We start from the raw sequence: 57,671 nt of genomic DNA, 5'->3' as shown, positions 1-57,671 counted from the left end.
GGATCTTGTTGCCAAGAAAGGGAAAGCAGGCGGTGGATATTGTACATTTATTGAGAACTATAAGGCACCGTTTATCTTTTCTAATTTCAATGGAACTTCAGGAGATATTGATGTGTTGACCCATGAAGCAGGGCATGCTTTCCAGGTTTATTCCAGCCGTCAGTTTGAAATTCCGGAATATTACTGGCCTACCTATGAGGCCTGCGAAATTCATTCGATGAGTATGGAATTCTTTACTTGGCCATGGATGGATTTGTTTTTTAAGGAAGATACTGATAAGTATAAATTTTCACACTTAAGTGCTGCCTTATTATTCCTCCCATATGGAGTTTCTGTTGATGAATTTCAGCACTGGGTATATGAAAATCCAACAGCATCTTCGGTAGAACGCAAGCTTCAATGGCGTGAAATTGAGAAAAAATATTTGCCGCATAAAGATTATGATGGCATTGAGTATTTAGAAAACGGTGGCTTCTGGCAGCGCCAGGGACACATTTATAATTCACCATTTTACTATATTGATTATACACTAGCACAAATTTGTGCCTTCCAATTCTGGAAGCGGTCAAGAGAGAATCAAGAAGAAGCTTGGGTAGATTATGTCAAGTTATGTAAGCTTGGCGGCAGCATGTCATTTACCAGACTTGTCACGGCAGCAAACTTAATTTCACCATTTGAGGATGGTTGTGTCGAATCAGTTGTTGGAGAAATTGAGAATTGGCTAAATTCTGTAGACGATAAAAAACTATGATAAATAAAAAGCGAAGCCATGACAAAATGGCTTCGCTTTACTTTATTCAACGGCAACTACGCTAGAAACAACCTTTATTTTGTCATCTTCTATGATAACTGATAATTGTTTTACATCTGGTTGATCTAAAACAATATCGGCAATCATATCTTCGAGCTGTTCTTGGATCACTCTGCGAAGCGGGCGTGCCCCGAAGGCAGGGTGGTAACCAAGCTCAGCTAATTTTTCTTTTGTTTCGGTTGTCATCGTTATTTCAATATGTTTCTCTCCTAAGGTTTCTTTTAAATCGGCCACCATTAAATCAACAATGTATAAGATATGTTCCTTATCGAGTGAATTAAATTCAATGATACTATCAAAACGATTTAAGAATTCTGGTTTAAAGAAGCTACCAAGCGAATCGAGAATACTAGCTTCTTCTACTGCTTCACTTGCCCCAAAACCAACGTGAACCGTTTTGTGACTAATACCGGCATTACTTGTCATGATGATGACGGTATCTTTAAAACTTACCATTCTTCCTCCGCTGTCTGTGAGACGACCGTCTTCAAGAATTTGTAGGAACATATGCTGAACGTCTGGATGTGCCTTTTCAATCTCATCTAATAAAATTATACTATAAGAATTTCGACGTACCTTTTCCGTCAGCTGTCCTGCCTCATCATGACCGATATACCCAGGAGGTGAACCAATTAATTTAGAGATGCTGTGTTTTTCCATGTATTCACTCATATCCAGGCGAATCATAGACTCCTTCGTACCAAATAATTCTTCAGCCAGTGTTTTGGCCAGCTCCGTTTTTCCGACACCTGTCGGACCGACAAATAAGAATGAGCCAATTGGACGATTCTTTGCTTTTAAGCCTGCCCGGCTACGGCGAATAGCTTTTGCTACTTTTTGTACCGCTTTTTCCTGACCGATGACCTTTTTATTTAAGTTTACTTGTAAATTTTTCATTCTAAGCTGTTCGTTTTGCTGAAGTTTTCCGACTGGAATGCCTGTTTTTTGTTCTATAATTTTTTCAATATGTGAAACAGTGATAATTGGTCTTTCTGAGTTAGGACCCTTTTTTAGGGACTCTTCAAGTTTTGTTTCTTCATCACGAAGCTTCGCAGCCTTTTCATAATGTTCATTTTTTAATGCTTCTTCCTTGGCAGCGGCAATTTCCTTTAGCCGCACTTCAATTTGTTCATTACTTTCATTATCAGTAGTGAGATTCAATTTTGAACCAGCTTCATCAAGTAAGTCAATCGCCTTATCCGGTAAAAAGCGGTCTTGAATATAGCGCTGTGATAAGTTCACACAAGCATGGATTGCTTCATCTGCATAATTGACTTCATGGTAATCCTCGTATTTCTTCTGAAGGCCCTTTAAGATTTGAATCGCAGCTTCTGAACTTGGTTCTTGAACATGAACAGGCTGGAAGCGACGCTCTAATGCTGAATCCTTTTCAATTTGCCGGTATTCCTTTAAGGTTGTGGCACCAATTACCTGCAATTCACCACGGGCAAGGACGGGCTTAAGGATATTGCCGGCATCCATAGAGCCTTCAGCAGAGCCCGCTCCAACAAGCAGATGAATTTCATCAATGAAAAGGATAATGTCGCTACGCTTTTGTAATTCCATAATTAATTGCTTCATTCGTTCCTCAAATTGACCGCGAATTCCGGTATTAGCGACCAGAGAAGCAACATCCAACAAATAAACTTCTTTATTTCTCAGCTTGACTGGGACATCTCCTTCAGCTATTTTTTGTGCCAGACCCTCAGCAATGGCCGTTTTCCCGACACCTGGTTCACCGATTAAAACGGGATTATTTTTGTTTCGTCTATTAAGGATTTCAATGACTCGTTTTACTTCATCATCACGTCCAATTACTGGGTCAATCAAACCTGCTTTAGCTAAATGGGTTAAGTTCTGACCGAATTGATCAATAAAGCCGCCATGTGCCGGTTTCCTTTCATTTTGTGAGGCAAATTGACTATTCGTGCTTTGACCCTCTGAAAAGCTTTTATTCATAAAGAGATCTTCAAAAGGGAAGCCTTGGAACGGATGCATGTTCATTCCGAAGCCCGCACCTAATGCCTGCTTTTCTTTTGCATAACATTCAAGGCAGAGTTTCACATCATTTCGTTGCCCGTTAACGTTCATTGTTAATTGCACAGTTGCTTGATTTTGCTTGCATTGTTGACAAAGCATAAATAAATAACCTCCTTGTTATCTCGTTTTTTTCATTTGACTTTGACTATATTTGACCTTGTAAGTTAGTATACTCTGACCTTTTTTGACTTTCAAGGAATTTGTTTATAGCAATAGTTGGTAGTCAAGGAAAAAAGCTCGTCTTTGTTTGTCCCTTGGTTCATATATTGATGTTAAGGGGGAGATGATGTGAAGAAGAATTGGAATCAAGCCTTTCAAATTGCGGCAGTTTATGTAGGGACTGTTGTAGGAGCAGGATTCGCCACAGGAAAAGAAATCGTTGAATTTTTTTCGCGATTTGGTTTCTTCGGCTTTATAAGTATATTAATGAGTGGATATCTTTTTGTCATGATTGGCTCAAAGATGATGAGAATGGCGGCACAAATCGAAGCAAAATCCTATCAAGAATTTAACGAGTACCTGTTTGGAAAATGGGCAGGCAGTGTCATAAATATATTTATGCTAATTATGCTTCTTGGGGTTAGTGCAGTGATGCTGGCAGGGGCAGGAGCGGTTTTTGAGGAACAACTGGGGCTTCCAAAAAATCTTGGCGTTTTTTTAACGATATTTCTATCCTATCTTGTTATGCTAGTAGGAACTAAAGGTCTGTTTGCCGTTAATGCGTTTATTGTTCCATTAATGATTACTTTTAGCTTGATTTTAATGTTTTTATCACTGCAAATGCCGCACTTTTTAGAGCATTTTTTGTTTATTCCCCATGCGGCTGATGGCTGGAAGAGTGTGATTGCCCCTTTTTCGTATGCAGCCTTAAATCTAGGCCTAGCCCAGGCGGTATTAGTACCCGTTGCAACAGAGGTTAGGGATGACTGGACTATTAAATGGGGGGGAATTCTTGGTGGACTTGCATTAACCCTAATATTAATCGGTAGTCATTTTACCTTGATTATGTTGCCAAACCTTGAATTATATGATATTCCAATGGCGATTATTATGAAAAACCTAGCTCCGTTTTTTTATTGGATTTTTGTTCTCGTTATTTATGGAGAAATTTTCACTTCTGTAATTGGAAATGTCTTTGGACTTGATAGACAATTGCAGCAATACATGCCGGTTCCGACAATGTTATCAGTTACTGCTATTTTTGTTGTGTCCTACCTCATTAGTTTAGTGAATTATAGTACCTTGCTCTCCTACCTTTATCCCTTATTCGGGTATATTTGTATGACCTTTTTTATATTATTATGGATGAAACCATTTACTCCTAATGAGAAATAATCGAAAAAGCAGCTGATCACTTCAGCTGCTTTCGTTAGGTAAATGGCAGTATGATAAAAATCATAATATCAAAAATAATATGGGAAACAATCACAAGTGGCATACTTTTTTTCCAATAATAAAGTAAACCCCAGACAATACCTGAAATAAAAGCAGCTAAAACTAATAAGAAAGAGCTTGAATAAATATTGACCGAAGCATATAGTAGCGCGGCTATCACAATGCTCTCTAACGGTCTAAAGTATTTCAATAAACTTTTTTGAATAAATCCCCGCCAGAAAAGTTCCTCTCCAGGAGCAGCAACCAGGACCAATGCAATGTATTGCCAAAATAGTGAAGGCGCATACCAACGGTACAGTTTTTTAATACTGGTTTCAAATGGAAGATGAAGGATTCCGAGAACGTGAATCCCAATCCAAAAAATAAAATATAACAAGAATCCACTTATAGCACCAAGGAAGATATATTGGAAAAAGGATAGCTCATCTTCTACATCACCTTGGAACGTAGCAAAAGCTATTAACACGAGGACTGAGCCAGTATAGATATACCAAAAAATAGCTTTATCATTGAAGGAAAAAAATATGAGTGCATGTGCCATAATCAAGCCGGTTAAAAAGCGGAGGTTTAGGATGTTTTTTTTCATCAAGTAATGCCCCTTTAGCAATCAATAAAATATACTTTACCAAAAAAGATGTGGAAAAGGAAATGATTACATTAAACATTTTAACCAATTCTTATGATAAGAACATAAAAAGAAGAAAAAAATAAATGGGAAGGGAGTGAAAATAATGAGTAAAGCAAGGAGTCAAGAAGAAAGGGAATGGACTGTTAGGAAGCAGGACCAAAATCCTCATGGTAAAGTAAAATCTTTAAAGCAGTTATCTAAAGAAACAGGACAAGATAAATAATTTTATTTCACAAAAAGAAAAGGCAGCCAAGGACTGCCTTTTCTACCATGTTTAGCTCCAGCGCCCATTTGCTAGTGTACTAGCCCTTGAACGGACGCTTCCCCTTTTTCTAGTATTCTTTCACATTAATAAGCGCTTTCTTTTACAACCTTATAGTTTTTATGGTTGACAACTGTACGCTGATCTAATTCTAAATCACGGTAATTATCCATATATGTTAGGTCGACTATTACAGAATTTTCATTTACCTTTTCTACAATCCCTTGCAAGCCGCCACGGAATTCGATGAGATTACCTACTTCTGCTTTTTTCAATTAGTCTCTCTCCTTTACCTTAAAAACTATAAAATCCATTTAAATAACAGTTTGCACTACTTTTCCAATTTCGTAAAGGATTTAATTTGACAATTTGGTTAATTCTTACTGGATTATTTATTATCTGTTTAAGATTTCGACAAAAGAATGGGAAATATTTCTAAATGTTTCATATAAGAAAGAAATTTGACTTAAAAAAAGGAAAGCACTATAAAATAGAAAGAGGTAAAGGTGGTGCAACTAACAAATGAGGGAAGAAATAATAACGGAAATTTTGGATCGACTGATGACCGGGGAACTTTCAGAGTATTATGTCAAGAATGAAGAATTTATGGAATTTCGCCAAGTTCTTGTAAAGAGAAAGGACTTTAAGCATTTCCGCGGAATTGGCCAGCGTGGTGGAGATCTATTGTTTCAATATCTTAAAGAACCAAGAAGTTAATACTAGCCGTTCTAATAGGAGAATCCGGACGTACTGGGTTCTCTTTTGTTTGGATTTAGCTATTTTAGTTGTATGAAAAAAATGAAGTGAATTTCTAGCATTTGTCCTGAATAGAAGTGCAGCAACAAACAAGCTAAATAGGTTATATATTATTGGTATTAGATGGGAAAAGTAACAGAAAATAGAAGGAAGTTACCTATATCTATCTTCTTGTAGTGATTTAGTTGACTAAAAGAGGTAAATTGTATAAATTTAATGGGCAAGTATCAAATAAACATATTACATATATAAAAGGAGTTTGGATAGCATGGCAGAGAAACAATTTAAAGTAATCGCAGAAACAGGAATTCACGCGAGACCGGCAACTTTATTGGTTCAAACAGCAAGCAAATTCGATTCAGAAATAAACTTAGAGTTTAAAGGAAAAAAAGTAAATTTAAAATCAATCATGGGTGTTATGTCCCTAGGCATTGGCCAGGGAGCAGATATTAAGATTACAGCAGAAGGCAGCGATGCTGATCATGCCTTAAACAGCCTTGAAGAAACATTGAAAAAAGAAGGATTGGCTGAATAATGACTTTTTTATCTGGAATAGCCGCGTCAAATGGTATTGCAATTGCTAAGGCATACCGTCTAGTTGAGCCGGATTTATCTTTTGAACAGAAAACAATAGATGATGCTGCTGCTGAGGTTGAACGTTTTCGTCAAGCTATGAACAAATCCAAAGCTGAACTAGAAGTCATTCGTGACCGTGCTAAGGTGGACCTTGGCGAGGACAAAGCAGCAATTTTTGAAGCACATCTCCTTGTACTCAGTGATCCAGAATTAAACACACCGATTGAAGATAAAATTACATCTGAAAATGTGAATGCAGAATCTGCCCTTAAAGAAACTGCTGACATGTTTGTGATGATGTTTGAGCAAATGGATAATGAATACATGAAAGAACGGGCAGCTGATATCCGTGATGTAACAAAACGAGTTCTTTCCCATTTGTTGGGAGTTCAAATAGTAAATCCGAGTATGATTGCTGAAGAAGTGATTATTGTGGCGGAAGATTTAACACCTTCAGATACAGCTCAATTAAATCGGCAATTTGTTAAAGGATTCACGACAAACATCGGAGGTCGGACATCACATTCAGCGATTATGGCGCGTTCTTTGGAGATTCCTGCTGTTGTTGGTACCAAGACAGCTACTGAAGCCATTAATAATGGAGATTTCGTTATTGTCGATGGGTTAAAGGGCGAAGTCCATATTAATCCAACACCTGAACTTGTTGAACAATATCGAAAAATTCATGATGAATATGAAGTGCAAAAAGCGGAATGGGCGAAACTTGTCAATGAACCAACAGTTTCTGCTGACGGCCAGCATGTTGAATTGGTTGCCAATATCGGTACTCCTAATGATTTAAAAGGGGTTATCGCTAATGGTGGGGAAGGCGTCGGATTGTATAGAACCGAATTTCTTTACATGGGCCGAGATCAGCTTCCTACCGAAGAAGAACAGTTTGTAGCCTATAAAGCAGTTCTAGAAGGAATGACTGGCAAGCCAGTTGTTGTTCGTACACTGGATATTGGCGGTGATAAAGAACTGCCATACCTAGAATTACCAAAGGAAATGAATCCATTCTTAGGTTTCAGAGCGATTCGTTTATGTTTAGAAGAACAAGGGATATTCCGTACCCAACTTCGTGCCTTATTACGGGCAAGCATCTATGGAAATTTAAAGATCATGTTCCCGATGATAGCAACTTTGGATGAGTTCCGCGCGGCAAAGGCCATTCTTGAGGAAGAAAAGCAAAAGCTTCTTGCTGAGGGTCAAAAAGTGGCAGAGAAGATTGAACTCGGAATTATGGTAGAAATTCCATCTACTGCCATTCTTGCTGACCAATTTGCAAAAGAAGTGGACTTCTTCAGTATCGGAACGAATGATTTAATTCAATATACAATGGCAGCAGACCGGATGAACCAACGTGTATCCTATCTTTATCAGCCATATAGCCCATCAATTTTACGTTTAGTAAAAATGGTTATTGATGCATCACATGTAGAAGGAAAATGGACAGGTATGTGCGGAGAAATGGCTGGAGATGAAACCGCGATTCCGATTCTTCTTGGACTTGGCTTGGACGAGTTTTCAATGAGCGCAACATCGATTCTAAAGGCGCGCTCCCTAATTCGGAACTTGAAAAAGTCTGATATGGAGAAACTAGCAATCGAGGTACTCAATATGCAAACAACTGCTCAAGTCATTGAAGCAGTAAATTTAGCAACAAAGCTATAAGATACTTTTCTACAAAAAGGAGTGACTCATAAAGTAGTCGCTCCTTTTTTCGTGAAGGGATGAAAATTATTTTAAGTTCAAATATCGAATTTAAAATACTGGAAACAATAAAAGCTATTTAGATAAAAAACAATTTCCTAGATTAACCTTTCTTTTACGTTTACTACCAAGGTATTTTGGCTAAGGTAAAAATATAAGGGAGTGTTATAAATGCGAAGAAATAGGAAAATCGTGATGTTGTTGGTCTTAGGGGCTTATTGTTTATCCATTTTAACTGGTTGTGGACTAGTGTTTTCAAATGAATTAATTGTCAATCGCTATGCCGATGCCCTACTCACGAAAAATAATGAGCTTCAATTTCGCTTTCGAATTAATAATGAACTACTAGAGGGGCATCAGTTATACAAAGTAAAAGTTAGCATCCACGACGACAGGTTAGCTGCCGCAATCGGAAAACGTGAAATAATCTATGGAGAAGACCAAGTACTGAACGGTGAATATTTAGAGGTGAAAGGAAAAAGTGAAAAATATATTTTTATGGATCCGATCCCTTTGAAAAAAGATTTACACATTGATCTACTTAAAAAAATGATTGAGCAGGAGCAGGGTGTCTCTATAGAAGTGTATAATAACGAGGAAGTATTTGGACGTGCTTTTTTAACGAACTTTTCTTCTGAATTATAATTCATGTTTAACATTGCTTGTTTTGGGCAACATTTATATGTGCATAAATTTGGAGATGGAGCACTTAAGACCAGAACGACTGAGACGTTCTGGTTTTTTTTATTGTATAGGAAATTATAAAACAATATAGTGATGATAACTTGAAATAGTTATCTGAATCCAGCTCCAGCGCCCAACGGCTAGTGGACTTCGCTCTTTTCCCTACGATAAGTCAACATCGAATCGCTATGCTCTCCGTGTTTCCTTTATCTCAGTCAAAGCGCTCCACAAGGAACACTTCGGCAGCATAAGCATCGCACGAAGAAAAAGCGTTAGCTTTTTCGAGGAGTCCATACGCCGCTAAACGGGCGCTTGCGCCTTTTGTTCTTCCCTATTAATAAATGATAGTGCTAAAATAAAAGGAAATTAAAGTGAGGGGAAGGATTATATTGTTAACTATAGAAAATACGGTAATTGGATTTATTGGAATAGGTGTGATGGGGAAAAGCATGGCAGGGCACCTATTGAATGCTGGCTATCCCTTAGTAGTTTATTCTAGAACAAAAGAAAAGGTCGAACACTTGTTCGAAATGGGGGCTATCTGGGCTGAAACCCCAAGAATAGTGGCAGAAAAGGCTTCAGTTATTTTTACTATGGTGGGGTACCCAACGGATGTTGAGGAAGTTTATTTTGGAGAACATGGTTTGATTCATTATGGAAAACCAGGAAGTTATTTGATTGATATGACAACTTCTGCCCCGTCTCTTGCTGTAAAGATATACGAAGAGGCAAATAAGCGAGGGATTCAAGCAATTGATGCTCCGGTATCTGGCGGGGACGTGGGGGCAAAAGAAGCGAAACTATCAATTATGGTTGGTGGAGAGGAGGCTGCTTTTGCTGCAACTCGTCCAATCCTCGAGTATCTAGGAACAAATATTGTCTACCAAGGAAAACCGGGGGCAGGACAACATACAAAAATGTGTAATCAAATTGCCATTGCTTCAAATATGATTGGTGTCTGTGAAGCGGTTGTTTATGCCGAAAAAGCGGGACTTAATCCTGAAAATGTTTTAAAAAGTATTACAGCAGGAGCTGCCGGCAGCTGGTCATTAAGTAATCTAGCCCCAAGAATGTTGAATGGGAATTTTGAACCTGGCTTTTACATAAAGCATTTTATTAAGGATATGAAAATTGCTTTGGATGAGGCTGAGCAAATGGAAATGAAGGTACCAGGACTGGCTTTAGCGAAATCTCTCTATGATCAATTAGTTGAACAAGGCGAAGAAAATAGCGGAACGCAGGCTTTATATAAATATTGGCTGGGCTAAGAGGAAATGAATAAATTCCTCCCGTCTTCAAGAAACTATGATAGAAATCTTGAAAATAGGAGGAATTGTTAATGGCAAAACGAACAAAAAAGAATGATCCGCAACAAAAAAATAAAAAGGGTTTTGATTCTGCTGTATTAAATGAAGAATTTGCCCATGAAATGGGTTCTGCAGCCGCAAATCAAATTCATAAAGAAAAGGCTAAAAAGGAAAAGGCTCCAAAGAATAATGGAAAATATAAAGGACAATAAAGAAATAACCCTCACTTTATACTCAGTGAGGGTTATTTTTTACCATCTTTTTAGATAGTGTTCAATTCGATTAAGGCCGAGCTCTAATGTTTCCATGGAACAAGCAAAGGATAAACGAAAATAGCCTTCCCCGTAATTGGAAAATGAACTACCAGGAACAACTGCCACCTTTGTTTCCTGAACAAGCCTAAGTGCAAAGTCAAAGCTATTCAAAGGAATGCAGTCGGGAATTTTGACAAAGAAATAAAAAGCCCCATCAGGTTTAACGATATCAAGCCCCATTGAGATTAACCGATTAAAAACATATTCTCTTCTCACCATATATTCTTTTTTCATGACCAGTGCATTATCAAACCCTGCGGTTAGGGCTTCATAGGCCGCTTTTTGGGCAATGGAATTGGCACAAGAAACATTATATTGGTGGACCTTTAAAATGTGCTGGGCAATGTTTTCTGGAGCAAATAAAAAGCCAATTCGCCAGCCTGTCATCGAGTGGGATTTGGATACTCCGTTAATCACAATCGTCTTTTCCTTTATAAAACCAGCGATTGATGTATGTGGCTGGTCATAGGTGAGCTCACTGTATATTTCGTCAGCTAGGATGAAAATATCCCTTCCTCTTAAAAACTCAGCTATTTCTTTCAGTTCTTCTTCCGTGAGGCTTACTCCAGTCGGATTCGATGGGTAAGGAAGCACGATACAGCGGGTTTTGTCGGTAATAAATGGTTTGATCATATTCAAAGTAAAGCGAAAGTGATTTTCGCGAGTATCAACATGCACTGGAACGGCACCCATCATTCGAATAATCGGTTCATATCCAGGATAAATCGGTCCGGGTAGTATTACTTCTGTTCCCTCTGTTAATATCGTACGAAAGGCAATATCAATCGCTTCGCTTGCTCCTGTTGTAACGATTACCTCTGATTCAGGATTATAACGCAAGCCATATTTTTTTTCGTAAAAATCGCAAGCCGATTTCCTTAGTTCAATCGTCCCAGCGTTGTGTGTATAGGAGGTAAAGTTATTATTAATTGCAGCAATACCCGCTTTTTTCACATGCTCAGGAGTTGGGAAATCTGGCTGTCCTATTGTAAAGGAAATCAAGTCATCCATATGGGCTACCATATTAAAAAATTTCCTAATTCCCGAAATTTCAATATTTTTCACCTGTGGATTAATCAAATGCTCCAATCTAGTCCATCCTTCCATTTAAGGATTCATTTTCTGTAGAGAATATATTGATTATAGACTTTTGGAGCTAAAGATTCTACTATTTAAGGGGAGCGTTTATGTTGGAATTAAAAAACGATCTAAAGAATCTTTAGACCGTTTTTTTGGGGGAGGGGGTATATATCAAATTAAAGAGTATTATTAATAACCATAATCCCAGTCAACCTCATCCTCATGCCAGAAGACAGGTGACACAAGACCGAATTCTACCATTTTTTCATCGAGCTTGCATCTACAATTTGCGTTTCCACATTGATCCTTAAGCTCAACGTAAATGGAATGATCCACATTTTCAATAAATGTAATATCTTGCTCTTGGAATAGAATCGCAGTTCCTTTCATGCTAAAGCACCTCTTTTAAAAGTTTATCCAAACTGTAAATTATCTACTCTATGCGTGTATTGTAAATCGGATTTTAATGACAGTCTATCCATTTGTGATGTTGTTCACAAAATTATCAAGAATATGTTGCAAAATTAAGGCAAACTACATAACCGAGGAGTACCGATTTGGAAGCAGAAAAAAAGCCAGGTATATCCTGGCTTTTTGCAGTGCTGTTAGAAGTATCTTTCACCTAACTTTTTGAAAATTGGTTTTTGGTAGGTTCGCTGATTTTTTTGCTTATTGGTAGGAGGCTGGTCATCTTCAGCAAGACCGGTGTAGGATTGTAATAATGCTTTTGCTGTATTAAGAGAGAGCGCTGCCTTTGGGTTTCGTACAAGTCCATCTAATTTGCCCAGATGGGGGAGGTCATGAAAATCAGTTTTTGTCGGCGGTATATGAAAAGTATATCTTCCACATTCAACGAGGACATCTGACTGCTGCTGGCTATTTCGTGGATTCTCAGAAAAATGGAGACCTACCTTTTTAGCTTTACCTTCTAGGATCAACTTTTTTAAGGATTCTTGTTTTAATTTGTACAGAAATTTGGGATTAGTTGCTGTTTTTGCATGGCGATTCACGATAAAGACTGCTTGAGCGAGGTTTTCACTGGTTAGCTTTGATTGGTTTAGGGGATATTTCTGATCGGGATTCAAAATATGGTCTCCTTTCTATCTTTTAAACAACCTCATTATAACCTTTTTAAGGGCAAAGAGGAATATTACTACAGCGATAATCTCTTAAAAAAGCGAAGTGAATTTTTATTTAATGTAATCAAAAATGGATTTCGTATACAAAAATTTGTCAAGTACAATAACAAATTGAAAAAAACTTTATTAAAATAATCAATATTTTCGATAAATTACTTTCTTTCAGTTAATTTAATTGTAAAATAGAAATACTAGAATGTAAAAACATTATTGTGAAAAAAGGGAATTTTTTCGTTTGAAGGATGATTAAATGGATAATTTAAATAGATTATTAACTAAAGAATTAGAATTAGGGAAAACCAATAGTATGATTCAGAAAATCATTTTTGATATTATTTTTCAACATGTTCAAGATATGGTTTTTGTTATGAAAGTGGAAAAGGGACCTAGATTTCGCTATTTGTTTGTCAATGAATCAGGAATGCAGAAAGCAAATCTTTCGATTGATGTGCTCGGAAAAACCATGCAAGAAGTTCTTCCGGTCGATTTTGCCAACACCCTACAGCAGAAATACGAGAAAGTATTAAAAACAAAAGATATTGTTTTGTTTGATGATCAATTCTATTTTGATGGACAAAAGGAAATATATGGGGAAACGATTTTAACCCCGGTGTACAACAATAAAAAAGTAATTAGTTATGTGGTAGCTGTAACGAGAGATGTAACTGAATGGTCGCTAGAGAAAAATAAAATCATAGAAAGCGAACAAAGATATCGCTCGATTGTTGAAAATAATTTAGATGCAATTTTTACGATTAGCCCAGAAGGAAAAATTCTTGAAGCAAATCCTGCTGCTTCTTTGTTGACAGGATATGCTGAAAAACAAATGACCAATCGATTTATTTATGACTTGGTCAATGATCATGATTTAGAAAAGTTTAAAACACTATTAGAAAAAACTTGTTTAGGATATGCTATGGAATCACTAGATTGCAAAATTATCCATAGGAAAGGCCAACTGCTAAATGTCCAAATAAAAACCGTTCCCATCGTGGTCCATAGTGATATTAACGGGCTTTATGTCATTTTTAAGGATTTATCGGATCAGGCTAAAAATATGGAAATAATAAAATTTATGTCATTTCATGATCAACTAACAGGACTTCTGAATAGAAGTGCTCTACTTGAGCATTTAAATGAATATATCTTTTCGCCTCTCCGAAAAACGGAAGAATTTGCATTAATTACAATTGACTTGGACCGGTTTAAATATTTAAATGATACCCTTGGACATCTGGCGGGTGATCAAATATTAAAAAAGGTGGCTGAACGATTACTACGATTTCAAAATGATCATTGCTATGTATATCGTGTTGGCGGAGATGAGTTCAATATTTTACTTTTAAATATCGGGAGACAAGAGGCCGGTGCCTTTGTCCGAAAGGTATTTACTGCATTCGCACGATCCTTTTATTTGAATTCCCAAGAGTACTTTATTTCCCCGAGTATCGGCATTAGTATGTATCCTAATGATGGCAAGGATGCTGAAATGCTGATAAAAAATGCCGATGAAGCCCTATTTCGGGTAAAGGAACGAGGGAAGGCGCATTATCAATTTTATCGTACAGATATGAATTCTGTTTTTACGAACATCGTTACTTTAGAGACTCATTTACGGAAGGCAATTGATAAAGCTGAACTTAGCCTATTCTATCAGCCTCAAGTTGACATTGCAACTGGAGAAGTGAGTAGTTTCGAAGCTCTCCTTCGCTGGAATGATAGGGAGTTCGGCAGGATTTCCCCAAGTGTGTTCATTCCATTGGCTGAGGATACTGGGCTTATTATTTCAATTGGGCATTGGGTTATCGAAAATGCCTGTAAGCAAATAAAATGCTGGAATGATAAGGGATATAGAGATATTCATGTGGCTATTAACATCTCCCAAAAGCAATTCCAGCACCCTAACCTTGTTCAATTTATTCAATCCATGATTGAAAAATATAATATAAAGGCATCTTCTCTAGGAATAGAAATTACCGAAGGAGCAATGCATGATACAAAAGAAACCATTCCCATTTTAAAGAAAATGAAAGAACTGGGAATTTCCATCTCTGTTGACGATTTTGGGACAGGGTATTCATCATTAAATTACATAAAACAATTTCCCATAAATATATTAAAAATTGATCAGTCCTTTATTAGGGATATTCTGATTGACGAGAAGGATGCAGCGATAACATCCACGATCATTCACTTAGGAAAAAGCTTAGGTCTAGAAGTGGTTGCTGAAGGTGTCGAGTGTATTGAACAAGTTGAGTTTCTTTCAAATGCCAAGTGTCATAAAATTCAGGGCTTTTATTATTCTAAACCGCTCCCCGCTGATGAAATTGAGCAGAAATTTTTACTAGAAAAATGTCTGAAGGAATCATAGTAATCGAAAGAAAAAATCCTTATCTACAAGTGATAAGGATTTTTTTTAGTTAGAATTCAAGGTAAAGATTGTCAATTCTGGTGTTGACATAAAGCGGAATGGAAGCCGGGTTGTTCCTATTCCTCTGTTAACATAAAGAGTTAACTGGTGGTCATCGCCAATCGAATAAAGCCCTTCTGGATAAATTTTTGCAAATGGCGGTTTAATAAGTGCTCCGATAAATGGTATTTTTACCTGTCCGCCATGGCTATGCCCGCTGATTTGCCACTGAATTGGATACATCGCAGCATCATCTGCAAGGTCAGGGGCATGTGATAGTAAAATTTTAAATTGATTATCAGGCACATTTTTTAGCGCTAAGGGCAAATCCGGGTTCCCTAACATCGCATCATCGATTCCAAGCAGATAGATGCTGCTGCCGTCCTTTAGTTTTATTGATGTGGATTCATTCAGAAGCACGGTGAAATTCGTGCTTTCCATAATATTACGGTAAATATCAGAACCGTAGCCCCCATGGTCATGGTTACCAAAAATGCAGAATTTCCCGAGCGGGGCATGTAATTTTTCTAACATTGGTAAGAGTTGATGGATTTCCCTAAATTTATTGGGCTCATCCATTAAATCACCGGTAAATAATATAATATCTGGCTGAAGGTTATTAATCTTATTCACTAATTTTTTGAATTGATCAAGATTGTATTGAAATCCAAGGTGGGTATCACTAAATTGAATTATATTTATGCCATTAAAGCTTTTCGGGATTAATGGGTGTTTAATATGCTGCCGCTTGATATCAAGTAATGAGGGCTCAATTCGATTAGCATAAAGGTAGCCCCCCGAACTCAACCCGAGAACGGTTAGAAATGAACCAAATGTACGTTTCAGTAATGTTCTCCTCGTCAGTTTCTTTTTCATTTTTTCTACCAACCTATTTTTTATTTACCATTCTATAAAATAGAAGAGTTCATTTGTATTGTCTTTAAAAACAGCTATTTTTGCAAGAGAAAAAGATTACTTGTATGATATTATTCAAAAAAACAAAAAAAATTCTAAAAAGCAGCCAGGGGCTGCTTTTTAAATTCACTTATAACTAACAGCACGGCTTTGCAATGCCTTCCAGGAAGAGATGAACTGTTCTTTTCCTACTCTAACTTGCTTCTTTCCGGATAATGGATCATTTAAATAGACATAACTGGCATCATATCCTACCAAGACGACGGCATGTAAATCAAGTGGGGTTTTAATATGTTGCCTTCCGTGATACCATGATTCCCACCTATCAGGGAGGCGGTAATCCCCCGTGGTCCAGACAACAACAGGGTACCCTGCAGAAACATGAGCTAATACCCGTTCAAAAGGCAGGTTTGTTAAATTAATGGCCCGGCCAGGGAGCTTTTGATTAATTAAGGCAATCATTGGTTTTTCAAAAACAGCATACCCGGCCCTTTTTCCGGTCATATCGCCGACAAAGCCGTCAGCAGGGTTTCCCCATCGTAATATATTCCCGTTTGGCGATTTGATTAGCGGGTCTGGATCCTTTTGGATGGCGTTGTATAAATCCATTTTAGTTGTTTTCACACCGGCGTATTGCAGGACCATTGCCAGGCTTGTCACTTCGCACCCAAACTTTAGCTCAGGATTTTGAGTGATTAAGACCACATTAAGCATTGCTGACTCTTTTTTGGGGGTGGTATTAACAAAATCGCTTTTTTTACCTGTATTTTTTACCTTCATTACTTGATCCTTAAGATCAGTGATTTTATATGGTGAACCTGTTATATTAACTGAAGACGAGCTTTTTATCGGCTCTTTCTCAGTAATTGGTGAAACCTGTTGTTCATTTACAGATTTTACTCTCACTTCTGAATCATCATTATAGTTGCTGCATCCAAACAGTGGAAGGATTGAGGTAATTAAGCAAAGTTTTTTCAAGATTTATCCTCCTTTGTGTAGTGCTTATGGATAGGATGTGATTGTTTCTCAGCAGCTATAATGGTATCCTTTTGGAAAAGAACGAGAAGGATCGGTTAAGCGTATCATAAATTGAGAATAAATTATTGGAGGTACGTGGATGGATGCATTGGAAATCCTATCGGATCTTGAAAATTGTTTCCCGTATTTTCAACCGATTATTAGTGCCGATGAACAAAGAGTAATTGCCTATGAGGTTTTGGGAAGATATCAATCAGAGGGCAATATCATAAGTTTAGGCCCCTTTTTTCAAGATGATCAAATTCCGGATGAATATAAATTTGAAGTGGATTTGCTGATCGTTAGAAAAGCTCTTGAAAAAGCACTGGAGCTTGAAGAGGATGTAAGTATTTTCATAAATCGAAATGCCGAGCTATTAATGTATGGGCACGGGGAACCATTTTTACAAGAGCTTTTAACATTTGAAAAAAGAGGATTACGTTTACAGCGAATCGTTTTAGAAATTTCTGAACGAAAATATCAAGGGGATTTAAATCAATTTGATCACCTTTTGCAGTATTACCGGACGTATGGGATTAAAATTGCTATTGCAAGTATTGATAGCGAAAGTCCTAATTTTGAACGGATTGGTCAGCTTGACCCGAATATTTTAAAAATTAACCTCCAAGCATTGAAATCTTCAGCCACAGGAATGAATTTTAATGATGTTTTGTTCTCTTTGTCACTTTTGGCTAGGAAAATTGGTGCCACGCTATTGTTTGAAAATATAGAAATGAGTTATCAGTTGCAGTTTGCGTGGAAAAACGGCGGCCGCTACTATCAGGGTTACTATTTACATCCACCCTCGGCTGAATTTATTCAGCGTGACTTATTAAAATATCGCTTGAAAGAAAAATTCCATGATTTTATTTCGTATGAAAAGAGAAAATTGGAAGCTGTGTTTAATACGGCGGAATATTTTCAGGCAAAGGTTCAGGAAATGGTTTTCAAAAACAGAAAAGCTGGCTATGAAGAATTATTTCAAGCTTTAATAAAGGAAATGGACCAAATGGCTTTTCGGATGTATGTTTGTGATGGTGATGGGTTTCAAAAATCAGCCAATATAATTAAAAGTAAAAGTGGCTGGAGTTCACAGTCTGAATACATCGACAAAAATTGGAGTTGGCGGCCTTATTTTTTGGAAAACATCATAAAGATGCGACATGAACAAAAGGGAATACTATCTGATTTGTATTGTGATATTGAAACGGGAGAAACGATCCGAACTTTTTCATTTCCAATGAATGGGAACGATTATTTATTTATCGATCTGTCTTATCAATATTTATTTGAACACGACCAATTACTTTAAGAATGCACTGTATAGATTGATTCATTGCGTGGCATTTTAATGGTAACTTTCATTAGAAGGAGTCTTGCTCATGAATCTTTTTGTCAATATCCTTGCGATTGCAATTTTCGGTACACTTGCGGTTTCACTACTATATACATTGTCAGTTGCAAGACAGCAAAAGGCGGTTGAAGGAGATATTGATACCAAAATGGCTAAACCAGTAAAAGAGAATGTTTATTTAAGAAATCCGATTTTCTTAGCCTATATAATCTTTTTTGCTTTGCTCCTTTTTATTATCCTGTTTGTAGCGATTATTTTTTAATAAATAGGTCTCAAGCCTTTTGAGGCCTATTTTTTTTGTTCATTTAAGAAAAAAAATAGCTAAATTTTCATTTTTGCTTGGACAAATGAAGAACGTTATTTTATTCTTTTAATATTGGCATACAAAAAGATTCATTTGAAAAATCCTGAAAAAAATCCATCAGGATAGAAACATGCCAAATGAGAAACATAACTGTAGGCAGTTTGTTTTGTGTTTGAAAGGAGGAAAAGCTTATGTCACAGCTTCAAGGTATCTTAACAAGATTAAAAAACCTTCAAGAACAATCTAATAGTGGTGAACCGGCGCAGCGCTATTTCGAGGTAAATGGAGAAAGAAAGTGTCAAGTAACATTTCATCCAAAAACAGAAACATTTGAATTAGAAATATATAATGAGAAAGAAAAGCCAAAACGATATCAATTTGATAATATTGATATGATTACCATCGAAATATTTGATTTAATTCAATAAGGGACCTTTAGAGGTTCCTTTCTTTTTCTCTTTTAGGAGGTTCAAAAATATACCACAGACCACCGAAAACTATGATAGAATAAGTTTGTATTAAGTGAAACTTCCATTATTGGGGGTTTTCCTTTATCCCCCAATGATAGTTAGTTGAACCAATCGGACTTTTACGGGCAGTTGATCCTCCGCTTATCCTTATTTGGTTCAGTCAAGGTCTTGTGGTGGGGGGTTACTACCCGTTAAGGCGGGACAAAACAAACATTGAGGAGTTTTCGGCAATGATCAGTCTTTCCAGTGGGGAATTTTTAGAGCTAACAATTAAAGAATTTATGATACCATCCGAACGGGTTGCACATGTACAAATCGGAAACAATCTCGAGCATGCCCTATTGGTGTTAACAAAAAGTGGTTATACAGCAATTCCTGTTTTGGATCCGCATTATAAACTACACGGATTAATCAGTGCACCCATTATTATGGATTCGATTCTTGGTCTTGAACGAATTGAATTTGAACAACTTGAAAATAAACGAGTTGAAGAGGTTATGAGAAAGTCAATACCTCGAGTTAAAATTTCTGCTTCGATTTTCATCTGTCTTGATTTACTAGTAAACCATCCGTTTTTGTGTGTAGAAACAGAGGATGGATTTTTTGAAGGAATTTTGCCAAGAAGCACGGTCTTAAACCAATTAAATAAAATCGTAAAAAGGTTTAAAAAATAATAAAATAATGTTCAGGCTCCAAAAAAAGAATGAAAGCTCTGTGTAACCGCACAGAGCTTTTATTAATAAATGAATGAAACTTTTTTTAATGCGCTTTATAATAAAAAGAAAAATAATAAAGAGGTATTGCCTTGTCCTCATTATCTGAATTTCAATTATTATCCGTTTTAGCACAGGAAATGAATATGCGCAAAGCATCGGAACGGCTGTTTGTTTCGCAGCCAGCCCTTTCACAGCGCTTACAGACAATCGAAAAAGACTGGGGTACAAAGCTATTTATCCGCTCACAAAAAGGACTGTCCCTTACCCCGGCAGGAGAGCATGTGATTGATTTTGTAAACGAAGTACTTAAAAAACAGGAAAAGGTTCGTGAAACCATACATTCCTTGCAATCTGGGGTGTCAGGCACCTTGAAAATTGCGGTAGCTTCTATTGTGGGGCAAAATTGGCTTCCACAAGTTTTAAAGAAGTTTATTGATAAATATCCCCAGGCAAAAATTTCTCTTGTGACGGGATGGAGCAGCGAAATTCTTAAATGTTTATACGATGACCAAGTCCATATAGGGATTATTCGTGGAACGCCAGATTGGAAAGGTGTAAAGGTACATCTTTTTAACGATCCGCTTTATTTGGTAGACCGAGAGATTACTACTCCTGACCAAGTAATTAATACTGATCGTCCCTTTATTCAATTTAAAAGTGATTCGAATTATTACCAGGAGATTCAGGATTGGTGGATGCGCAACTTTAAAACATCACCGAAAAGAACCGTTGTTGTTGACCAAATTGAGACATGCAAACAAATGGCCTTTAATGGAATCGGCTACGCTATTTTGCCAGCCATTACTTTAACAAAAGCGGAAAGGGATATTTTCAAAATACCCCTTGTTGATGAGAACAACGAACCGTTAAAACGTGATACCTGGCTGTTGGGATATGAGTCCGCCTTCCAATTAAAGCAAGTGCAAGCGTTTGTGGAACTAATTAAGGAGCATATCGCTGAATCTTCAGAAGAGTAAGGGTGTTTTTCTTGTTTTCATTCCTTTTGTTTGTTAAAGTATTTTCTATAGTCTAGCTGGAGCGGCTAGCGCCTCGAGGTCAAATAACCACTAATATATGAATCAAAGTTCAAACTTCATATGTTAGAGAACGTTTGCTTGGCTAGAGAACGCTTCGCTTTCTCGCATTTAGGAAGACCAAAGCGCTTCCGCTTTTTTTATTACATACATTAGGGGGTTACTATATGAAAATGATGGATGCAAATGAAATTATTTCTTTTATTCAAAATAGTAAAAAATCTACACCGGTAAAGGTATATTTAAAAGGGGATTTAGCGAACATTGATTTTGGAAGTTATTCTAAAGCTTTTATTAATGGTAATACAGGCGTTGTCTTTGGTGAATGGTCTGAAATCAATACGGTATTAGAAGCGAACAAAGCGAAAATTGAAGATTTTGTGATTGAAGATGATCGCCGTAATTCTGCAATTCCTTTATTAGATATTAAACATATTAATGCACGGATCGAACCGGGAGTCATTATTCGTGATCAGGTTGAAATTGGCGATAATGCGGTTATTATGATGGGGGCCGTTATCAATATTGGCGCTGTTATTGGGGAAAAAACAATGATTGATATGGGAGTTGTCCTTGGCGGGAGAGCAACAGTAGGTAAAAACTGTCACATCGGGGCAGGAACCGTTTTAGCAGGTGTAATCGAGCCACCATCAGCAAAGCCAGTGGTCATAGAAGATGATGTTCTGATTGGTGCGAACGCTGTTGTGCTTGAGGGAGTAACGGTTGGGACTGGATCTGTGGTTGCTGCAGGAGCTGTAGTAACAAAGGATGTTCCTCCTTTTACAGTCGTTGCAGGAACTCCAGCAAAAAAAATCAAAGATATTGATGAAAAGACGAAATCAAAAACGGAAATTATGCAAGAGCTTCGTCAACTATAATGAAATTTCAGCGTGGAGCTTTCCACGCTTCTTTTATATCAGAAAAGAGGTATTTTAAATGAATCCATTGATCAAAATTCGCCGTGATCTTCATCAAATTCCAGAACTTGGATTTCAAGAGTTTAAGACGCAGGCCTATTTATTAACTTACCTAGAGTCTTTGCCGCAGGAACGAATGACCATTAAAAAATGGGAAACAGGATTATTTGTTAAGGTTCATGGTATTAATCCTCAAAAAACAATTGGCTACAGAACTGATATTGATGGCCTGCCAATTAGCGAACAAACAGAATTACCGTTTACCTCCACACATGATTTAAGAATGCATGCCTGTGGCCATGATTTCCACATGAGCATCGCTCTGGGGGTGCTGACCTATTTTGCTCGAAATCAAATCAACGACGACCTCTTATTTGTTTTTCAACCTGCTGAGGAAGGACCTGGCGGGGCTGAACCAATGTTGAAATCTGAAGAAATGCAAGAATGGAAGCCGGATATGATTCTTGCCTTACATATCGCACCTGAGTATCCAGTTGGTACCATCGCATTAAAAGAAGGTTTATTATTTGCTAATACCTCTGAATTGTTTATTGACCTTAAAGGCAAAGGAGGACATGCCGCCTATCCTCACCAGACGAATGATATGGTGGTCGCTGCCTGCACACTCGTCAATCAGCTGCAAACCATCATTTCAAGGAACGTTGACCCATTAGATAGTGCCGTAATAACAATCGGCAAAATTACTGGAGGAACAGTTCAAAATATTATTGCTGAAAAGGCAAGACTTGAAGGAACGATTCGGACATTATCTCCGGAATCTATGAAGAAGGTCAAGCATCGCATTGAATCGCTAGTAAAAGGAATTGAGACAGGGTATGAATGTGAAGCAGTAATTGACTACGGTTCTATGTATCACCAGGTTTATAATAATGAGTCGATTACAAGTGAGTTTATCGATTATATTCAAAAGGAAACAGATGTATGTGTGATAAAATGCAAGGAAGCCATGACGGGAGAGGATTTTGGATATATGCTTGAAGAGATTCCAGGTCTTATGTTTTGGCTTGGTGTCGAATCACCATTTGGTTTACACCATGCAAAACTAAATCCAAATGAAGCCGCAATTGACGTGGCTGTAAAGGTAATAGCAAGCTATATTAGTTTTAAAGGGAATCAGCTATAGAGGAGGGACAAGGCATTTTATTTTATTCTGCTGTAGAATCATGTTAAACTTAAGAAGAATAAAAGGAATATTGTTACATATCGAAAGTTTATTATCGAACGAAAAGGGCAAAACTTATTAAGGGAAAATCTTGATTATAATTAATAATAAGTATTTATTTAAATTAATTATAATTTAATATTGACTAAAAATAAGATTAGTCCTATAATGAGAAGTGTCAAAAGGATAGCGATTGAGAATTGCTATCAAAACTCATTTAATTTATTGGAGGGATTTGAAATGCCAGAACGTATGGTAGGTAAGCAAGCGCCACGCTTTGAAATGGATGCTGTAATGCCAAATAAAGAATTTAAAAAAGTAAGCCTTGAAGAAAATATGAAAAACGATAAATGGACAGTATTGTTCTTCTATCCAATGGACTTTACCTTTGTATGTCCAACTGAAATTACAGCGATGTCCGATCGTTATGAAGAGTTTGATGATCTTGATGCAGTTGTGATTGGTGCTTCAACTGACACTATTCATACTCACCTTGCATGGATCAAAACTGACCGTAAGGAAAACGGAATTGGCGATTTAAATTACCCATTAGCAGCTGATACTAACCATGTAGTTGCACGTGATTATGGTGTCTTAATTGAAGAAGAGGGTATTGCACTTCGCGGTTTATTCATCATTAGCCCAGAAGGTGAAATGATGTACTCTGTTGTTAACCACAACAACATTGGCCGTGACGTTGATGAAACTTTACGTGTGCTTCAAGCATTGCAAACTGGCGGTCTTTGCCCAGCAAACTGGAAGCCAGGACAAGCTACATTAAACGTGTAATTTAACCAAACATGATAGACCTAACCTTTCTAAGAGTTAGGTCTATTTTAAAATAGGGGGTTTAACATGAAGTTACGTGAACCAATGCCTGAGCTAACCGGTGCCACGGAATGGCTGAACGGTGAAGTTACCAGAGATGATTTAATCGGAGAAAAACCAACCTTGATTCATTTTTGGTCGATTAGCTGTCATTTATGTAAAGAAGCCATGCCCCAGGTCAATCAATTCCGTGATGATTTCAAGGAAAAATTAAATGTCGTTGCCGTTCATATGCCGCGATCTGAAAATGACTTGAATTTGGAAGAAATTAAGCAAGTGGCCGCTGAACATGGAATAACTCAACCGATTTTTGTCGATAGTGATCATAAATTAACAGAAGTCTTTGAAAATCAATATGTTCCAGCGTACTATGTTTTTGACCGCGAGGGCAAGCTCCGTCATTTTCAAGCAGGCGGAAGCGGTATGAAGATGCTTGAGAAACGTGTCAATCGGGTTTTGGATGAAATAGAAAAGACACAATAAGAAGATTAGTCTGAAGCTGTTCGTTGTTCTCAACGGACAGCTTTTTTGGTTGATTGGAAAACTCCTCTAATAGGATTTGTGCAACTCCGCAAATGGCTTCACTCTTTGGAAGTTTTATTTGTAAATAATGGAGATAATTTAGAAAAATAATTGTTTTCCTGTAACCTTGCCTCCAGTTAATCGTCGGTAATAGTAAAGATGAATTTCAGCGCATATCATTACTAATAGAGAATAAGGGGTGTCGTAAGTTGCAAAAACTAAAGAGATGGTTTCCTATTTATCTTATTGCCTTGGTAGTTTGGTTAGCTGGTTGCAGTGCAAGTAGTGAAGATAAGAGCGCAAAGATGAATGAAGGAAGTATGGATTCAGCTAAGTCTGGCGATAAATCCTCTATTTCCGCGGATAAGAAAGAAATGGCTAATAAAACAACAGGATCTGAAAAATTGGAAGTAACGAACAAAATGGTGATTTATCAAGCTGACTTACAGTTGAGAGTTAAGAAATTTAATCAAACTGTACAAAATTTGGAAGAAAAGGCGCTAAAATTCGGTGGCTATATTGCCGAATCCAATGTGACAAAAGAGGGCAAGGAGCAGGTAAGCGGTCGAATTACTATTAGAATACCGCAAAAGCATTTTCAGGAATTTTTGCATGATGCAGAAGGGCAAGCTGCAGAGGTGCTGCAGAGGAACATCACTGGACAGGATGTAACCGAAGAATATGTTGATCTAGATTCACGGTTAAAATCAAAAAGGGTCGTAGAGGAACGGCTTCTGTCCTTTATGAAGGGGGCTGCCAAAACAGAGGATTTATTAAAAATTTCCGCAGATTTAGCCGCTGTTCAAGAGGAGATTGAGACGATTGAAGGTAAGATGAAATTTTTAGAGAATCAAACAGCACTTTCCACTGTTACCATCACTCTTTACGAAAATAAGGTTGTAGTTCCGAATATTGATAAGGATAAACTAAATACATGGGAAAAAACGAAAAAACAATTTATGAAAAGTACCAATCTGCTATTATCCGGATTATCAGGCTTAGTTGTTTTTCTGATCGGAAATCTGCCCATTTTATTGATTTTAGCAATTATTGCTATTTTGAGCTTACTTTTTTATAAAAAAAAGAAAGCTCAAAATAGACAGGATTAACTTGTGATTTCCCTCTATATATAAAATGATGCTAAAATGATATTATATTAGATAAATGATATTGCTGGAGGAGTTAGTTGTGAAAAAAAGTTTTGCTGTCATTGGACTTGGCCGCTTCGGTGGAAGTATATGTCGTACGCTCACTGATGAAGGTATGGAAGTATTAGGGATTGATGTAAATGAAGAACGTGTAAATGAATTCGCAATGATTGCTTCCCATGCGGTTGTTGGTGATACAACGGATGAGAATGTATTGAAAAGCCTTGGTATTCGAAATTTCGATCATGTAATTGTAGCAATTGGTGATGATATTCAATCAAGTATCTTAACCACTCTTATTTTAAAGGAATTAGGGGTGGGGTGTATTACCGCAAAGGCCCAAAATGATTATCATGAAAAAGTGTTGCGGAAAATTGGTGCAGACCATGTTGTTCACCCTGAACGAGATATGGGGAAACGAATTGCAACCAACATGGCGTCGAGTAATGTAGTTGACTATCTAGAGCTTTCTGATGAACATAGTATTGTGGAAATTGTTGCAAATGGAAAACTTAGCGGACACACGATAATGGATATGGATATTCGTAAGAAATATGGTTTGAACATTGTTGCCATTAAAAGAGGAGAAGAAATCATTGTCTCCCCTCAAGCAAAAGAAACTATTTTTGTTAATGATGTATTAATAGTAATTGGAAATGATTCTGATCTTGATCGGTTTGAAAGAAAGGTCTTAGAATAATGAAAAAAAGCGGAAGAACCTTAATTAGGTCTTCCGCTTTTCTTTTTATACTTCCATAATGATAGGTAAAATCATTGGTCTACGTTTTGTTTTTTCGTAAAGGAATGGTGCTAATGTGTCAGTGATTTCATTTTTAATTTCAGACCATTGACTTGTTTTCCGCTCCATAACCTTATTTAAGTGTTTGGTGATTAGATTTTGGGCATCGTTGATTAAATCACCGGATTCCCTCATATAGACAAATCCCCGTGATATTAGGTCTGGACCGGAGGCGATTTTAAATTCTTTCATATTAATGCTGACAACTACAACAACTAAGCCTTCTTCAGAAAGGATTCTGCGGTCGCGTAGGACGATATTTCCAATATCACCAACACCACTGCCATCGATATAAACAGAACCAGAAGGGATCTTTCCAGCTACCTGAGCCATATCATCTGAGAGTGCTAATACTTCACCATTGTCCATAATAAAGCAATTTTCTTCTTCTACTCCACAATCGACTGCAAGCTTAGCGTGCATCCTTTGCATCCGGTATTCACCATGGATTGGCATAAAGAACTTAGGCTTAATTAAACGCAGCATTAGCTTTTGCTCTTCTTGTCCGCCGTGTCCGGAAGTATGGATATTGCTTAGTTTACCATGAATGACTTCTGCACCAGCTCGATACAGCATATTAATTGTTCTGTTGACACTAATCGTGTTACCTGGAATAGGTGAGGATGAAAATACCACCGTATCTCCAGGGATTATCTGAATTTGCCTGTGTGTGCCATTTGCAATTCTTGAAAGAGCTGCCATCGCTTCCCCTTGGCTTCCAGTACAAAGAATCGTGACTTTATCTGCAGGCAAGCGATTAATTTGGTTGGCTTCAATAAATGTTTCCTTTGGCGCATTAATATAACCTAATTCAAGGCCAATATTGATAGCAGCTTCCATGCTTCGACCAAAAACGGCTACTTTTCTACCATAAACAACAGCTGCCTCTACTACTTGCTGAAGTCTGTGGATATTAGAAGCAAATGTGGCAAAAATAATTCGACCATCTACCTTGCGGAAAATATCATCTATGCTTTCGCCAACACGTCGTTCGGACATGGTGAACTCTGGAATTTCGCTATTTGTACTATCTGAAAGTAAGCACAAAACACCTTCTTTTCCGATTTCAGCCATTTTGGTTAAATTGGCAGGTTCACCTACAGGAGTAAAATCAAATTTAAAATCACCTGTATGGACAATTTGCCCTGGTGGGGTTTTTACCACAATCCCGTAGGAATCAGGAATACTGTGGGTGGTTCGGAAAAAAGTAACCGATGTTTTGCGGAATTTAATTACATCGTCTTCTTTTATTTCAATTAGTTTTGCATTCCGTAATAAACCGTGTTCTTCTAGTTTATTTTTAATTAATCCTAGGGCAAGTTTGCCGCCATAGATTGGAATATTAACCTCGCGTAATAAATAAGGAATTCCGCCAATGTGATCTTCATGTCCGTGGGTCACAAATAAGCCTTTTATTTTATCCTCGTTTTTCACGAGGTAAGTGTAATCAGGAATCACATAATCAATCCCTAATAGTTCATCTTCAGGGAACTTTATCCCGGCATCGATTAAAATGATTTCATCCTGGAATTGAACTGCATACGTGTTTTTGCCGATTTCACCTAAACCGCCTAGAGCAAAAACCGCAGTTTGATCATTTTTTACAAATTTCATAAATTATCCAATCTCCAATACTTTATAGTCTTCATTTTGTTGTTCATATTCTAAATAGGCTCCTTTAACTTCTCGAACAAATTCAACATTAAACCCGCGATCAGCAATTTTCGAGCGGACATCTCTTACCGATTCTCCTTCTATAAAGAGGGTTTTAGTGTTTTCTCTAACTGGAACTTCCTTGATGCTTTCCTGATAATATACCTTAAATATCATGATAATTTCGCTCCTAACTAATTCATAACTTTTTCTATTATATAAAACATTTTCATCTTTTTCATTTATTTTCTTTAAAAGCCCTTCAATAAATAAGAAAAGTATGTAAAAAGTGCCGCTGGTTAACAATTTACAATAACGAATGAGCCCTTCGCAAGTTTGAAGGGCCCTTAAAAATATTTAGGCAATGGATTTTTTTCGTAGTAAATCTTTCCACTGTTTTAAGAGCTTCTTCCTGAGCTTCTTTAACATAGTGGATCATCTCCTTACCTCTTATTTTATACGAACCTTGTCCAATGTAAAGCTACCAATGGCAGATAATTGAAATTTTTTTATCAAAGAGAGTCTTTTTTCTATTATTATATGATGAAAATGCTGATTCTTTCATGGTTAATCATGGAATTTAGGTGACCGATAAAGAAATTGACATTTATTATAGTAAGGTTTAGTCTTTTTTAAAGAGAATGGCATTGAGCTGCATGGATTTACTGAAAGGAGCTTTATTAAGAATGAAAAAAATAGTCTTTTTTGACATAGACGGTACATTGCTTGATCATGAAAAAAGTCTTCCAGCAAGTACGAAAAAAGCAATCAAGTTATTAAAGGAAAACGGTGTCTTTGTTGCGATTGCCACCGGCAGAGCGCCGTTTATGTTTGAGAGTTTACGCGAAGAACTTGAAATTGATTCTTTCGTAAGCTTTAATGGACAATTCGTCGTTTTTGAAAATGAAGTAATATATGAAAATCCTTTGAATGAATTTGCACTAATTAAACTTTTTCAAAATGCTAAGGAAAATAATCACCCAGTTGTTTTCATGAACGAAAAAACGATGAAGGCAAGTGTAGAGCACCACTCTTTTATTGAAACCAGTTTGGGTAGTTTAAATTTTTTACATCCAGAGAAAGATGCCTCTTTTTATCTCAATCGAAAAATGTACCAGTCGCTGCTATTTTGTAAAGAAGGGGAGGAAGAGAACTATTTTACAGACTTCCCGCAATTTAATTTCATAAGATGGCATACCTATTCTGTCGATGTTTTACCAAAAGGCGGCTCGAAAGCGGAAGGTATTAAAAAAATGATTGAACGGTTAGGTTTTCAATTGAAGGATGTCTATGCCTTTGGGGATGGTTTGAATGATTTAGAAATGCTGGAAGCAGTTGGAACGGGTGTTTCCATGGGAAATGGTGTTCCTGAAGCGAAAGAGCTTGCCGATTTTATTACTAATGATGTTTCTGAGAATGGTATCTGGAACGGTCTTAAAAAATTACAGCTGATCTAAGGTCCAACTACCAATCAGTGGGGGTTTTCTTCGCCCTCTGATTGGTAGTTGCACCAATTAGGCTATTTCGGGCAGTTGAACCATAAATTACGCTTTATGTTAAAGCTAACCCATGAATTGTGGTTTATACTGCCCGTTAATGCGTGGTAAAAAGGAAGCAAAAGCTAAGAGCCGATGCTTTTCTATCTTTCAATGACAGTGGCGCCTTCAATCGGTAATAATGGATCATGTTTATCAATATGGTCATAAAACATTACTCCATTCAAATGATCGATTTCATGCTGAAAGCAAATCGCTGGTAGACCTTTTAATCGAAGTTTAACTTCTTCACCCGCTAAATTAATCCCTTTGACAGTTACCCTAGCATGTCTCGGGACAAGGCCTGGAATAGCTTCATCCACTGAGAGACAGCCTTCACCTGATTGTAAATATGCCTTTTCAACAGAATGACTAATAATTTTAGGGTTAAATAACGCATAGCTATAAAGGATTCCTTTATCGTCCGTAAGATGAACAGCAATCATCCGTTTTGAAATATTTATTTGCGGTGCAGCTAATCCGATTCCTGGACGCAGGCCATATTGTGAAGCGATTTCGTTATTCTGGCTATTAATTACGTATTCTATAAGGCTGGATAGCGTCTGTTTATCCTCTTCTGATGGCGGCATGGCGACTTCAGAAGCCACTTTTCTAAGTGTGGGATGGCCATCTCTAATGATATCCTCCATCGTTAACATGAACCTTCACTCCTGTGTTTCATATAATTATTTACAATCATTAGTCTATCAAACAATAGTTAAAATGTTAATCATTGATTGTGGTTGGAACATCCAAAATCTGCACGCTTTTGGCACAGTATATTGTCAAACAACCTAAGTACCGATATAGTAAGAAGTGGTAGTAGTTAGGAGGTTGAAAAGTGTTATATTTTGAAAAAAATCGATTTGTTATATTTTTTATTGCTATTATTTTCATTTTATCAGGGTGCGCTGCAAAAAAGACGCCTGTTGAAAAGATTTATGATGTATTAGAAAATGTTGTAAAAAAGGAAAAGACTTTTGAGGAGCAGCAGAACCCTCTTGTTACCTTAGAAAAGAAAGAAAAAGACCTATATGACCAGATTATTGGGCTTGGTATGAAAGAATATGACCAAATAGTCAAGATTTCAGATGAAGCACTCCAGGTAACTGAAAAAAGAAAAGAACATATGGAAAAAGAAACAAATAGTCTCAAGGAATCTGAGAAGGAATTTAAGAAAGTGGCGGACATAAAAGGAAAAATTACTGACACTAAAATTTCCAAATCAGCAAATGAATTATATGATATTATGATGCAAAGATATCAAGCACATGAAGTCCTGTACAAGGAATATTCAGTAGCCTTAACATATGATGAAGAATTATACCGGATGTTCAAGAATAAGAACCTTTCCCTAAATGAACTTGAAGCACAAATAAACAAACTAAATGGAACGTATAAAAAGGTTTATGCGGCAAATGAAAACTTTAATAAGCTTACAGAACAATACAACGAAAAGAAGCTGTTATTTTATAAAATGGCAGGCTTAAAATTGAATAAATAAGTATCTAACAATAGAAATCGGCTGAAAACAGCCGATTTTTTCTATATTATAACAAGTGACAAATTGGTGAAATTTTATATAACAGATATTGTTTCAAAGTGATACAGTTGAGGATTTTACATTTATTGTTTTTAGTATGATTGTATTGAAAAATTATAGTACGTAGTATTTGACGAGTGAAATTGAATGGTGTAAACTCATAAATGAGTTAAAAAGTTGTATTATTGATGTTACATAAAATAATGATACAGAATAAGATATTGGTAGAATGAAGACACTTTTTGTTTTATCTTGTCTTTTCTGTGAAAAACTATTGTTTAGAACTTTGAAGACCTAGGCGAGCACAATCCTATGTAATATCACAAGCTTTTTCAAAAAACAACGATAAAAAGAAGATGGCTAATCCCATCAAGATTTTATTCGAAAGTTTTTTGGGTAATCTAACAAGGTGAATTAATATCTTAAAATTTAGCCCTGAATCGAAAGGAAGAGGTGACCAAAATGACTTCTAAAACTAAGAACGCCAAGCTTGATGTCAATAAAGCACTCGATGTAGTAGAAGATCAATTTCAAACGCTTCAAATATTAAATGAAGATGGCGAAGTTGTAAACGAAGCAGCAATGCCGGATTTAACAGATGAGCAGCTTCAAGAATTAATGCGCCGTATGGTGTATACAAGAATTCTTGACCAACGTTCCATTTCTTTAAATCGCCAAGGAAGATTAGGTTTCTATGCTCCAACAGCTGGGCAAGAAGCATCACAGTTAGCATCTCAATTCGCACTTGAAAAAGAAGATTTTATTTTGCCAGGTTACCGTGATGTACCACAAATTGTTTGGCATGGATTGCCCTTATACCAAGCATTTTTATGGTCAAGAGGACATTTGGAAGGTGGACAGATTCCTGAAGGAGTCAATGTAGCTATTCCTCAAATCATCATTGGTGCTCAATACGTTCAAACTGCTGGTGTGGCACTTGGAATGAAAAAACGCGGAGCAAAATCAGTTGCTATCACGTACACAGGAGACGGTGGAACTTCTCAAGGGGATTTCTATGAAGGAATGAACTTTGCAGGTGCGTTTAAAGCACCAGCTATCTTTATTATTCAAAACAACCGTTTTGCTATTTCAACTCCTGTTGATAAACAATCTGCAGCGAAGACGCTTGCTCAAAAGGCAGTCGCAGCCGGAATCCCAGGTATCGTAGTTGACGGTATGGACCCATTAGCTGTTTATGCGGCAACTCGTGATGCCCGTGAGCGTGCGATTAATGGTGAAGGACCTACACTGATTGAAACCTTAACATACCGTTATGGTCCACATACAATGGCTGGAGATGATCCAACTCGTTACCGTACAGCTGACCTTGACAATGAATGGGAAAAGAAAGATCCGCTAGTTCGTTTCCGGAAATTCCTTGAAACGAAAGGTCTCTGGAGCGAGGACAAAGAAAATGAGGTAATCGAAAAAGCGAAGGAAGATATTAAAGAGGCCATTAAAAAGGCGGACGGTGCACCTAAACAAAAGGTTACCGATTTAATGTCTATTATGTTTGAAGAAATGCCTCATAACTTAAAAGAACAATATGAAATATATAAAGAAAAGGAGTCGAAGTAAGCCATGGCTCAAATGACGATGATTCAAGCAATTACTGATGCATTGCGTACGGAATTGCGTAATGACCCGAATGTATTAGTTTTCGGAGAAGATGTGGGCGTAAACGGTGGTGTATTCCGTGCGACAGAAGGTTTGCAAAACGAATTTGGCGAAGATCGTGTCTTTGACACACCACTTGCTGAATCAGGAATCGGCGGTTTAGCGGTCGGTCTTAGTTTACAAGGCTTCCGTCCAGTTCCAGAAATTCAATTCTTCGGTTTTGTATATGAAGTTATGGATTCCATTTCTGGTCAAGCAGCTCGACTTCGTTATCGTACAGGAGGCAAATTCAATGCTCCTGTAACATTTCGTTCACCATTTGGAGGTGGCGTACATACACCTGATATGCACGCGGACAGCTTAGAAGGTCTTATGGCTCAACAACCTGGTGTAAAGGTTGTTATTCCATCAACTCCATATGATGCTAAAGGGCTTCTCATTTCATCAATCCGTGACAATGATCCGGTTATTTTCCTTGAGCATATGAAGTTATACCGTTCTTTCCGTCAAGAAGTTCCTGAAGAGGAATACACCATTCCACTAGGAAAAGCGGAAGTGAAACGTGAAGGGACCGATATATCAATTGTTACTTATGGTGCAATGGTTCACGAGTCATTGAAAGCAGCAGAAGAACTTGAGAAAGAAGGGTATTCTGCTGAAGTAATTGACTTACGTACAGTAAGTCCGATTGATATTGAAACCATAATTGCCTCTGTTGAAAAAACAGGTCGTGCAATTGTTGTTCAAGAAGCGCAAAAACAAGCTGGTATTGCGGCAAACGTTGTAGCTGAAATTAACGATCGTGCAATTTTAAACTTAGAAGCACCAGTATTGCGTGTGGCAGCACCAGATACAATATTTGCTTTCCCACAAGCTGAATCTGTTTGGTTACCAAATTATAAAGATGTAATTGAAACAGCTAAAAAAGTTTTAACGTTCTAAGAGACTTGGGAAATAGTTTATACTGTTTCCCTCTTGCTCATAAATAATGGAAGAACCAGATGGAAAAAATAGGAGGATGAGTTTCAGTGTCATTTCAATTTAAAATGCCTGATATCGGTGAAGGAATTCACGAAGGCGAAATCGTTAAATGGTTTATCAAGCCTGGCGATAAAGTCCAAGAAGATGATGTACTTTGTGAAATACAAAATGATAAAGCAGTTGTTGAAATTCCTTCCCCTGTCGAAGGAACAGTTATTGAAGTTTTAATTGGAGAAGGAACCGTTGCTACAGTTGGACAGGTTCTCGTCACCTTTGATGCACCAGGATACGAAAACTTGCAATTTAAAGGTGATCATAGTGATGATGAGCCTAAACAAGAAGAAAAGGCAGTTGCACCAGCACCAGAGGCTACACCGCAGGTCACACCTGCTGCAGCTACACCATCTGTACAACCACAAACAGAAGTTGATCCAAATCACCGTATTATTGCTATGCCATCTGTCCGGAAATTTGCCCGTGATAAAGGGGTAGAAATTGGTTTAGTTGCTGGAACAGGTAAAAACGGACGTATCGTGAAAACTGATATTGAAACATTCTTAACCGGTGGAGCTCAAGCAGTAGCACCGCTGGCTCAAGCTCCAGCTCCTGAAGCTGTAAATCATGCAGAAACTAAAGCAGCACCTATCCCGCAAGGTGAATATCCTGAAACTCGTGAGAAAATGAGCGGTATTCGTAAAGCAATTGCAAAAGCAATGGTTAACTCAAAACATACAGCTCCACACGTAACACTAATGGATGAAATAGATGTAACGAAACTTGTTGCTCATCGTAAAAAATTCAAAGAAGTGGCTGCTGCTAAAGGCATTAAGCTTACTTTCTTACCATATATCGTAAAAGCATTAACAAGTGCATTACGTGAATTCCCTGCGCTTAATACGTCTCTTGATGATGCAACAAGTGAGATTATCCATAAGCACTACTATAATATTGGAATTGCTGCTGACACGGAAAAAGGCTTATTAGTTCCGGTAGTAAAAGATGCGGACCGTAAGTCTGTTTTCAGTATTTCTAATGAAATTAATGAACTTGCAGGAAAAGCTCGTGACGGAAAGCTTGCACCTAACGAAATGAAGGGTGCGTCATGTACGATCTCAAATATTGGTTCAGCAGGTGGACAATGGTTTACTCCTGTTATTAACCACCCAGAAGTAGCTATCTTGGGTGTAGGAAGAATCGCTGAAAAACCAATTGTAAGAGATGGAGAAATTGTTGCTGCACCTGTATTGGCCCTTTCCTTAAGCTTTGACCACCGCATGATTGATGGTGCAACAGCACAAAATGCATTGAATCATATTAAACGTTTATTGAACGATCCAGAACTATTGTTAATGGAGGCGTAATAAAATGGTCGTAGGAGATTTCCCGATTGAAACAGATACTATAGTAATTGGTGCAGGTCCTGGGGGTTATGTTGCCGCGATTCGGGCAGCACAGCTTGGACAAAAAGTAACGATTGTTGAAAAGGAATATGTAGGCGGTGTTTGTTTAAATGTTGGCTGTATTCCATCCAAAGCATTGATTTCAGCAGGTCACCGCTACGAAACAGCGATACATTCTGAAGCATTCGGAATTACAGCTGAAAATGTAAAAGTTGATTTTTCAAAGGTTCAACAATTTAAAGACGGAATCGTGAAAAAGTTAACTGGTGGTGTTGAAGGGTTATTAAAAGGAAATAAAGTGAACATTGTTCGTGGTGAAGCATACTTTGTGGATGCTAATACACTTCGTGTAATGGACGATAATTCTGCGCAAACCTATACCTTTAAAAATGCGATTATTGCAACTGGATCTCGTCCAATTGAGCTGCCAACATTTAAATATTCAAAACGCGTTCTTAATTCTACAGGAGCACTTAACCTAGCAGAAATTCCGAAAAAAATCGTTGTCATCGGCGGCGGTGTAATCGGAATTGAACTTGGCGGTGCATACGCAAACTTTGGTAGCCAAGTCACCATCTTAGAGGGTGCAGATGAAATCCTAGGTCTTGGAATTTTTGATAAGCAAATGGCTGCACTTGTTAAGCGCAGCATGAAGAAAAAAGGTGCGGAATTCTATACAAAAGCATTGGCTAAGGGCGTAGAAGAAACTGAAAATGGTGTAATTGTAACCTTCGAATCAAAAGGCGAAGAAATGAAACTCGAGGCTGATTATGTATTTGTAATGGTTGGACGCCGTCCTAACACTGATGAGATGGGTCTTGAACAAGTTGGTGTTAAAGTAAGTGATCGCGGGATTATTGAAATCGACAAACAATGCCGTACTAATATTAGCAATATTTACGCCATTGGTGATGTTGTTCAGGGTCCTCAATTAGCACATAAGGCATCATATGAAGCCAAAATTGCTGCTGAGGCAATTGCTGGCCACGCTTCAGTAATTGATTACTTAGGAATTCCGGCGGTTGTTTTCTCCGAACCTGAATTAGCTTCAGTCGGTTATACAGAAACGCAGGCTAAAGATGAAGGTATCGCTGTAATTGCGGCTAAATTCCCATTTGCTGCAAATGGTCGTGCCTTATCCTTGGACAGTGGTGATGGATTCTTAAAACTAATTACTCGTAAAGAAGACGGGCTGGTAATTGGAGCACAGATTGCCGGTGCAAGTGCATCAGATATGATTGCAGAATTGGGCCTTGCCATTGAAGCTGGAATGACAGCAGAAGATCTTGCCATGACCATTCATGCCCACCCAACACTTGGTGAAATTACAATGGAAGCAGCAGAAGTTGCTTTAGGAACTCCTATACATGTAATCAAATAATGTAAAAAATAAGTCCTTTTCGAAAAAATGCGAAAAGGACTTTACTTTTTTAAAGCGAATATTATCTATATTATTATGTTTTTTGAATATACTTTTGCGAGGAGGGAAAAAATATCTAACTAACAGATTTATCACATATACTTAACCACAAAGGTTTGAGTATGAAAGAATGATTAATGTATGATGAGTGGTGATGATATGAAGGCTTATCTTGTGATAATTTTACAGTTTTTCATTTGGAGTGGATATACTTTTATTGAATGGTTATCAAAGCATGATCAACTGATATATAAGGTCTTGATGTTTTTTATATTTTTTTATTTAGCTTTCATAATTGGAAACCATGTGACAAAATCAGTAAGGAAAACTCTTTTTATCACTTCATTAAGCTTGGTTATTTATACTTCGATTCATTATACATTGGCACAATTTATCCATTAAAAAAGCTCCTTTATGGAGCCGGTTTCGCCTTTACTTTCTTGGGTAGTAATACATGATTCTTTCGTTAAAAAGGTGTAGTTCTCCTTGAAGTTTTTTAGCAAGAAATTTACAAAATTCATTTGCCTTTCCTTTGTCACCAAATGTGGATTGGTCAGGTAGTGTGACCTGTATGTATGTTTGTTCGCTTTCTACGCCATCTTCACTTCTAACGGTTTCCGTATCAACACCTATTAATATAGTATTGTAGCGTTCATGGTTAGATTGTAAGTAAAACCATTTTCCTTTACCTTCCTCGGTTTCTTTCATGGCGTACGGAAAAGCATTTTCTCCGTATTGCCAATTCAATTGGGTTCCCGTTTTTACAGTAATATTTTTATAATAATGAATTAGCTCCTTAACCTCATCAATGGTTACTGTTTGTTTTGCAGATGAAGGCACAAGCTTAATAAATGAATTATCAGCCATCATCATTACCCCCCTATTGGTCCATGATATATGCTCCTCTATTCTAGCATTGAATAAAAAGTGCTGACAACACTTATAGAAATAAATTGCCAAGTTTCTTGTTATTCTGCTGAAAATGAATTATAATAATATTCTAAATATTTAAAGAAAAGGAGGAGCCAAATGGAACTTTTTGATAAGCTCTATGATGAGCACGAAAACACAAAAGTGAGGTTTATTGGATTTACCACAGAAGATACCCGTTATGACTTTGGAATTGTATATACCAATATGTTTTTTGGAAAGCCACTTGTAATCTGCATGCAAACTGGACGTTCAACCCTCCTCGATCCAAAAGATATTGAAGACATAGACTACCTTCAAACCGTATTCCGGATCCCAGATAAACAACAGGCCGCAGATTTAGCTGAGTTTTTTCGCGATACACTTCCGTCCATTCCTTTTGTCACTCAATATGAATAAAAATTACCGAAGAGGCCTGAATGGGGCCTTTTTTGATGAAATATTTTTAATTGTGACATACAAATTAGGCTTGAAATTTCAAATGTGATATATTATTATTGTATTAAGGATGTTTAAGCGCTTTCATATTATGATCATTCATTAAAGAAAAGGGGATTGAACAGATGGGTACTCTTGTATGCCAAACATGTAACTCTACTATTGATCATTTTGAAGATGAAAAAGTAACAGTGCTTTACTCAAAATGTAATTGTTGCGATGACCACCATGTTGACGAAGAAGTATAAATAAGTTAAATAATAAAAACAGGATTCCGTATATTTGGAATCCTGTCAGGCTGTCGAAAAACTTTCGATAGCCTTTTTTTATTCGCTTTCTTTAACAATTCACCGCGTTAATTTGTGAAAAAATTATTAATATATAGGCCTTACAACAGGTCTGTTGATTTGCGCTCCAGGCGCTTCGCTTTCCGCGGGCGTGCCGGGGAGCCTCCTCGTCGCTTCGCTTCTGCGGGGTCTCCCCAGCCCCGTACTCCCGCAGGAGTCTTCGCGCCTTCCACTCCAATCAACAGAGTGTTTTTCAATAAAGACCTTCAACTCAACTAATAAATAATAAAAAATATGTTGTGAAATCAATGTTTAAGCCAAAAGAGTCTAGCCAAAGTGAATATGAATTCGTGTCTATTGATGAATAAGTTCCAGACGACCACCTTCTTCGCTTGATTGACAAATATATAGATTTTACATTTCTCTAGAAAAAGTTCGTCCTTTTTATAGCGAGGATAATGGTCGCCCATCTGATCCCTTATTCTTTTTAAAATGATGTTTATAGGGTATCCTTTTGGCATTCGTTCTGAAAGACAATTAGAAAGAGAAATTAAAATGAACATTGCCTACCGCTAGAAAAAGTGTGTTGCAATTCATTAGGTTGATTTGCCTCCCTGTTGATTGGAGCGGAGGGCACTCGACTCCTGCGGGATAGAGAGGTCACTGGAGACCCCGCAGGCGCCAAAGGCGCCGAGGAGGCTACAGGACCTCCCCGCGGAAAGCGAGTGCCCGGAGCGGAAATCAACAGGCCAGATAGCAGAGACAATCAGTTAATAAAAAATCGGTAATTTAGATTCAGACAAAAAAATTGCCGAGAAAAATACCTTTTCTCGACAATCTGACAGGATTCCATATATTTGGAATCCTGTTTTTTTATCGTTTATTTTATTGCTTTATATTCTTTTATCACATGAATGGTTTTGATTTCATCGTCTTCTGGTCCTTGGACAGGTAAACCTACTTCAAGGTTTTTGCGAATATAATGAAGATTTTCTTGCGTAATGATTTCACCAGGAATAAAAATTGGAATACCAGGTGGGTAAACCATCACAAACTCAGCAATGATTCTTCCTTCGGATTCCTCAAAAGGAATAACCTCGGTTTCAGCATAAAAAGCATCTCTTGGTGTTAGAGCAAGCACAGGGATTTCCGGAAGAAGAACCTCTACTGGTTCAAAATTTTCCGGGCGATGTTTACATTCGTCTGCGAGTTCTTTTAAGGCATTAACTAAAAGGTTTGCCTCATTTTTCGTGTCACCAATCGTAATAATGCAAAGGATGTTATAGAGGTCAGATAATTCTACTTCGATGTTATGTCTTTCTCTCAGCCATTTTTCTACTTCATATCCGGTTAATCCTAACTTCTTGACGGAAATTATTAGTTTTGTCGGATCATAATCAAACGTTGCCTTGGAACCTAAAATTTCCTCACCGACACAATGGAGATCGTCAATTTCATTGATTCTTTCGCGAATGGACTGAGCTAATTGGATCGTATTGTCAATTAATTCTTTGCCTTTTGTCGCTAACTGCTTACGAGCAACATCAAGAGAAGCTAGCAATAAATACGATGTAGAAGTTGTTGTAAGCATACTTAAAATCGATTGGACGTGTTTAGCTGATACGAGCCCTTCCTTGACATTTAGGATGGAGCTTTGGGTCATGGAACCACCTAGCTTATGGACACTAGTTGCCGCCATATCGGCCCCTGCCTGCATGGCGGAAAGCGGAAGTTCATCATGGAAATGAATGTGGACCCCATGGGCTTCATCAACGAGGACGGGGACATGGTAAGAATGGGCAATTTCGACAATTTTCTTTAAATCAGCAGAAATCCCGAAGTAGGTTGGGTTAATGACTAAAATACCTTTTGCATCAGGATGCTGTTCAAGAGCCCTTTCGACTGATTCAGTCGTAATCCCATGAGAAATTCCTAATTCCTTATCAATTTCCGGATGAATGAACACAGGGATCGATCCAGAAAAGACAATCGCCGACATGACTGATTTATGGACATTTCTTGGAACAATGATTTTTTCTCCAGGTCCGCATACAGCCATTACCATCGCGATAATTGCTCCGCTTGTGCCTTGAACAGAAAAGAATGTTCGGTCGGCCCCAAAAGCCTCAGCAGCTAAATCCTGAGCTTGTTTAATAATTCCTTTTGGCTGATGAAGGTCATCAAGAGGTCCTATATTAATTAAGTCGATTGACAGGGCATTATCGCCAATAAAATGACGAAATTCCGGGTCAATTCCGACACCTTTTTTATGTCCGGGAATATGGAATTGAATCGGATTTCTTTCTGCATGCGCTAATAAGCCGCTAAATAACGGTGTTTGATTTTGTGACAAAGATAATTGCACCTCTTTATAAAAAATACTCTTATTAAGTTTTAAAATAATAAAACAAATGGAATTATAGCATTATTCCTTTGTGTTGCAAAGGGTTTTGCTTTAAAAAATCAGCATAATAATAGCTTCAAGTTAGTTTCCCATTAATAAAGGAAAATTAACCATTTTAGCCGAAATAACAATAAGCAAATAATTAGGAGGGGATTCCATTGAATTGGCAAACACGAGTGTCTGATATCTTAAACATTAAATATCCGATTATCCAAGGAGGTCTAGCTTATTTAGCCTATTCTGACTTGGCTGCAGCTGTATCAAACGCTGGGGGACTTGGTCAAATTACGGCGATGTCATTAGCTAATCCGAATCAACTTAGAGAAGAAATACGAAAAGTAAAACAACTGACGAACAATCCTTTTGGGGTTAATTTTGCCATCGGGCAGCACGGCAGGCCATTCGCTGATTTTTTACAGGTTGCAATTGCTGAAAACGTACCAGTTGTCTCGATGACAGGAGGGAATCCGGCACCAATTTTTGAACAGTTAAAGGGAACTCAGGTAAAAACACTTGTCCTTGTTGCGGCAAGAAGACAGGCTGTTAAAGCAGAAGAGTTAGGGGCTGATGCGGTTATGGTTGTGGGGCAGGAAGGGGGTGGCCATCTTGGTAGGGATGATACCGGCACCATGGTTTTAATTCCGCAGGTGGTGGATGCTGTTTCCATACCGGTAATTGCTTCAGGTGGAATCGGTGATGGCAGGGGGCTGATGGCAGCGCTTAGTTTAGGTGCTGAAGGGATTGAAATGGGAACGAGATTTATAGCCACTAAGGAATGTATTCATGCAAACGATTTTTACAAGCAGAGGTTAGTCGATGGAACAGAATCGGACACTGTTGTTATCAAGAAGACTTTAGGCACACCAGCGAGGGCAATTGCGAATAGCTGGACGGATAATATCCTTGAAATTGAGAGAAATAATGGTGGCTTTGAACAACTAAAGGATCTAATTAGCGGGTTGGCGAATAAACGCTACATATATGATGGTGTTGCAAGCGAAGGTTTTGCCTGGGCAGGACAGGTAATGGGACTTATTAAGGATGTACCAGCCGTGGCAGAACTCTTAGAAAGAATCATTAATGATGCGGAACAAATTCGTGCAAAATGGGGAAAATAAAGGTATGATTCACTTTAGTTGAAAATAGTAAGTAGGTGAGAATATGGAATACCAATATCCGATTGATTACAACTGGTCAACAGATGAAATTGTCGATGTCATTAAATTTTTTGAAGCAATAGAGAAAGCCTATGAAAAGGGAATTGAACGAGATGAGCTTATGAAGGCATATCGCCGGTTCAAAGAAATTGTTCCCAGCAAAGCGGAAGAAAAGACTATTTGCGGTGAATTCGAAGAAATAAGCGGTTATTCGTCATATCGGACAATTAAAAAAGTAAAAGACGCCCATCCTGGCGAGCGAATTACAATGAAATAATACAAAAAGCTCCCGAAATAGTTTTGTCTGGGAGCTTTTCCTATTTTATCTTGCATTAACGGGCAGTAAGACCTCATAATTGAAGTTTCACTTTATGTTCAGTGCGATTTTATATAATGGTGCTACCTTATTAAATACCTCATCAATTTGCTGCATTAAACCTTCGGAACCTAACTGGATGGCTTTTTCCTTGTCGATGGTATACCCACATAATAATTCAGCTTTTTTTACGTTTTGAAACCGGTCGAAATAAGAAAGTAAATCTTTCTTTGACAATTGTCCGTGTTTAACTGTCTCCGGTTTTGTGTGGTCTACAGACCAGGCGAAATCCTTTGGTATTTCTTTGTATATTTTAGTTGCCCTTTTAGTGAATCTTGCTCCTATTACTTCTTGTTGTGGTGCTTCATAAATAATAGCAAACCAAATAAATAAATGCGTGTTCCACATGCCGATTTGAAAATGAGGAAGCATTTTATAGCCACGGACATTATTAGCGAATGCGACCCATGTATCCTTTGGAGGATTAATCGTTCGTCTTGCATGTTTCGCTACATGGACAAACATTTCATCTCCGGTTAAAGCCGATAATGTTGGTGCGAAGTGTTGACCCAAACTTTCCAATTTAGGACGTATATTTTCTTTAAGAGCTTCCATCCTTGCTTCTAACCCATCTATTAAAAAGACATCAAAATCCTCATTCGTAAATCCGTTGAAATTCATCTCACTACCCCCAACAAACCTTTTGTCAATTATTGTAGCATAAGCGTGAAAATACAAGAAGTTTGTTGCTCTTCTAGGTTAAAGCACATATTTGTTGCAACATATATAGGTGATTCATATTATACAGTAAAAAAAACAATCTGAAAAAATAGTTAAATCACAGGAAGGGGAGGAAAAAAGTGAAGCAATTGATGAATACGTCTTTAAAAAAAGTAGGCGAAAAGGAAAGAACAGCGGTATTAAGATTGGAAATGGATTATGAATTAGCAACATTATTTGAAGCAATTGAGGAAAAGAACGAGAAGAAAATGAAAGAATGTAAACAAAAATTAGAAAAAATTCGCCAGGAATTATTACGGTTAAAAGCTCTTTGAATGATTCTATGCATTTTTATCTAAGGGGAAATTAATTAGAATGAATCGAAAAAAAAGAATATCTTGTGGGCTTATCTAAAACGAACTCCAAATGAGGATGATGGGAGTTCGTTTATTATTGTACATTTATGTAATTATTTGAGCATGAATCAAATAGGTAGCTTGAAAGTTGATGTGTTCCAATAATTTGATTAAGCTATAGTTACATCAATTTATTTGTCATGCTTCATACTACATATTGGAATCGTTTTTGGAATAAACGTTTATTGGAGGAGAAAAATGAAGTGGGAAGATATTAATGCCCATGCAAAGCAATGGGTAAAAGAAGCAGGAGAAAGAATCCGATTATCCTTTGATACGACATTAAACATTCAGACGAAAACTAACGCTAATGATCTTGTAACGAATATCGATAAAGAAATTGAACAATTTTTTATTAAAAAAATTAGAGAAGTTTATCCTGAACACAAAATTATGGGGGAAGAAGGATTTGGGGACGAACTCCGCAGCCTTGATGGAATTGTCTGGCTGATAGATCCGATTGATGGGACGATGAATTTCATTCATCAGCAAAGAAATTTTGCCATTTCCCTTGGAGTATATGAAAATGGCATAGGGAAAATCGGTCTCATTTACGATGTTGTCCACGATGAGTTGTACCATGCCATCAGAGGAAAAGGTGCCTATATTAACGAAAAGCCGATAGCTCCAGTTAAGGAAACAACGGTTAAGGAATCTATTATTGCCCTTAATGCCACTTGGGTAATGGAAAATCACCGTATTGATCACAATTTAATGATTCCGCTGGTCAAAGATGTAAGAGGGACAAGGTCGTATGGGACTGCGGCACTGGAAATGGTGTTTGTTGCCACTGGAAGGGTTGACGCCTACCTGTCAATGCGATTATCTCCTTGGGATTTTGCTGCAGGGACGGTCATAGTTGAAGAGTTAGGTGGAGTAGTGACAAATTTAAGAGGAGAAAAGCTTGATTTTCTTTCCAAAGATTCTTTATTCGCAGCCAATCCCAGCTTGCATCAATCGATATTAAAGGATTATTTAAAAAACGGTAAATTCTAAAGAAAGAAGCCTGGAAAAATTCCAGGCTTCTTATAGTTCTCCGTTCTCACGCATCTTTTTTTTAGTTTTAAAACCGATTCCCATAACAATAACAACGGCTAAGATTGCGCCAATTATCCCGGTGATGCTTTTTTCACTAATGGCAATGCCAATTCCCATAATACTTACTGCAGCTAAAATTGCACAAATAAGCAATGGCCATTTCACTTGATTCATTTTTTTACCCCTTAAAATTTACTTTTATTTTAATAATACATTAAAATGCTTATCAGTTTCCACTTTAAGTATGGTATAATATTTTAGTTGTATTTGGGAAACTAAAAATAGCTTTTATTTTTATAAAATAGGTAGGAGTGGAATTTTGAAACTTAGAGAAGATGTACGAAATATAGCGATTATTGCCCACGTTGACCATGGAAAAACGACTTTGGTTGACCAGTTGTTAAAACAATCTGGAACGTTTCGTTCTAATGAGCACGTGGAAGAACGTGCAATGGACTCAAATGATATTGAAAGAGAACGCGGAATCACCATCCTCGCGAAAAATACTGCTATTCAATACAAAGATACAAGAATCAACATTTTGGATACACCAGGACACGCCGACTTTGGTGGTGAAGTAGAACGGATCATGAAAATGGTTGATGGTGTATTGCTAGTAGTCGATGCCTATGAAGGCTGTATGCCGCAAACTCGTTTTGTTCTTAAAAAGGCATTGGAGCAAAATATTACTCCAATTGTTGTTGTAAATAAAATTGACCGTGACTTTGCTAGACCTATTGAAGTAATCGATGAAGTAATCGATTTATTTATCGAACTTGGAGCAAATGAAGATCAACTTGAGTTTCCCGTTATTTACGCTTCAGCAATTAATGGAACAGCAAGTACTAATCCAGAAAAACAAGATGAAAATATGCAATCCTTGTATGATTCCATTGTTGAATTCATTCCTGCCCCTGTTGATAATCATGAAGAACCATTGCAATTTCAGGTTGCCCTTCTGGATTATAACGACTATGTTGGCAGAATCGGAATTGGCCGAGTTTTCCGTGGAACCATGCATGTAGGTCAACAAGTAGCACTTATGAAGTTAGATGGTTCCGTAAAACAATTCAGGGTGACAAAGATTTTTGGCTTCTTTGGCTTAAAACGCCAAGAAATTCAAGAGGCAAAGGCTGGCGACCTAATTGCTGTTTCTGGAATGGAAGATATTAATGTTGGTGAAACAGTTTGTCCATTTGAACACCAGGATGCACTTCCAATTTTACGAATCGATGAACCGACACTACAAATGACTTTTGTCGTTAATAATAGCCCATTTGCAGGAAGAGAAGGGAAATATTTAACTTCAAGAAAGATTGAAGAAAGACTTCTAGCCCAATTGCATACCGATGTTAGCTTACGTGTAGAAAACACAGATTCACCGGATGCATGGATTGTTTCTGGCCGTGGGGAGCTTCATTTATCAATATTGATTGAAAACATGCGCCGTGAAGGCTATGAACTTCAAGTTTCAAAACCTGAAGTTATCGTTAAAGTTATTGATGGTGTCCGCTCCGAACCAATTGAGAGAGTACAAATTGATGTTCCTGAAGAACATACAGGCTCCGTAATGGAATCAATTGGTGCCCGTAAAGGCGAAATGATTGATATGATTAATAATGGATCAGGTCAAGTTCGCTTAATCTTTAATGTGCCAGCACGTGGTCTAATTGGTTATACCACCGAATTCTTAACAATGACACGCGGTTATGGAATTATTAATCATACCTTTGATAGCTACCAGCCAATGCTACCGGGTCAAGTTGGCGGAAGACACCAAGGAGTACTTGTGTCAATGGAATCTGGAAAAGCCTCCACATATGGTATAATGCAAGTAGAAGACCGTGGAACAATATTTGTTGAACCTGGTACGGAAATATATGAAGGAATGATTGTTGGTGAAAACACTCGTGAAAATGACATCACCGTCAATATTACCAAAGTGAAGCAGGCAACTAATGTACGTTCAGCAAATAAAGACCAAACGTCAGTCATTAAAAAACCACGCATCATGACATTAGAAGAGTCATTAGAATATTTAAATGATGACGAGTATTGTGAGGTTACACCTGAATCTATTCGTCTAAGGAAGAAAATTCTTGATAAAAATGAACGTGAAAAAGCGGCTAAAAAGAAAAAATATGCTGAAATGAGTTAATTAAAGAGGTGCACGCTGTGGAAGATTTAAAATCCTTCTCCCCGAGTTTAAGATTTTTTATTGAGCTTGTTGCTGGTAATTCTCCTGTAACACAAAGTGATATAGAGACTGGTGTAATCCTTCAATATTTATTTATTGTCATTTTGACAGTAATTGTCTACAGGTTAGGGTTTGCAAAAAAACTGCCGCTATTGAAAAATATCGTCATTTATCTCAGCCTTTGCGTTGGATGCTTGGTTATGTTGTTCTTTTCATACGCACTGCCAATTGCTGAAGGATTAGGTGTAGCGGCCTTACTCTTAATTGTTTATAAACTTCGCTTACACCAAACCAAAAAACAGCAGACTAAAAGCAAAATAACAGGGGGCTAAGAAAATGAAATCCCTACAGGATGCACTTTATAATTGGCTTACAATAAAGATTGTAAGTGATGCTCGTCCTGATGATACGGCAGCAACAGAAACACGGGAATTCTTTGAAGAAATGTTAACAACCCAGCATCATGTTTCGAATATTGAAACATCAAAAGACGATGTGATGTATTATGTTTCATATCAACAGGGCGGAGAAATGAAAAAAAATCGTTACCCGCGTGAATTGATTGAAATCATGTTAATTCAAATTAATCAAGAGCCTGATAAGTATGAAAACTATCCAACAGAGGATGACTAAAAAACCGCTTGCATATTCTTTTGGGAATATGCAAGCGGTTTTTGTGCTAATACAAGATTTTAAATATTGAACTTTGAAAATTGTCCAGCGCAAGCGCCCTAGCGACTAGAGTGCTTCCTTCACCTCCCTACGATAAGTCAACATCGGTTCACTTCGTTTACCGTGTTTCCTTTATCTCAGTCGGTTCAGTCCAGCCCTTACGTCGCTGAACAGGGCGCTTGCGCTTTTCTAATTATTGTATTACCATTCATCTTTTTCAGATTTAGCACGAAATAACCGAAAATTACCTGTATTGATTCGTGCATTTGTTCTTTCTGTTATTCTTGTGCTACAGTCACTGCACATATAAGTATGGATGGGACGATTGCGAAGCCGTTTGGCTATAAATGATTCATCTTCAATCGCTTCGATTTTATCGCAAATTACACACTTTACTCTCATTAAGGCACCTCATCAATTATTTCTTAAATCGAATGTCTATACTACAGTATATCACGGTTGAACACCTGATGGTAAACCAAGCGCGTTTAGGTTGATGAAAAAATGGGATAGTAGTAATATGAGAATATCTGTTTTAAAACAGTGTGAAGGAATAAGAAAAGCGCAAGCGCCCGTTTAGCACCGTATGGACTAGACCGCTCCCACTGAGATCAAGGAAACACGGAGAGCATTAGCGATCCGATGTTGACTTATCGTAGGGAGGAGAAGGCTAGTACACAAGCTGCAGGGGGTGGAGTTGAACAATTCTCCAAGTCGAATGTATAAATTGTGATTCAAAAATTAAAGGGGTTGTAATAATGGCAAATCAAGTGGAACCAAAGCTAATCAAGCCTTTATATGATGAGCTGCAAAAAGAACGGTTCGTAACCTTAGCGACGGTTGATCATGAAACAGGAGGTCCAAATGTAAGCGCCATTTCATGGGTGTTAGCGAAAGACGAAAGTTCAATCTTTTTTGCTGTGGACAATCGTTCAAGAATATTAGAAAATATTCTTAAAAATAATAAAGTTGTCATCAATTTGATTGCAAATGAATCCACTTACTCAATTCAAGGGGATGCTCACATAAAAGAAGAGAGACTACAGGATGTACCACTAAAGCTTGCCTTAGTCGAAGTTACAATTAAAGAAGTAAGGGATGTTATGTTTTACGGATCGAAAATTGTCACTGAAGTACTGTATGATAAAACCTATGATAAAAAAGCGGCTGATAAACTGGACAAACAAGTAATGGACGCAATGAAAAAAGCTTAGAATGCCTAAGCTTTTTTCTAATTCATTTGTTGTTGCATTTATTATTTATGGTGATTCGATTGGTCTTTCTGTTCCTTTTTCAGCTTTTGTTCTTCTTTTGTCGGGAGTGTTTTGTTTGGCTTTTCGGGAGCATTTTTCGGGCTTGGAGTAATTATATCTCCCGGTATTTCAGGCATCAATCGGCCTGCAACATCTGCAAGCTCCTCCATAATCCCTTGTACGGGTCTGCCGTTTTTAATATCTGCTTGAATTTCTTTTAAACGCTGGGTTGTGTCAGCATCAGCTACGACAACAGCTGTGGCACCATATGGGTCTTTTTTCAAGCTTTCCGCCACAGAATACTTAATCGACCCAACCCGCGAACGGTCAAGTTTAGCATTTACGTCAATTCCAACAATCGCATATCTTCCTAATACAACAGCCGTTGCGTCATTTACCTCAGGAATACTTGTTGCGAGTTTAACTAAACGCTTAGAGATTTCCTGCCCCGATTTTCGGTCAACACTTTCAATATAACTGTTTTTTACATTCACCAATGATTGATTTTCACTTTTAGCAATCTCTTTATGTTTATCGGCATTGCATCCAGCTAAAAGCAAGCATATTGAAGCTATCACTAAGATCTTCTTCATTTAAAACCCTCCAAGAAGCGTTATTAAAGGTAAAAAAATTTCAATAGCGTATCTTTTTCCATCCTTAAGTATACTTACTAACATTTATTGTGCGGAAGTCCTTCTATCTTTATTCCAATAAACATATATTTTACCAAAGTCCTATCTAGTAACAGAATGGTTGAAACATTGTTTACCAAGCCTAACACCAAGGGAAGCGGGAGGCGTCGCTTTGAGTAAAATATACGTGTTAGATACAAATGTCTTGTTACAAGACCCGTATTCCATTTTTTCTTTTGAAGATAATGAAGTTGTTATTCCGGCAGTGGTTCTCGAAGAGGTGGACTCAAAGAAAAGATATATGGATGAAATTGGGCGGAACGCAAGACATGTATCAAGATTAATTGATGGCCTTAGGGCCTCAGGGAAGCTTCATGAAAAAATTCCGCTTGAGAACGGTGGGACGATTAGAATTGAATTAAACCATCGATCCTTTCATGAGCTCCAGGATATTTTTGTTGAAAAAACAAACGATAATCGCATACTTGCGGTCGCGATGAATTTATTCTTAGAGGAACAAGCGAAGGAAAATGGCCAACCAGTTATAATAGTAAGTAAGGATGCATTAGTAAGGGTTAAAGCAGATGCAATTGGATTGAATGCCGAAGATTTTTTAAACGACCGTGTAGTTGAAATAGAACATATATACACGGGATTTTTTGAAATCCTCCTACCGATTGAATTATTAGGTCGTTTTTATGAAAAGGGGGAATTATCCCTTTCTGAGGTTGCCAACCACCCGTTTTATCCAAACCAATTTCTCCTGATGAAGGATGCTCTTGGCAGTTCTGCTTCAGCCATTGGCATGGTGGACAAAACTAGTAAGAAGGTAAAGAAATTAGCTTTAAATCAAGAGCATGTCTGGGGCATCCATTCAAGGAATGTGCAGCAGACAATGGCCATTGAATTATTGCTGCGAAAGGATATCCCTCTTGTTACAATGACAGGAAAAGCAGGAACAGGCAAAACCTTGCTTGCGCTTGCCTCTGGATTGATGCAAACGGAGGATTTCCAAGAATATAAAAAGTTATTAGTGGCAAGACCAATTGTCCCTGTTGGTAAAGACCTAGGGTTCCTTCCTGGTGAAAAGCAAGAAAAGCTTAGACCATGGATGCAGCCAATTTACGATAATTTGGAGTATTTGTTTAATACGAAAAAGCCTGGCGAGCTTGATGCCATCCTCGCAGGAATGGGCTCGATTGAGGTAGAGGCGTTAACTTATATCCGTGGGAGAAGCCTACCTAAGCAGTTCATTATCATTGATGAAGCGCAAAACTTAACGAAGCACGAAGTAAAAACCATCCTTACAAGGGTTGGGGAAGGCAGTAAAATTGTGTTAATGGGAGACCCAGAACAGATTGATCATCCTTATCTTGATGCTTACAACAATGGATTAACGTTGGTCGTCGAAAGGTTCAAGGACCAAGTCATTGCTGGTCATGTTAAACTATTAAAAGGAGAAAGGTCAGGCTTGGCAAGGCTCGCTGCTGATTTATTATAAGAATTATATGAAAAGGAAAAACGGGCGCCTAAAAATGGCACCCGTCTTATTTTACTGTAAAGCCTTTTACGTTTTTAATTGGATTTTCCTGGTTTGAGCCATCATTTAAATAAATATGAACGGGACCATCAATAGAAAGTGGTTTGCCATTATTTGAATATCCCATTATTAAATCAAATGCCTGTTCAAGTGGGAATTCAAATTCACCATTTGAGCTATGAATGACTAATGTTTGTGCATCATTAGTTGGCTCGGAATTTAATAAAAAAGGTTTTAAAGGAATTCCGAAGGTTCCAGTTAAAACTTTTTCTTTCTCAAATTTCTTCTCCGTTTTTAATGTTGGAGGATAAATAGCCCCCTCCATAATTTCACGGTCCCAATGTTTCGAAACAGCTTTCGTATATTCCTCTAATGAATCCGAATTCTCTTTTTTCATTGAAAAATAAGTAGTCAAATCAATGCGGCGGTCGTCAAAAATCCAGACACCCGGATCAAGTGTTATTGAATATTTCACTTTTCCTGATATGATCATGATATTTTCCATCTTCCATACCCCCTAAAGTCTAACATTATTTAGTATAACTTTTTTTAGGGGGAATGTCATAAAAGTAACACCTTTTGGTAATATCCTTCATTCTCCTTGCAATTTTCTCTTGAAAACGGTAAAATTTATAGATAAGTTGAATTATCGCTCTGAAATGGGGGGATCAATGTTGGCGTCTGAAATGATCGTGAATCACCAGGACAAAGCCTCTGCCTTATTGCAGGCTGATGCTGAAAAGATATTAAAGCTTATCAAAGTGCAAATGGACAATCTCACGATGCCTCAATGCCCTCTTTATGAAGAGGTATTGGATACTCAAATGTTTGGCCTATCAAGAGAAATAGACTTTGCTGTTCGATTAGGCTTAATAGATGGTAAGGATGGGAAAGCGATTTTAGATCAATTAGAGAGAGAATTATCTGCGCTTCACGAAGCATCCTTAAAAAAATAATGGATCAAGAACTCAAACAATAATGGTGAATTGTTTGGGTTTTTTATTACTCCGATATTTTATTATTTTCACCTCTATTTTTACACTATTCATTATTAAAATATTGTAACAAATAAACTTTTCCTCAAGTCATAGCAGTCATTTTCTATTATAATAGAGTGATATAAATCAATTTTGAAAATGAGGACGTCGTTCATGATTAAAAAAATTGTTAAATCATATGATTATTCCTTAATAATAACCATTATCCTTTTATGTGCTTTTGGTTTAGTTATGGTCTACAGTGCAAGCATGGCATGGACTGTGCAATGGTATAAAGTTCCAAGCGATTTTTATTATCAAAGGCAAAAATTGTTTTTGATCGTCGCTTTATTCATTTTTATTGTTTGTGCAATTGTCCCTTATAAAATTATGCAATTTACTAAATGGTTTCTTGCACCAATGGTTTGTGCAGCGATTGTTGGTCTTTTAGGATTAGATGTTTTTGGACATGTTGCTGGTAATGCACAAAGCTGGTATCAAATTGGTCCCTTTAAATTTCAGCCGTCAGAGTTTGTAAAGCTTACGGTAATTATTTATTTGGCAGCTGTTTACGCAAAGAAACAGGACTATATCAATCAATTTAATAAAGGAGTTCTTCCTCCACTAGTTTTTCTTTTTATCGTTTGCGGGTTAATTATTTTGCAACCTGATTATGGTACTGCATTTATTATAGCAGCTATTGCCATTACGATGATTTTTGCGTCTGGGATGAACTATAAAAGTATTTCGAAATTAATAATCATGACACTTATTGTTCTCCTGCCACTTGTTTTTGTTGCGAAGGATAAAATATTTTCTGAAAAGCGTGCGAGCCGTTTTGCGGTTTTAGATAATCCGTTTGCTGATGGGGTTGTAAATGATGCCGGATTTCACCTAGCAAATTCATATATTGCTATTGGTTCAGGCGGCGTCAATGGATTGGGATTAGGGAAAAGCATCCAAAAGCTTGGTTATTTACCTGAAGCACATACTGACTTCATTATGGCTATAATTGCTGAAGAATTAGGTATTTGGGGAGTAAGTTTCGTAATAATTCTATTGGCTTATATAGTTTTAAGAGGAATTTATATTGGCTTACAATGTAAGGACCCTTTTGGAAGCCTGCTCGCTATTGGTATTTCAAGTATGATTGGTATTCAATCTTTTATCAATTTAGGCGGTGTATCTGGAGTTATTCCACTTACAGGTGTACCGCTACCATTTATTAGCTATGGTGGGTCCTCTTTGTTAATGCTTGCAGCTGCGTCTGGAATTCTTGTAAATGTGTCCATGTTTACGAAATATGAAAAAATATATAAAAATAAACAGGAACATGTTGATAATAAGAAACAAAAACGTGATGGTAAGGTTTTCTATATTTAATGAGAACGCGGGGACATGTATACACCCCGCGTTTTTGAAAATACATAGAATATGAGGTGCTAAAAGTGACAAGACAGATAAATAAAGTGTTGGTTGCGAATCGTGGAGAAATTGCCATAAGGGTTTTTCGTGCTTGTACTGAACTGAATATTCGCACTGTTGCGATTTATTCAAAAGAGGATTCCGGTGCCTATCATCGTTATAAAGCTGATGAGGCCTATTTAGTCGGGGAAGGAAAAAAACCAATTGATGCCTATTTAGATATTGATGGAATTATTGCCATTGCAAAAAAAAGCGGTGCCAATGCTATCCATCCAGGTTATGGGTTTATGTCAGAAAATATTCACTTTGCTAAACGTTGTGAAGAAGAGGGAATTGTTTTTATAGGTCCTTCATCTACACACCTGGACATGTTCGGAGATAAGGTGAAGGCGAGAAAACAGGCTGAATTAGCCGATATTCCTGTTATTCCTGGAAGTGATGGACCAATTAATAATGTGAACGAAGTCGTAGAGTTCGCAGAATCACACAGGTTGCCAATCATAATTAAAGCTTCGCTTGGTGGCGGCGGCCGTGGGATGAGAATCGTCAAAAGCCGCGATGAAGTTACGGAGGCGTTTGAACGAGCAAAATCTGAAGCAAAAGCGGCTTTTGGTAATGATGAGGTTTATCTTGAAAAATTAATTGAAAATCCCAAGCATATTGAGGTTCAAATTATTGGCGATAAATACGGAAATATTGTTCATCTTTTTGATCGTGATTGCTCCGTCCAAAGGCGCCATCAAAAAGTTGTTGAGGTTGCTCCAAGTGTGTCAATTTCTAATGAATTACGGAAGCGAATTTGTGATGCCGCCGTAAAATTGATGAAAAAAGTAGATTATTTGAATGCTGGAACGGTTGAATTTCTTGTCTCTGGAAATGACTTTTATTTTATTGAAGTAAACCCGCGGATTCAAGTAGAACATACTGTTACAGAAATGGTTACAGGTATCGATATTGTCCAGACGCAAATATTGGTAGCTGAAGGTCATGACCTTCACGGTCCAATCATTGCGATACCTGCACAGGAAAAAATCCAGCTCAATGGATTTGCTATTCAGTCACGAGTAACAACTGAAGATCCGCTTAATCATTTTATGCCTGATACGGGAAAAATTATGGCCTATCGCTCTGGCGGCGGATTTGGTGTGCGCTTAGATGCTGGAAATGGTTTCCAAGGAGCAGTAATTACCCCTTACTATGATTCTTTACTAGTTAAACTTTCGACCTGGGCATTGACATTTGAACAAGCCGCGTCGAAAATGGTTCGTAATTTGCAGGAATTTAGAATTAGAGGGATCAAAACAAATATTCCTTTTTTAGAGAATGTTGTGAAGCATCCGAAGTTTAGGAATGGAGAATATGATACTTCTTTTATTGATTCAACACCAGAGTTATTCATATTTCCTGTGAGTAAAGACAGAGGAACAAAAATGCTCAGTTATATTGGGACGGTAACAGTAAATGGCTTCCCAGGAGTTGAAAAAAAGAAAAGGCCGGTTTTTTCACAGCCGAAAATTCCAACATTAAAATATGATTTCCCTTGCCAAGAGGGAACAAAACAAATTCTCGATAAATATGGTGCGGAAGGTCTGGTTAAATGGGTTAATAATCAAAAGCAGGTTTTATTAACCGATACAACGTTTAGAGATGCTCATCAATCATTATTAGCAACACGGATGCGGACGACCGATATTGTCCATATAGCTGAGCCGACAGCTAAACTTTTACCAGATATATTTTCCTTTGAGATGTGGGGTGGTGCTACCTTTGATGTTGCCTACCGGTTTTTAAAAGAAGACCCATGGAATCGCTTATTGACACTGCGTGAAAGGATTCCAAATGTTCTGTTTCAAATGCTTATCCGTGGTGCTAATGCGGTCGGATATAAAAATTATCCTGACAACCTAATCAGAGAGTTTGTTAATCAATCAGCATTGGCAGGAATTGATATTTTTCGGATTTTCGACAGTCTAAACTGGGTAAAAGGGATGGAAGTTGCGATTGATGCCGTACGGCAAACTGGAAAAATTGCTGAGGCTTCTATTTGTTATACAGGTGATATTTTGGATGGATCCAGAACGAAATATGATGTTAATTACTATAAAAGTCTTGCCAAGGAGCTGGAGAAAAAAGGCGCTCACATTCTTGCAATTAAGGATATGGCAGGGTTATTGAAACCGGAAGCAGCCTATCGGCTGATTTCAGAATTAAAAGAAACAATAGATATTCCCATCCATCTTCACACCCATGATACTAGTGGGAACGGAATCTTCACCTATGCCAGGGCAATCGATGCTGGTGTTGATATTGTGGATGTCGCCTTAAGTACAATGGCAGGTTTAACCTCACAGCCTAGTGCTAATTCTTTAATTTATGCTCTTGAGGGAACCAAACGGAAACCAAATGTAAACATTGATGCACTTGAAAAACTTTCATATTATTGGGAGGATGTTCGCAAGTACTATCAAGATTTTGAAAGTGGTATGATGTCCCCCCATTCCGAAGTATATCAGCATGAAATGCCGGGAGGTCAATATAGCAATCTACAACAGCAGGCAAAAGCAGTTGGACTTGGTAACCATTGGGAAGAAGTAAAAGAAATGTATTCACGTGTAAACATTATGTTCGGCGATATTGTTAAAGTAACCCCCTCATCAAAGGTCGTAGGGGATATGGCGTTATTTATGGTTCAAAATGAGCTAACTGATGAAGATGTGTTATTAAAAGGACATATGTTGGATTTTCCAGATTCGGTAATTGAATTGTTTATGGGGTATATAGGTCAACCATATGGAGGGTTCCCTGAAGAACTGCAAAAAGTTATTTTAAAAGGCAAGCAGCCATTGGAGGTTCGCCCGGGAGAATTACTTGAACCCGTGGATTTCGATAAGCTGAAGGAAGATCTTTTTAATGAGCTTGGCAGGCAAGTAACACCCTTTGAAATCATTTCCTATGCTTTGTATCCGAAGGTATTTATGGAATATAGCAAAACTGTTGATTTATACGGGAATATTTCTGTCCTCGACACGCCAACATTTCTTTATGGATTAAGATTGGGTGAAGAAATTGAAGTAGAAATTGAAACGGGTAAGACACTGATTGTTAAGCTGGTTTCCATAAGCCAGCCTCAGGCGGATGGTACAAGAGTTGTCTATTTTGAACTAAATGGTCAGCCACGGGAAATCGTAATTAAAGATGAAAGTATCAAATCAACGGTATTATCAAGACTAAAAGCAGATCCGAGGAATGAAAACCATCTCTCGGCCTCCATGCCAGGAACAGTGATAAAAGTAGTGGTAGAAAAAGGGGAAAAGATTGAACGCGGAGATCATTTAATGATTACCGAAGCAATGAAGATGGAAACAACCGTCCAAGCACCATTTTCAGGTGTTATTAAGGATATTTATGTTTCAGGTGGAGATACAATACAAACGGGTGATTTATTACTTGAACTAACAAAAGCATAAATTGAGATCAGCGCATGAGCTTTTATGGAGCCTGGCATTTCTCAAAGTTTATTGAAATAAATTCAAATAAAATAAAAAAAGTTGCCGGCATAGACACCGGCAACTTTTTTAATGATGATTTCGTCTGGATCTTGAATATAACAGAAGAAAATAACTAAGTACGCCAAACAAGCAAGTAATAAAGAAGGCGTGCAAAAGGGCGATATATAGATTAAGTTTGCTAAAAATAATTAACGCACCGGCTATTACTTGTAATGACACAAGAATGAAGGAGATAATCCAACCCCAGTATAAGACCTTTTGATCTTTGTAGTGGCGGATAGCTAAAACAAGAATATAAGCAATCCAAATAAAGATTATCCCTGCTGCAGCCCTGTGTCCCATTTGCACCCATTCGTACATATTATTGGGTAATGACGGTGCATCGTTTAAGCATAACGGCCAATCTCGGCAAACAAGGCTTGCCTTCATATGGCGCACTAATGCGCCAGTGTAAATAACAAGATAACTGTAAATGGAAACCCCAATAATATGAAAACCCATTCGTTTGTCAATATAAAGTTTTTCCGCCTCAAATTTCTTATCAATTTCAAAAATAAGTAGTGTCAACAACAATACTGCTGAAAAGGAGATGAGAGAAATCCCAAAATGTAAGGCAAGAACAAAACCTGATTGCCCCCATTTTACTGCTGCAGCCCCAATCAAACCTTGTAAAAGTAAAAAGAAAAACGAGAGAAAGGAGAGAAATTTTGTTTCTCTAATATGACCAATCGCCTTCCATGACCAAATCGACAGGAGAAGAACCAAGATACCAACTATACCTGATACGAGTCGGTGGGCTAGCTCAATGATTAACTCCGGAGTTATTTCCAATGGTAGGAATTTCCCGTTACATAAAGGCCAAGATCTCCCACAGCCCATTCCCGACCCCGTTTTTGTAACTAAGGCCCCGCCAATTAAAACTAGTACCATTCCGATTGTGGTGGCAACTGCCAACCACTTTAAAGAACGCTGCAAAAAAATTCACCTCTTAAAAAAGTTCAATAATTTGTCATTGGATATTCCTGACAGTATAATATTAAAAAAAGAAACTAGATATATAAGTCCTTATTTATCATAACGAATAAAATCGAAAAAGAACAGAAATTCATAATAGATTTTTAGATAACTTTATTTATCTATCAATAGTAACTGAATAATAACTATTTTTCACTATTGTTATTGTGAAAACAGTCGAAACTTTACTTTGAGTCTGTTAGAAATATTAATAAAAGCTATTTACTTAGAATTATTATTTTATAAAAGTAATAAAAATTAATAATAATCTATAG

At 37.5% G+C, this 57,671-nt stretch carries 60 protein-coding genes and 1 pseudogene (1 of these 61 running past the window's edge); 42 read left to right on the top strand and 19 right to left on the bottom strand.

Annotated features, from left to right (window positions below; all coding sequences use genetic code 11):
* Nucleotides 1-751, top strand: partial view of a M3 family oligoendopeptidase gene (locus M5A78_RS18620; protein WP_248736783.1) — the end only. Its footprint begins 944 nt before the window's first position; 751 of the gene's 1,695 nt are visible here — the last part of the coding sequence; the start codon falls outside the window, past its left edge; the stop codon is at nucleotides 749-751.
* 42 nt (nucleotides 752-793) lie between these two features.
* Here M5A78_RS18620 and M5A78_RS18615 read toward each other — a convergent pair whose 3' ends face one another.
* Nucleotides 794-2,950, bottom strand: a complete 2,157-nt coding sequence (locus M5A78_RS18615) for an ATP-dependent Clp protease ATP-binding subunit (protein WP_248736782.1) — start codon at nucleotides 2,948-2,950, stop codon at nucleotides 794-796.
* A 189-nt stretch (nucleotides 2,951-3,139) separates the two neighbouring features.
* Between M5A78_RS18615 and M5A78_RS18610 the strand changes: the two genes are divergently transcribed.
* Nucleotides 3,140-4,186: a YkvI family membrane protein gene (locus tag M5A78_RS18610; RefSeq protein WP_248736781.1), complete on the top strand. Its 1,047-nt coding sequence runs from the start codon at nucleotides 3,140-3,142 to the stop codon at nucleotides 4,184-4,186.
* 34 nt (nucleotides 4,187-4,220) lie between these two features.
* Here the strand turns inward: M5A78_RS18610 and M5A78_RS18605 are convergent, their stop codons facing one another.
* Nucleotides 4,221-4,832 carry a CPBP family intramembrane glutamic endopeptidase gene (locus M5A78_RS18605; protein WP_248736780.1) on the bottom strand — a complete coding sequence of 204 codons (612 nt, stop codon included), beginning with the start codon at nucleotides 4,830-4,832 and terminating at the stop codon, nucleotides 4,221-4,223.
* A gap of 145 nt (nucleotides 4,833-4,977) precedes the next feature.
* On the opposite strand from M5A78_RS18605, the gene M5A78_RS18600 reads away from it, so the two are divergent.
* Nucleotides 4,978-5,097 carry a DUF6254 family protein gene (locus M5A78_RS18600; protein ID WP_248736779.1) on the top strand — a complete coding sequence of 40 codons (120 nt, stop codon included), beginning with the start codon at nucleotides 4,978-4,980 and terminating at the stop codon, nucleotides 5,095-5,097.
* 125 nt (nucleotides 5,098-5,222) lie between these two features.
* Here the strand turns inward: M5A78_RS18600 and M5A78_RS18595 are convergent, their stop codons facing one another.
* Nucleotides 5,223-5,411: a YkvS family protein gene (locus tag M5A78_RS18595; RefSeq protein ID WP_248736778.1), complete on the bottom strand. Its 189-nt coding sequence runs from the start codon at nucleotides 5,409-5,411 to the stop codon at nucleotides 5,223-5,225.
* A gap of 247 nt (nucleotides 5,412-5,658) precedes the next feature.
* Here M5A78_RS18595 and M5A78_RS18590 point away from each other — a divergent pair, with 247 nt between their 5' ends.
* From M5A78_RS18590 to M5A78_RS18565, 6 genes are all read left to right on the top strand, one after another.
* Entirely contained in the window at nucleotides 5,659-5,853 is a 195-nt protein-coding gene (locus tag M5A78_RS18590; RefSeq protein ID WP_248736777.1) for a hypothetical protein, read from the top strand.
* A 307-nt stretch (nucleotides 5,854-6,160) separates the two neighbouring features.
* The gene (locus tag M5A78_RS18585) at nucleotides 6,161-6,427 is read left to right on the top strand and encodes a phosphocarrier protein HPr (RefSeq protein WP_248736776.1); all 267 of its coding nucleotides are present in this window, start codon (nucleotides 6,161-6,163) and stop codon (nucleotides 6,425-6,427) included.
* Complete coding sequence (ptsP, locus tag M5A78_RS18580; RefSeq protein WP_248736775.1) at nucleotides 6,427-8,142, top strand: phosphoenolpyruvate--protein phosphotransferase; 1,716 nt, start codon at nucleotides 6,427-6,429, stop codon at nucleotides 8,140-8,142. The genes M5A78_RS18585 and ptsP overlap by 1 nt, the downstream gene beginning before the upstream one ends.
* Nucleotides 8,143-8,352: 210 nt before the next feature.
* Nucleotides 8,353-8,826: a hypothetical protein gene (locus M5A78_RS18575; RefSeq protein ID WP_248736774.1), complete on the top strand. Its 474-nt coding sequence runs from the start codon at nucleotides 8,353-8,355 to the stop codon at nucleotides 8,824-8,826.
* 428 nt (nucleotides 8,827-9,254) lie between these two features.
* On the top strand, nucleotides 9,255-10,133 hold the full coding sequence (locus M5A78_RS18570; RefSeq protein ID WP_248736773.1) for an NAD(P)-dependent oxidoreductase: 879 nt from the start codon (nucleotides 9,255-9,257) through the stop codon (nucleotides 10,131-10,133).
* A gap of 71 nt (nucleotides 10,134-10,204) precedes the next feature.
* Nucleotides 10,205-10,384 carry a hypothetical protein gene (locus M5A78_RS18565; RefSeq protein WP_248736772.1) on the top strand — a complete coding sequence of 60 codons (180 nt, stop codon included), beginning with the start codon at nucleotides 10,205-10,207 and terminating at the stop codon, nucleotides 10,382-10,384.
* Nucleotides 10,385-10,423: 39 nt separating this feature from the next.
* Here M5A78_RS18565 and M5A78_RS18560 read toward each other — a convergent pair whose 3' ends face one another.
* The 3 genes from M5A78_RS18560 to M5A78_RS18550 all read right to left on the bottom strand — a co-directional run bounded on the left by M5A78_RS18560 (nucleotide 10,424) and on the right by M5A78_RS18550 (nucleotide 12,651).
* Nucleotides 10,424-11,575 (bottom strand): aminotransferase A, encoded by a 1,152-nt coding sequence (locus M5A78_RS18560; protein ID WP_248736771.1) that lies wholly within the window; start codon nucleotides 11,573-11,575, stop codon nucleotides 10,424-10,426.
* A 180-nt stretch (nucleotides 11,576-11,755) separates the two neighbouring features.
* On the bottom strand, nucleotides 11,756-11,956 hold the full coding sequence (locus M5A78_RS18555) for a hypothetical protein (RefSeq protein ID WP_248736770.1): 201 nt from the start codon (nucleotides 11,954-11,956) through the stop codon (nucleotides 11,756-11,758).
* Nucleotides 11,957-12,171: 215 nt separating this feature from the next.
* Nucleotides 12,172-12,651 carry a YkyB family protein gene (locus tag M5A78_RS18550; RefSeq protein WP_248736769.1) on the bottom strand — a complete coding sequence of 160 codons (480 nt, stop codon included), beginning with the start codon at nucleotides 12,649-12,651 and terminating at the stop codon, nucleotides 12,172-12,174.
* A gap of 304 nt (nucleotides 12,652-12,955) precedes the next feature.
* On the opposite strand from M5A78_RS18550, the gene M5A78_RS18545 reads away from it, so the two are divergent.
* The gene (locus M5A78_RS18545) at nucleotides 12,956-15,076 is read left to right on the top strand and encodes a bifunctional diguanylate cyclase/phosphodiesterase (RefSeq protein ID WP_248736768.1); all 2,121 of its coding nucleotides are present in this window, start codon (nucleotides 12,956-12,958) and stop codon (nucleotides 15,074-15,076) included.
* A gap of 45 nt (nucleotides 15,077-15,121) precedes the next feature.
* On the opposite strand, the gene M5A78_RS18540 is transcribed toward M5A78_RS18545, so the two are convergent.
* Nucleotides 15,122-15,991: a metallophosphoesterase gene (locus tag M5A78_RS18540; RefSeq protein WP_248736767.1), complete on the bottom strand. Its 870-nt coding sequence runs from the start codon at nucleotides 15,989-15,991 to the stop codon at nucleotides 15,122-15,124.
* Between the two features lie 165 nt (nucleotides 15,992-16,156).
* Complete coding sequence (locus tag M5A78_RS18535) at nucleotides 16,157-17,008, bottom strand: C39 family peptidase (RefSeq protein WP_248736766.1); 852 nt, start codon at nucleotides 17,006-17,008, stop codon at nucleotides 16,157-16,159.
* Nucleotides 17,009-17,147: 139 nt separating this feature from the next.
* Between M5A78_RS18535 and M5A78_RS18530 the strand changes: the two genes are divergently transcribed.
* The 11 genes from M5A78_RS18530 (at nucleotide 17,148) to M5A78_RS18480 (ending at nucleotide 26,223) form a co-directional block, all read left to right on the top strand.
* Nucleotides 17,148-18,359 (top strand): EAL domain-containing protein, encoded by a 1,212-nt coding sequence (locus tag M5A78_RS18530; RefSeq protein ID WP_248736765.1) that lies wholly within the window; start codon nucleotides 17,148-17,150, stop codon nucleotides 18,357-18,359.
* Between the two features lie 70 nt (nucleotides 18,360-18,429).
* The gene (locus M5A78_RS18525) at nucleotides 18,430-18,663 is read left to right on the top strand and encodes a hypothetical protein (protein WP_248736764.1); all 234 of its coding nucleotides are present in this window, start codon (nucleotides 18,430-18,432) and stop codon (nucleotides 18,661-18,663) included.
* A gap of 233 nt (nucleotides 18,664-18,896) precedes the next feature.
* Nucleotides 18,897-19,133: a YkuJ family protein gene (locus tag M5A78_RS18520; RefSeq protein ID WP_040204715.1), complete on the top strand. Its 237-nt coding sequence runs from the start codon at nucleotides 18,897-18,899 to the stop codon at nucleotides 19,131-19,133.
* Between the two features lie 272 nt (nucleotides 19,134-19,405).
* Nucleotides 19,406-19,849, top strand: a complete 444-nt coding sequence (cbpB, locus tag M5A78_RS18515; protein WP_248736763.1) for a cyclic-di-AMP-binding protein CbpB — start codon at nucleotides 19,406-19,408, stop codon at nucleotides 19,847-19,849.
* Nucleotides 19,850-19,980: 131 nt separating this feature from the next.
* Nucleotides 19,981-20,868: a LysR family transcriptional regulator gene (locus tag M5A78_RS18510; protein ID WP_264760471.1), complete on the top strand. Its 888-nt coding sequence runs from the start codon at nucleotides 19,981-19,983 to the stop codon at nucleotides 20,866-20,868.
* A 224-nt stretch (nucleotides 20,869-21,092) separates the two neighbouring features.
* Entirely contained in the window at nucleotides 21,093-21,803 is a 711-nt protein-coding gene (dapD, locus tag M5A78_RS18505) for a 2,3,4,5-tetrahydropyridine-2,6-dicarboxylate N-acetyltransferase (protein WP_248736762.1), read from the top strand.
* A gap of 58 nt (nucleotides 21,804-21,861) precedes the next feature.
* The gene (locus M5A78_RS18500; RefSeq protein ID WP_248736761.1) at nucleotides 21,862-22,986 is read left to right on the top strand and encodes an N-acetyldiaminopimelate deacetylase; all 1,125 of its coding nucleotides are present in this window, start codon (nucleotides 21,862-21,864) and stop codon (nucleotides 22,984-22,986) included.
* Between the two features lie 279 nt (nucleotides 22,987-23,265).
* Nucleotides 23,266-23,814: a peroxiredoxin gene (locus M5A78_RS18495; protein WP_248736760.1), complete on the top strand. Its 549-nt coding sequence runs from the start codon at nucleotides 23,266-23,268 to the stop codon at nucleotides 23,812-23,814.
* Between the two features lie 66 nt (nucleotides 23,815-23,880).
* Nucleotides 23,881-24,336, top strand: coding sequence for a TlpA disulfide reductase family protein (locus M5A78_RS18490; protein ID WP_248736759.1), 456 nt, complete (start codon nucleotides 23,881-23,883; stop codon nucleotides 24,334-24,336).
* 248 nt (nucleotides 24,337-24,584) lie between these two features.
* Nucleotides 24,585-25,484: a DUF4349 domain-containing protein gene (locus tag M5A78_RS18485; protein WP_248736758.1), complete on the top strand. Its 900-nt coding sequence runs from the start codon at nucleotides 24,585-24,587 to the stop codon at nucleotides 25,482-25,484.
* A gap of 55 nt (nucleotides 25,485-25,539) precedes the next feature.
* Complete coding sequence (locus tag M5A78_RS18480) at nucleotides 25,540-26,223, top strand: potassium channel family protein (protein ID WP_319942319.1); 684 nt, start codon at nucleotides 25,540-25,542, stop codon at nucleotides 26,221-26,223.
* 45 nt (nucleotides 26,224-26,268) lie between these two features.
* Here M5A78_RS18480 and rnjA read toward each other — a convergent pair whose 3' ends face one another.
* Together rnjA and M5A78_RS18470 are read right to left on the bottom strand one after the other, a co-directional pair.
* Entirely contained in the window at nucleotides 26,269-27,936 is a 1,668-nt protein-coding gene (rnjA, locus tag M5A78_RS18475) for a ribonuclease J1 (protein WP_248736756.1), read from the bottom strand.
* Between the two features lie 3 nt (nucleotides 27,937-27,939).
* Nucleotides 27,940-28,152: a DNA-dependent RNA polymerase subunit epsilon gene (locus M5A78_RS18470; protein WP_248736755.1), complete on the bottom strand. Its 213-nt coding sequence runs from the start codon at nucleotides 28,150-28,152 to the stop codon at nucleotides 27,940-27,942.
* A 509-nt stretch (nucleotides 28,153-28,661) separates the two neighbouring features.
* Here M5A78_RS18470 and M5A78_RS18465 point away from each other — a divergent pair.
* Entirely contained in the window at nucleotides 28,662-29,432 is a 771-nt protein-coding gene (locus M5A78_RS18465; RefSeq protein WP_248736754.1) for a Cof-type HAD-IIB family hydrolase, read from the top strand.
* A 182-nt stretch (nucleotides 29,433-29,614) separates the two neighbouring features.
* On the opposite strand, the gene def is transcribed toward M5A78_RS18465, so the two are convergent.
* The gene (gene def / locus M5A78_RS18460; RefSeq protein WP_248736753.1) at nucleotides 29,615-30,169 is read right to left on the bottom strand and encodes a peptide deformylase; all 555 of its coding nucleotides are present in this window, start codon (nucleotides 30,167-30,169) and stop codon (nucleotides 29,615-29,617) included.
* 182 nt (nucleotides 30,170-30,351) lie between these two features.
* Here def and M5A78_RS18455 point away from each other — a divergent pair, with 182 nt between their 5' ends.
* The 5 genes from M5A78_RS18455 (at nucleotide 30,352) to lpdA (ending at nucleotide 36,432) form a co-directional block, all read left to right on the top strand.
* A complete protein-coding gene (locus M5A78_RS18455) occupies nucleotides 30,352-31,014 on the top strand; it encodes a YkyA family protein (RefSeq protein WP_248736752.1) in 663 nt (220 codons plus the stop codon).
* A 501-nt stretch (nucleotides 31,015-31,515) separates the two neighbouring features.
* Nucleotides 31,516-32,631, top strand: a complete 1,116-nt coding sequence (gene pdhA, locus M5A78_RS18450; protein WP_248736751.1) for a pyruvate dehydrogenase (acetyl-transferring) E1 component subunit alpha — start codon at nucleotides 31,516-31,518, stop codon at nucleotides 32,629-32,631.
* Between the two features lie 3 nt (nucleotides 32,632-32,634).
* Entirely contained in the window at nucleotides 32,635-33,612 is a 978-nt protein-coding gene (locus M5A78_RS18445; protein ID WP_248736750.1) for an alpha-ketoacid dehydrogenase subunit beta, read from the top strand.
* An 86-nt stretch (nucleotides 33,613-33,698) separates the two neighbouring features.
* Complete coding sequence (locus tag M5A78_RS18440) at nucleotides 33,699-35,012, top strand: dihydrolipoamide acetyltransferase family protein (protein ID WP_248736749.1); 1,314 nt, start codon at nucleotides 33,699-33,701, stop codon at nucleotides 35,010-35,012.
* 4 nt (nucleotides 35,013-35,016) lie between these two features.
* Nucleotides 35,017-36,432 (top strand): dihydrolipoyl dehydrogenase, encoded by a 1,416-nt coding sequence (lpdA, locus tag M5A78_RS18435; RefSeq protein WP_248736748.1) that lies wholly within the window; start codon nucleotides 35,017-35,019, stop codon nucleotides 36,430-36,432.
* A gap of 471 nt (nucleotides 36,433-36,903) precedes the next feature.
* Here lpdA and M5A78_RS18425 read toward each other — a convergent pair whose 3' ends face one another.
* Nucleotides 36,904-37,338 carry a DUF1885 family protein gene (locus M5A78_RS18425; protein ID WP_248736800.1) on the bottom strand — a complete coding sequence of 145 codons (435 nt, stop codon included), beginning with the start codon at nucleotides 37,336-37,338 and terminating at the stop codon, nucleotides 36,904-36,906.
* A gap of 162 nt (nucleotides 37,339-37,500) precedes the next feature.
* On the opposite strand from M5A78_RS18425, the gene M5A78_RS18420 reads away from it, so the two are divergent.
* The 3 genes and pseudogenes from M5A78_RS18420 to M5A78_RS18410 form a co-directional block, all read left to right on the top strand.
* A complete protein-coding gene (locus M5A78_RS18420; protein ID WP_248736747.1) occupies nucleotides 37,501-37,800 on the top strand; it encodes a DUF3055 domain-containing protein in 300 nt (99 codons plus the stop codon).
* A 164-nt stretch (nucleotides 37,801-37,964) separates the two neighbouring features.
* The gene (locus M5A78_RS18415; RefSeq protein ID WP_248736746.1) at nucleotides 37,965-38,087 is read left to right on the top strand and encodes a GapA-binding peptide SR1P; all 123 of its coding nucleotides are present in this window, start codon (nucleotides 37,965-37,967) and stop codon (nucleotides 38,085-38,087) included.
* Nucleotides 38,088-38,434: 347 nt separating this feature from the next.
* Nucleotides 38,435-38,699 (top strand): annotated as a pseudogene (locus M5A78_RS18410) (transposase); the annotation flags it as partial.
* Between the two features lie 307 nt (nucleotides 38,700-39,006).
* On the opposite strand, the gene M5A78_RS18405 reads toward M5A78_RS18410, so the two are convergent.
* The gene (locus M5A78_RS18405) at nucleotides 39,007-40,479 is read right to left on the bottom strand and encodes an aminotransferase class I/II-fold pyridoxal phosphate-dependent enzyme (protein ID WP_248736745.1); all 1,473 of its coding nucleotides are present in this window, start codon (nucleotides 40,477-40,479) and stop codon (nucleotides 39,007-39,009) included.
* A gap of 209 nt (nucleotides 40,480-40,688) precedes the next feature.
* Between M5A78_RS18405 and M5A78_RS18400 the strand changes: the two genes are divergently transcribed.
* Nucleotides 40,689-41,648 carry an NAD(P)H-dependent flavin oxidoreductase gene (locus tag M5A78_RS18400; RefSeq protein WP_248736744.1) on the top strand — a complete coding sequence of 320 codons (960 nt, stop codon included), beginning with the start codon at nucleotides 40,689-40,691 and terminating at the stop codon, nucleotides 41,646-41,648.
* Nucleotides 41,649-41,691: 43 nt separating this feature from the next.
* On the top strand, nucleotides 41,692-41,964 hold the full coding sequence (locus tag M5A78_RS18395; protein WP_248736743.1) for a UPF0223 family protein: 273 nt from the start codon (nucleotides 41,692-41,694) through the stop codon (nucleotides 41,962-41,964).
* Between the two features lie 87 nt (nucleotides 41,965-42,051).
* Here M5A78_RS18395 and M5A78_RS18390 read toward each other — a convergent pair whose 3' ends face one another.
* Nucleotides 42,052-42,684 (bottom strand): YktB family protein, encoded by a 633-nt coding sequence (locus M5A78_RS18390; RefSeq protein ID WP_248736742.1) that lies wholly within the window; start codon nucleotides 42,682-42,684, stop codon nucleotides 42,052-42,054.
* A gap of 179 nt (nucleotides 42,685-42,863) precedes the next feature.
* Between M5A78_RS18390 and M5A78_RS18385 the strand changes: the two genes are divergently transcribed.
* Both M5A78_RS18385 and M5A78_RS18380 read left to right on the top strand, forming a co-directional pair.
* Complete coding sequence (locus M5A78_RS18385) at nucleotides 42,864-43,058, top strand: hypothetical protein (RefSeq protein WP_248736741.1); 195 nt, start codon at nucleotides 42,864-42,866, stop codon at nucleotides 43,056-43,058.
* A gap of 279 nt (nucleotides 43,059-43,337) precedes the next feature.
* Nucleotides 43,338-44,135 carry an inositol monophosphatase family protein gene (locus M5A78_RS18380; protein WP_248736740.1) on the top strand — a complete coding sequence of 266 codons (798 nt, stop codon included), beginning with the start codon at nucleotides 43,338-43,340 and terminating at the stop codon, nucleotides 44,133-44,135.
* 30 nt (nucleotides 44,136-44,165) lie between these two features.
* Here M5A78_RS18380 and M5A78_RS18375 read toward each other — a convergent pair whose 3' ends face one another.
* A complete protein-coding gene (locus M5A78_RS18375; RefSeq protein ID WP_248736739.1) occupies nucleotides 44,166-44,351 on the bottom strand; it encodes a YlaF family protein in 186 nt (61 codons plus the stop codon).
* Nucleotides 44,352-44,496: 145 nt separating this feature from the next.
* Between M5A78_RS18375 and typA the strand changes: the two genes are divergently transcribed.
* The 3 genes from typA to M5A78_RS18360 are packed head-to-tail and all read left to right on the top strand — an operon-like array spanning nucleotide 44,497 to nucleotide 47,007.
* The gene (typA, locus tag M5A78_RS18370; RefSeq protein WP_248736738.1) at nucleotides 44,497-46,335 is read left to right on the top strand and encodes a translational GTPase TypA; all 1,839 of its coding nucleotides are present in this window, start codon (nucleotides 44,497-44,499) and stop codon (nucleotides 46,333-46,335) included.
* 59 nt (nucleotides 46,336-46,394) lie between these two features.
* Nucleotides 46,395-46,706: a YlaH-like family protein gene (locus M5A78_RS18365; protein WP_248736799.1), complete on the top strand. Its 312-nt coding sequence runs from the start codon at nucleotides 46,395-46,397 to the stop codon at nucleotides 46,704-46,706.
* 4 nt (nucleotides 46,707-46,710) lie between these two features.
* Nucleotides 46,711-47,007 (top strand): hypothetical protein, encoded by a 297-nt coding sequence (locus tag M5A78_RS18360; protein WP_248736737.1) that lies wholly within the window; start codon nucleotides 46,711-46,713, stop codon nucleotides 47,005-47,007.
* A 240-nt stretch (nucleotides 47,008-47,247) separates the two neighbouring features.
* Here M5A78_RS18360 and M5A78_RS18355 read toward each other — a convergent pair whose 3' ends face one another.
* Nucleotides 47,248-47,448, bottom strand: coding sequence for a YlaI family protein (locus tag M5A78_RS18355; RefSeq protein ID WP_248736736.1), 201 nt, complete (start codon nucleotides 47,446-47,448; stop codon nucleotides 47,248-47,250).
* 356 nt (nucleotides 47,449-47,804) lie between these two features.
* On the opposite strand from M5A78_RS18355, the gene M5A78_RS18350 reads away from it, so the two are divergent.
* A complete protein-coding gene (locus M5A78_RS18350) occupies nucleotides 47,805-48,260 on the top strand; it encodes a pyridoxamine 5'-phosphate oxidase family protein (RefSeq protein ID WP_248736735.1) in 456 nt (151 codons plus the stop codon).
* A gap of 41 nt (nucleotides 48,261-48,301) precedes the next feature.
* Here M5A78_RS18350 and M5A78_RS18345 read toward each other — a convergent pair whose 3' ends face one another.
* Nucleotides 48,302-48,892 (bottom strand): YhcN/YlaJ family sporulation lipoprotein, encoded by a 591-nt coding sequence (locus M5A78_RS18345; protein WP_248736734.1) that lies wholly within the window; start codon nucleotides 48,890-48,892, stop codon nucleotides 48,302-48,304.
* Nucleotides 48,893-49,103: 211 nt separating this feature from the next.
* Here M5A78_RS18345 and M5A78_RS18340 point away from each other — a divergent pair, with 211 nt between their 5' ends.
* Nucleotides 49,104-50,432, top strand: a complete 1,329-nt coding sequence (locus M5A78_RS18340) for a PhoH family protein (protein WP_248736733.1) — start codon at nucleotides 49,104-49,106, stop codon at nucleotides 50,430-50,432.
* Nucleotides 50,433-50,478: 46 nt separating this feature from the next.
* On the opposite strand, the gene M5A78_RS18335 is transcribed toward M5A78_RS18340, so the two are convergent.
* The gene (locus M5A78_RS18335; RefSeq protein WP_248736732.1) at nucleotides 50,479-50,976 is read right to left on the bottom strand and encodes a peptidyl-prolyl cis-trans isomerase; all 498 of its coding nucleotides are present in this window, start codon (nucleotides 50,974-50,976) and stop codon (nucleotides 50,479-50,481) included.
* A 169-nt stretch (nucleotides 50,977-51,145) separates the two neighbouring features.
* On the opposite strand from M5A78_RS18335, the gene M5A78_RS18330 reads away from it, so the two are divergent.
* From M5A78_RS18330 to pyc, 3 genes are all read left to right on the top strand, one after another.
* Entirely contained in the window at nucleotides 51,146-51,427 is a 282-nt protein-coding gene (locus tag M5A78_RS18330) for a YlaN family protein (protein WP_248736798.1), read from the top strand.
* A gap of 195 nt (nucleotides 51,428-51,622) precedes the next feature.
* Nucleotides 51,623-52,831, top strand: coding sequence for an FtsW/RodA/SpoVE family cell cycle protein (locus tag M5A78_RS18325; RefSeq protein ID WP_248736731.1), 1,209 nt, complete (start codon nucleotides 51,623-51,625; stop codon nucleotides 52,829-52,831).
* 65 nt (nucleotides 52,832-52,896) lie between these two features.
* Nucleotides 52,897-56,340: a pyruvate carboxylase gene (pyc, locus tag M5A78_RS18320; protein ID WP_248736730.1), complete on the top strand. Its 3,444-nt coding sequence runs from the start codon at nucleotides 52,897-52,899 to the stop codon at nucleotides 56,338-56,340.
* A gap of 108 nt (nucleotides 56,341-56,448) precedes the next feature.
* Here the strand turns inward: pyc and M5A78_RS18315 are convergent, their stop codons facing one another.
* Nucleotides 56,449-57,357, bottom strand: a complete 909-nt coding sequence (locus M5A78_RS18315) for a COX15/CtaA family protein (protein WP_248736729.1) — start codon at nucleotides 57,355-57,357, stop codon at nucleotides 56,449-56,451.
* Nucleotides 57,358-57,671: the final 314 nt, after the last annotated feature.

The organism is Neobacillus rhizosphaerae (assembly GCF_937468385.1).
In the GTDB taxonomy this organism is placed as follows: Bacteria; Bacillota; Bacilli; order Bacillales; family Cytobacillaceae; genus Neobacillus; species Neobacillus rhizosphaerae.
The sequence above is the reverse complement of the archived record's forward strand: the minus strand, read 5'-3'. Positions and strand labels throughout refer to the sequence as shown.

Excerpts from the sequence above, each read along its gene's own strand:
- M5A78_RS18335 (WP_248736732.1), bottom strand. The coding sequence starts at position 50,976 with ATGGAAAATATCATGATCATATCAGGAAAAGTGAAATATTCAATAACA.
- pdhA (WP_248736751.1), top strand. The coding sequence starts at position 31,516 with ATGACTTCTAAAACTAAGAACGCCAAGCTTGATGTCAATAAAGCACTC.
- M5A78_RS18395 (WP_248736743.1), top strand. The coding sequence starts at position 41,692 with ATGGAATACCAATATCCGATTGATTACAACTGGTCAACAGATGAAATT.
- M5A78_RS18490 (WP_248736759.1), top strand. The coding sequence starts at position 23,881 with ATGAAGTTACGTGAACCAATGCCTGAGCTAACCGGTGCCACGGAATGG.
- M5A78_RS18500 (WP_248736761.1), top strand. The coding sequence starts at position 21,862 with ATGAATCCATTGATCAAAATTCGCCGTGATCTTCATCAAATTCCAGAA.
- M5A78_RS18380 (WP_248736740.1), top strand. The coding sequence starts at position 43,338 with ATGAAGTGGGAAGATATTAATGCCCATGCAAAGCAATGGGTAAAAGAA.
- M5A78_RS18530 (WP_248736765.1), top strand. The coding sequence starts at position 17,148 with ATGGATGCATTGGAAATCCTATCGGATCTTGAAAATTGTTTCCCGTAT.
- M5A78_RS18590 (WP_248736777.1), top strand. The coding sequence starts at position 5,659 with ATGAGGGAAGAAATAATAACGGAAATTTTGGATCGACTGATGACCGGG.
- lpdA (WP_248736748.1), top strand. The coding sequence starts at position 35,017 with ATGGTCGTAGGAGATTTCCCGATTGAAACAGATACTATAGTAATTGGT.
- M5A78_RS18555 (WP_248736770.1), bottom strand. The coding sequence starts at position 11,956 with ATGAAAGGAACTGCGATTCTATTCCAAGAGCAAGATATTACATTTATT.
- M5A78_RS18545 (WP_248736768.1), top strand. The coding sequence starts at position 12,956 with ATGGATAATTTAAATAGATTATTAACTAAAGAATTAGAATTAGGGAAA.
- ptsP (WP_248736775.1), top strand. The coding sequence starts at position 6,427 with ATGACTTTTTTATCTGGAATAGCCGCGTCAAATGGTATTGCAATTGCT.
- M5A78_RS18375 (WP_248736739.1), bottom strand. The coding sequence starts at position 44,351 with ATGAATCAAGTGAAATGGCCATTGCTTATTTGTGCAATTTTAGCTGCA.
- M5A78_RS18325 (WP_248736731.1), top strand. The coding sequence starts at position 51,623 with ATGATTAAAAAAATTGTTAAATCATATGATTATTCCTTAATAATAACC.
- cbpB (WP_248736763.1), top strand. The coding sequence starts at position 19,406 with ATGATCAGTCTTTCCAGTGGGGAATTTTTAGAGCTAACAATTAAAGAA.
- M5A78_RS18540 (WP_248736767.1), bottom strand. The coding sequence starts at position 15,991 with ATGAAAAAGAAACTGACGAGGAGAACATTACTGAAACGTACATTTGGT.
- M5A78_RS18425 (WP_248736800.1), bottom strand. The coding sequence starts at position 37,338 with ATGGCTGATAATTCATTTATTAAGCTTGTGCCTTCATCTGCAAAACAA.
- M5A78_RS18495 (WP_248736760.1), top strand. The coding sequence starts at position 23,266 with ATGCCAGAACGTATGGTAGGTAAGCAAGCGCCACGCTTTGAAATGGAT.
- M5A78_RS18480 (WP_319942319.1), top strand. The coding sequence starts at position 25,540 with ATGATATTGCTGGAGGAGTTAGTTGTGAAAAAAAGTTTTGCTGTCATT.
- def (WP_248736753.1), bottom strand. The coding sequence starts at position 30,169 with ATGTTAACGATGGAGGATATCATTAGAGATGGCCATCCCACACTTAGA.
- M5A78_RS18390 (WP_248736742.1), bottom strand. The coding sequence starts at position 42,684 with ATGAATTTCAACGGATTTACGAATGAGGATTTTGATGTCTTTTTAATA.
- M5A78_RS18355 (WP_248736736.1), bottom strand. The coding sequence starts at position 47,448 with ATGAGAGTAAAGTGTGTAATTTGCGATAAAATCGAAGCGATTGAAGAT.
- M5A78_RS18420 (WP_248736747.1), top strand. The coding sequence starts at position 37,501 with ATGGAACTTTTTGATAAGCTCTATGATGAGCACGAAAACACAAAAGTG.
- M5A78_RS18445 (WP_248736750.1), top strand. The coding sequence starts at position 32,635 with ATGGCTCAAATGACGATGATTCAAGCAATTACTGATGCATTGCGTACG.
- M5A78_RS18600 (WP_248736779.1), top strand. The coding sequence starts at position 4,978 with ATGAGTAAAGCAAGGAGTCAAGAAGAAAGGGAATGGACTGTTAGGAAG.
- dapD (WP_248736762.1), top strand. The coding sequence starts at position 21,093 with ATGAAAATGATGGATGCAAATGAAATTATTTCTTTTATTCAAAATAGT.
- rnjA (WP_248736756.1), bottom strand. The coding sequence starts at position 27,936 with ATGAAATTTGTAAAAAATGATCAAACTGCGGTTTTTGCTCTAGGCGGT.
- M5A78_RS18605 (WP_248736780.1), bottom strand. The coding sequence starts at position 4,832 with ATGAAAAAAAACATCCTAAACCTCCGCTTTTTAACCGGCTTGATTATG.
- M5A78_RS18465 (WP_248736754.1), top strand. The coding sequence starts at position 28,662 with ATGAAAAAAATAGTCTTTTTTGACATAGACGGTACATTGCTTGATCAT.
- M5A78_RS18525 (WP_248736764.1), top strand. The coding sequence starts at position 18,430 with ATGAATCTTTTTGTCAATATCCTTGCGATTGCAATTTTCGGTACACTT.
- M5A78_RS18345 (WP_248736734.1), bottom strand. The coding sequence starts at position 48,892 with ATGAAGAAGATCTTAGTGATAGCTTCAATATGCTTGCTTTTAGCTGGA.
- M5A78_RS18520 (WP_040204715.1), top strand. The coding sequence starts at position 18,897 with ATGTCACAGCTTCAAGGTATCTTAACAAGATTAAAAAACCTTCAAGAA.
- M5A78_RS18585 (WP_248736776.1), top strand. The coding sequence starts at position 6,161 with ATGGCAGAGAAACAATTTAAAGTAATCGCAGAAACAGGAATTCACGCG.
- M5A78_RS18350 (WP_248736735.1), top strand. The coding sequence starts at position 47,805 with ATGGCAAATCAAGTGGAACCAAAGCTAATCAAGCCTTTATATGATGAG.
- M5A78_RS18415 (WP_248736746.1), top strand. The coding sequence starts at position 37,965 with ATGGGTACTCTTGTATGCCAAACATGTAACTCTACTATTGATCATTTT.
- M5A78_RS18470 (WP_248736755.1), bottom strand. The coding sequence starts at position 28,152 with ATGATATTTAAGGTATATTATCAGGAAAGCATCAAGGAAGTTCCAGTT.
- M5A78_RS18565 (WP_248736772.1), top strand. The coding sequence starts at position 10,205 with ATGGCAAAACGAACAAAAAAGAATGATCCGCAACAAAAAAATAAAAAG.
- M5A78_RS18575 (WP_248736774.1), top strand. The coding sequence starts at position 8,353 with ATGCGAAGAAATAGGAAAATCGTGATGTTGTTGGTCTTAGGGGCTTAT.
- M5A78_RS18615 (WP_248736782.1), bottom strand. The coding sequence starts at position 2,950 with ATGCTTTGTCAACAATGCAAGCAAAATCAAGCAACTGTGCAATTAACA.
- M5A78_RS18360 (WP_248736737.1), top strand. The coding sequence starts at position 46,711 with ATGAAATCCCTACAGGATGCACTTTATAATTGGCTTACAATAAAGATT.